Source organism: Thermomonas brevis (assembly GCF_014395425.1).
Lineage (GTDB): Bacteria > Pseudomonadota > Gammaproteobacteria > Xanthomonadales > Xanthomonadaceae > Thermomonas > Thermomonas brevis.
Genome location: NZ_CP060711.1, coordinates 1,016,206 through 1,071,869, shown reverse-complemented (window position 1 = coordinate 1,071,869; position 55,664 = coordinate 1,016,206). Strand labels below are relative to the sequence as shown.

At 58.5% G+C, this 55,664-nt stretch carries 63 protein-coding genes (2 of these 63 only partly in view); 5 read left to right on the top strand and 58 right to left on the bottom strand.

Annotated elements, in window-relative coordinates; translation table 11 throughout:
* The 6 genes from H9L17_RS05050 to H9L17_RS05025 all read right to left on the bottom strand — a co-directional run.
* Positions 1-454, bottom strand: partial view of an RNA polymerase factor sigma-54 gene (locus H9L17_RS05050; RefSeq protein ID WP_187571253.1) — the start only. Its footprint begins 953 nt before the window's first position; the window shows 454 of its 1,407 coding nt (coding positions 1-454); the start codon lies at positions 452-454; its stop codon lies beyond the left edge, outside the window.
* A 112-nt stretch (positions 455-566) separates the two neighbouring features.
* Entirely contained in the window at positions 567-1,286 is a 720-nt protein-coding gene (gene lptB / locus H9L17_RS05045; RefSeq protein WP_187571252.1) for an LPS export ABC transporter ATP-binding protein, read from the bottom strand.
* Positions 1,286-1,816: a lipopolysaccharide transport periplasmic protein LptA gene (gene lptA / locus H9L17_RS05040; RefSeq protein ID WP_187571251.1), complete on the bottom strand. Its 531-nt coding sequence runs from the start codon at positions 1,814-1,816 to the stop codon at positions 1,286-1,288. The genes lptB and lptA overlap by 1 nt, the downstream gene beginning before the upstream one ends.
* Complete coding sequence (gene lptC / locus H9L17_RS05035; RefSeq protein ID WP_187571250.1) at positions 1,800-2,354, bottom strand: LPS export ABC transporter periplasmic protein LptC; 555 nt, start codon at positions 2,352-2,354, stop codon at positions 1,800-1,802. The genes lptA and lptC overlap by 17 nt, the downstream gene beginning before the upstream one ends.
* Positions 2,351-2,896, bottom strand: coding sequence for a KdsC family phosphatase (locus tag H9L17_RS05030; RefSeq protein ID WP_187571249.1), 546 nt, complete (start codon positions 2,894-2,896; stop codon positions 2,351-2,353). Before H9L17_RS05030 ends, lptC begins: the two co-directional genes overlap by 4 nt.
* Positions 2,896-3,882 (bottom strand): KpsF/GutQ family sugar-phosphate isomerase, encoded by a 987-nt coding sequence (locus H9L17_RS05025; protein WP_187571248.1) that lies wholly within the window; start codon positions 3,880-3,882, stop codon positions 2,896-2,898. The genes H9L17_RS05030 and H9L17_RS05025 overlap by 1 nt, the downstream gene beginning before the upstream one ends.
* A gap of 66 nt (positions 3,883-3,948) precedes the next feature.
* Here H9L17_RS05025 and H9L17_RS05020 point away from each other — a divergent pair, with 66 nt between their 5' ends.
* Together H9L17_RS05020 and murA are read left to right on the top strand one after the other, a co-directional pair.
* Positions 3,949-4,182: a BolA family protein gene (locus H9L17_RS05020; protein WP_187571247.1), complete on the top strand. Its 234-nt coding sequence runs from the start codon at positions 3,949-3,951 to the stop codon at positions 4,180-4,182.
* Positions 4,182-5,438 carry a UDP-N-acetylglucosamine 1-carboxyvinyltransferase gene (murA, locus tag H9L17_RS05015; protein ID WP_187571246.1) on the top strand — a complete coding sequence of 419 codons (1,257 nt, stop codon included), beginning with the start codon at positions 4,182-4,184 and terminating at the stop codon, positions 5,436-5,438. The genes H9L17_RS05020 and murA overlap by 1 nt, the downstream gene beginning before the upstream one ends.
* Before the next feature lie 12 nt (positions 5,439-5,450).
* Here murA and H9L17_RS05010 read toward each other — a convergent pair whose 3' ends face one another.
* The 45 genes from H9L17_RS05010 to H9L17_RS04790 all read right to left on the bottom strand — a co-directional run bounded on the left by H9L17_RS05010 (position 5,451) and on the right by H9L17_RS04790 (position 45,712).
* A complete protein-coding gene (locus tag H9L17_RS05010) occupies positions 5,451-5,804 on the bottom strand; it encodes a TfoX/Sxy family protein (RefSeq protein ID WP_187571245.1) in 354 nt (117 codons plus the stop codon).
* 10 nt (positions 5,805-5,814) lie between these two features.
* Positions 5,815-6,192: a VOC family protein gene (locus tag H9L17_RS05005; RefSeq protein ID WP_187571244.1), complete on the bottom strand. Its 378-nt coding sequence runs from the start codon at positions 6,190-6,192 to the stop codon at positions 5,815-5,817.
* 18 nt (positions 6,193-6,210) lie between these two features.
* Complete coding sequence (locus H9L17_RS15910; RefSeq protein ID WP_223158083.1) at positions 6,211-6,585, bottom strand: hypothetical protein; 375 nt, start codon at positions 6,583-6,585, stop codon at positions 6,211-6,213.
* An 821-nt stretch (positions 6,586-7,406) separates the two neighbouring features.
* Positions 7,407-7,655, bottom strand: a complete 249-nt coding sequence (locus H9L17_RS04995; RefSeq protein WP_187571243.1) for a hypothetical protein — start codon at positions 7,653-7,655, stop codon at positions 7,407-7,409.
* Between the two features lie 619 nt (positions 7,656-8,274).
* Positions 8,275-8,595 (bottom strand): chorismate mutase, encoded by a 321-nt coding sequence (locus H9L17_RS04990; RefSeq protein WP_187571242.1) that lies wholly within the window; start codon positions 8,593-8,595, stop codon positions 8,275-8,277.
* Positions 8,596-8,654: 59 nt separating this feature from the next.
* Positions 8,655-8,960: a hypothetical protein gene (locus tag H9L17_RS04985; protein WP_187571241.1), complete on the bottom strand. Its 306-nt coding sequence runs from the start codon at positions 8,958-8,960 to the stop codon at positions 8,655-8,657.
* Positions 8,961-9,035: 75 nt separating this feature from the next.
* On the bottom strand, positions 9,036-9,536 hold the full coding sequence (locus H9L17_RS04980; RefSeq protein WP_187571240.1) for a hypothetical protein: 501 nt from the start codon (positions 9,534-9,536) through the stop codon (positions 9,036-9,038).
* 796 nt (positions 9,537-10,332) lie between these two features.
* The gene (locus H9L17_RS04975; RefSeq protein WP_187571239.1) at positions 10,333-10,779 is read right to left on the bottom strand and encodes a hypothetical protein; all 447 of its coding nucleotides are present in this window, start codon (positions 10,777-10,779) and stop codon (positions 10,333-10,335) included.
* Positions 10,780-10,861: 82 nt separating this feature from the next.
* Positions 10,862-11,320, bottom strand: a complete 459-nt coding sequence (locus H9L17_RS04970; RefSeq protein WP_187571238.1) for a hypothetical protein — start codon at positions 11,318-11,320, stop codon at positions 10,862-10,864.
* Positions 11,321-11,393: 73 nt separating this feature from the next.
* Positions 11,394-11,819 carry a hypothetical protein gene (locus H9L17_RS04965; RefSeq protein WP_187571237.1) on the bottom strand — a complete coding sequence of 142 codons (426 nt, stop codon included), beginning with the start codon at positions 11,817-11,819 and terminating at the stop codon, positions 11,394-11,396.
* Between the two features lie 827 nt (positions 11,820-12,646).
* On the bottom strand, positions 12,647-13,195 hold the full coding sequence (locus H9L17_RS04960) for a hypothetical protein (protein ID WP_187571236.1): 549 nt from the start codon (positions 13,193-13,195) through the stop codon (positions 12,647-12,649).
* 78 nt (positions 13,196-13,273) lie between these two features.
* Entirely contained in the window at positions 13,274-13,729 is a 456-nt protein-coding gene (locus H9L17_RS04955; RefSeq protein WP_187571235.1) for a hypothetical protein, read from the bottom strand.
* A gap of 66 nt (positions 13,730-13,795) precedes the next feature.
* Positions 13,796-14,302, bottom strand: coding sequence for a hypothetical protein (locus H9L17_RS04950; protein WP_187571234.1), 507 nt, complete (start codon positions 14,300-14,302; stop codon positions 13,796-13,798).
* Between the two features lie 644 nt (positions 14,303-14,946).
* On the bottom strand, positions 14,947-15,387 hold the full coding sequence (locus tag H9L17_RS04945; RefSeq protein ID WP_187571233.1) for a hypothetical protein: 441 nt from the start codon (positions 15,385-15,387) through the stop codon (positions 14,947-14,949).
* Between the two features lie 116 nt (positions 15,388-15,503).
* Positions 15,504-15,740, bottom strand: a complete 237-nt coding sequence (locus H9L17_RS04940; protein WP_187571232.1) for a hypothetical protein — start codon at positions 15,738-15,740, stop codon at positions 15,504-15,506.
* Positions 15,741-15,822: 82 nt separating this feature from the next.
* Positions 15,823-16,116 carry a hypothetical protein gene (locus H9L17_RS04935; protein ID WP_187571231.1) on the bottom strand — a complete coding sequence of 98 codons (294 nt, stop codon included), beginning with the start codon at positions 16,114-16,116 and terminating at the stop codon, positions 15,823-15,825.
* Positions 16,117-16,725: 609 nt separating this feature from the next.
* Positions 16,726-17,061 (bottom strand): hypothetical protein, encoded by a 336-nt coding sequence (locus H9L17_RS04930; protein ID WP_187571230.1) that lies wholly within the window; start codon positions 17,059-17,061, stop codon positions 16,726-16,728.
* Between the two features lie 963 nt (positions 17,062-18,024).
* Positions 18,025-18,549, bottom strand: a complete 525-nt coding sequence (locus tag H9L17_RS04925; protein ID WP_187571229.1) for a hypothetical protein — start codon at positions 18,547-18,549, stop codon at positions 18,025-18,027.
* 64 nt (positions 18,550-18,613) lie between these two features.
* Entirely contained in the window at positions 18,614-19,168 is a 555-nt protein-coding gene (locus H9L17_RS04920) for a hypothetical protein (protein ID WP_187571228.1), read from the bottom strand.
* Positions 19,169-19,223: 55 nt separating this feature from the next.
* On the bottom strand, positions 19,224-19,604 hold the full coding sequence (locus H9L17_RS04915) for a hypothetical protein (RefSeq protein ID WP_187571227.1): 381 nt from the start codon (positions 19,602-19,604) through the stop codon (positions 19,224-19,226).
* Positions 19,605-19,661: 57 nt separating this feature from the next.
* Positions 19,662-20,117: a hypothetical protein gene (locus tag H9L17_RS04910; protein ID WP_187571226.1), complete on the bottom strand. Its 456-nt coding sequence runs from the start codon at positions 20,115-20,117 to the stop codon at positions 19,662-19,664.
* Positions 20,118-20,196: 79 nt separating this feature from the next.
* Positions 20,197-20,565 carry a hypothetical protein gene (locus H9L17_RS04905; RefSeq protein ID WP_187571225.1) on the bottom strand — a complete coding sequence of 123 codons (369 nt, stop codon included), beginning with the start codon at positions 20,563-20,565 and terminating at the stop codon, positions 20,197-20,199.
* 785 nt (positions 20,566-21,350) lie between these two features.
* A complete protein-coding gene (locus tag H9L17_RS04900) occupies positions 21,351-21,818 on the bottom strand; it encodes a tetratricopeptide repeat protein (RefSeq protein WP_187571224.1) in 468 nt (155 codons plus the stop codon).
* Positions 21,819-22,530: 712 nt separating this feature from the next.
* Positions 22,531-22,815: a hypothetical protein gene (locus H9L17_RS04895; protein WP_187571223.1), complete on the bottom strand. Its 285-nt coding sequence runs from the start codon at positions 22,813-22,815 to the stop codon at positions 22,531-22,533.
* A 1,515-nt stretch (positions 22,816-24,330) separates the two neighbouring features.
* On the bottom strand, positions 24,331-24,711 hold the full coding sequence (locus tag H9L17_RS16290) for an MAPEG family protein (RefSeq protein ID WP_187571222.1): 381 nt from the start codon (positions 24,709-24,711) through the stop codon (positions 24,331-24,333).
* A 391-nt stretch (positions 24,712-25,102) separates the two neighbouring features.
* Positions 25,103-25,720, bottom strand: coding sequence for a hypothetical protein (locus tag H9L17_RS04885; RefSeq protein WP_187571221.1), 618 nt, complete (start codon positions 25,718-25,720; stop codon positions 25,103-25,105).
* Between the two features lie 78 nt (positions 25,721-25,798).
* On the bottom strand, positions 25,799-26,104 hold the full coding sequence (locus H9L17_RS04880; protein WP_187571220.1) for a barstar family protein: 306 nt from the start codon (positions 26,102-26,104) through the stop codon (positions 25,799-25,801).
* 80 nt (positions 26,105-26,184) lie between these two features.
* Entirely contained in the window at positions 26,185-26,673 is a 489-nt protein-coding gene (locus H9L17_RS04875) for a hypothetical protein (protein WP_187571219.1), read from the bottom strand.
* A gap of 58 nt (positions 26,674-26,731) precedes the next feature.
* Positions 26,732-27,109, bottom strand: a complete 378-nt coding sequence (locus H9L17_RS04870) for a hypothetical protein (RefSeq protein ID WP_187571218.1) — start codon at positions 27,107-27,109, stop codon at positions 26,732-26,734.
* Positions 27,110-27,179: 70 nt separating this feature from the next.
* Positions 27,180-27,530: a hypothetical protein gene (locus tag H9L17_RS04865; RefSeq protein ID WP_187571217.1), complete on the bottom strand. Its 351-nt coding sequence runs from the start codon at positions 27,528-27,530 to the stop codon at positions 27,180-27,182.
* Positions 27,531-30,178: 2,648 nt separating this feature from the next.
* A complete protein-coding gene (locus H9L17_RS04860; protein WP_187571216.1) occupies positions 30,179-30,520 on the bottom strand; it encodes a hypothetical protein in 342 nt (113 codons plus the stop codon).
* Between the two features lie 339 nt (positions 30,521-30,859).
* Positions 30,860-31,096, bottom strand: coding sequence for a DUF5076 domain-containing protein (locus tag H9L17_RS04855; RefSeq protein WP_246455199.1), 237 nt, complete (start codon positions 31,094-31,096; stop codon positions 30,860-30,862).
* Between the two features lie 1,244 nt (positions 31,097-32,340).
* A complete protein-coding gene (locus H9L17_RS04850) occupies positions 32,341-32,553 on the bottom strand; it encodes a hypothetical protein (protein WP_187571214.1) in 213 nt (70 codons plus the stop codon).
* 611 nt (positions 32,554-33,164) lie between these two features.
* Positions 33,165-33,572, bottom strand: a complete 408-nt coding sequence (locus H9L17_RS04845; RefSeq protein WP_187571213.1) for a hypothetical protein — start codon at positions 33,570-33,572, stop codon at positions 33,165-33,167.
* Between the two features lie 379 nt (positions 33,573-33,951).
* Positions 33,952-34,380, bottom strand: a complete 429-nt coding sequence (locus tag H9L17_RS04840) for a hypothetical protein (RefSeq protein WP_187571212.1) — start codon at positions 34,378-34,380, stop codon at positions 33,952-33,954.
* Between the two features lie 70 nt (positions 34,381-34,450).
* The gene (locus H9L17_RS04835; RefSeq protein WP_223158082.1) at positions 34,451-35,281 is read right to left on the bottom strand and encodes a S1 family peptidase; all 831 of its coding nucleotides are present in this window, start codon (positions 35,279-35,281) and stop codon (positions 34,451-34,453) included.
* A 1,061-nt stretch (positions 35,282-36,342) separates the two neighbouring features.
* Entirely contained in the window at positions 36,343-36,822 is a 480-nt protein-coding gene (locus H9L17_RS04830; protein ID WP_187571211.1) for a hypothetical protein, read from the bottom strand.
* Between the two features lie 95 nt (positions 36,823-36,917).
* Positions 36,918-37,139, bottom strand: a complete 222-nt coding sequence (locus H9L17_RS04825) for a hypothetical protein (RefSeq protein ID WP_187571210.1) — start codon at positions 37,137-37,139, stop codon at positions 36,918-36,920.
* Between the two features lie 407 nt (positions 37,140-37,546).
* A complete protein-coding gene (locus tag H9L17_RS04820) occupies positions 37,547-37,993 on the bottom strand; it encodes a hypothetical protein (RefSeq protein ID WP_187571209.1) in 447 nt (148 codons plus the stop codon).
* Between the two features lie 1,374 nt (positions 37,994-39,367).
* On the bottom strand, positions 39,368-40,039 hold the full coding sequence (locus H9L17_RS04815; RefSeq protein WP_187571208.1) for a hypothetical protein: 672 nt from the start codon (positions 40,037-40,039) through the stop codon (positions 39,368-39,370).
* A 445-nt stretch (positions 40,040-40,484) separates the two neighbouring features.
* Entirely contained in the window at positions 40,485-41,195 is a 711-nt protein-coding gene (locus H9L17_RS04810) for a hypothetical protein (RefSeq protein ID WP_187571207.1), read from the bottom strand.
* A gap of 561 nt (positions 41,196-41,756) precedes the next feature.
* The gene (locus H9L17_RS04805; RefSeq protein WP_187571206.1) at positions 41,757-42,050 is read right to left on the bottom strand and encodes a hypothetical protein; all 294 of its coding nucleotides are present in this window, start codon (positions 42,048-42,050) and stop codon (positions 41,757-41,759) included.
* 17 nt (positions 42,051-42,067) lie between these two features.
* Positions 42,068-42,469: a hypothetical protein gene (locus H9L17_RS04800; protein ID WP_187571205.1), complete on the bottom strand. Its 402-nt coding sequence runs from the start codon at positions 42,467-42,469 to the stop codon at positions 42,068-42,070.
* A gap of 1,022 nt (positions 42,470-43,491) precedes the next feature.
* Positions 43,492-43,752, bottom strand: coding sequence for a hypothetical protein (locus H9L17_RS04795; RefSeq protein WP_187571204.1), 261 nt, complete (start codon positions 43,750-43,752; stop codon positions 43,492-43,494).
* A gap of 1,594 nt (positions 43,753-45,346) precedes the next feature.
* Entirely contained in the window at positions 45,347-45,712 is a 366-nt protein-coding gene (locus tag H9L17_RS04790; protein ID WP_187571203.1) for a hypothetical protein, read from the bottom strand.
* 260 nt (positions 45,713-45,972) lie between these two features.
* Between H9L17_RS04790 and H9L17_RS04785 the strand changes: the two genes are divergently transcribed.
* Positions 45,973-46,917 carry an integron integrase gene (locus tag H9L17_RS04785; RefSeq protein WP_246455198.1) on the top strand — a complete coding sequence of 315 codons (945 nt, stop codon included), beginning with the start codon at positions 45,973-45,975 and terminating at the stop codon, positions 46,915-46,917.
* 13 nt (positions 46,918-46,930) lie between these two features.
* On the opposite strand, the gene H9L17_RS04780 is transcribed toward H9L17_RS04785, so the two are convergent.
* From H9L17_RS04780 to H9L17_RS04750, 7 genes are all read right to left on the bottom strand, one after another.
* Entirely contained in the window at positions 46,931-47,359 is a 429-nt protein-coding gene (locus H9L17_RS04780; RefSeq protein WP_187571201.1) for a hypothetical protein, read from the bottom strand.
* A 72-nt stretch (positions 47,360-47,431) separates the two neighbouring features.
* Positions 47,432-48,124, bottom strand: a complete 693-nt coding sequence (gene nfi, locus H9L17_RS04775) for a deoxyribonuclease V (protein WP_187571200.1) — start codon at positions 48,122-48,124, stop codon at positions 47,432-47,434.
* Positions 48,124-48,624: a SixA phosphatase family protein gene (locus H9L17_RS04770; RefSeq protein ID WP_187571199.1), complete on the bottom strand. Its 501-nt coding sequence runs from the start codon at positions 48,622-48,624 to the stop codon at positions 48,124-48,126. Before H9L17_RS04770 ends, nfi begins: the two co-directional genes overlap by 1 nt.
* Before the next feature lie 37 nt (positions 48,625-48,661).
* Positions 48,662-52,237 (bottom strand): transcription-repair coupling factor, encoded by a 3,576-nt coding sequence (gene mfd / locus H9L17_RS04765; protein WP_187571198.1) that lies wholly within the window; start codon positions 52,235-52,237, stop codon positions 48,662-48,664.
* Positions 52,238-52,312: 75 nt separating this feature from the next.
* Complete coding sequence (locus H9L17_RS04760; protein WP_187571197.1) at positions 52,313-52,906, bottom strand: GNAT family N-acetyltransferase; 594 nt, start codon at positions 52,904-52,906, stop codon at positions 52,313-52,315.
* A gap of 66 nt (positions 52,907-52,972) precedes the next feature.
* Positions 52,973-53,905: a DUF808 domain-containing protein gene (locus H9L17_RS04755; RefSeq protein ID WP_187571196.1), complete on the bottom strand. Its 933-nt coding sequence runs from the start codon at positions 53,903-53,905 to the stop codon at positions 52,973-52,975.
* Positions 53,906-53,939: 34 nt separating this feature from the next.
* Positions 53,940-54,797 (bottom strand): 23S rRNA (adenine(2030)-N(6))-methyltransferase RlmJ, encoded by an 858-nt coding sequence (locus H9L17_RS04750; protein ID WP_187571195.1) that lies wholly within the window; start codon positions 54,795-54,797, stop codon positions 53,940-53,942.
* 75 nt (positions 54,798-54,872) lie between these two features.
* On the opposite strand from H9L17_RS04750, the gene creB reads away from it, so the two are divergent.
* Together creB and creC are read left to right on the top strand one after the other, a co-directional pair.
* The gene (gene creB / locus H9L17_RS04745) at positions 54,873-55,544 is read left to right on the top strand and encodes a two-component system response regulator CreB (protein WP_187571194.1); all 672 of its coding nucleotides are present in this window, start codon (positions 54,873-54,875) and stop codon (positions 55,542-55,544) included.
* A 6-nt stretch (positions 55,545-55,550) separates the two neighbouring features.
* A protein-coding gene (gene creC / locus H9L17_RS04740) for a two-component system sensor histidine kinase CreC (protein WP_187571193.1) crosses the window boundary here: on the top strand, positions 55,551-55,664 show its 5' portion. The gene runs 1,317 nt beyond the window's last position; 114 of the gene's 1,431 nt are visible here — the first part of the coding sequence; it begins with the start codon at positions 55,551-55,553; the stop codon falls past the right edge of the window.

Genomic DNA, 55,664 nt, shown 5'->3' with positions numbered 1-55,664 from the left:
CCAGCGCGGCGAGGTCCTCGCGCAGGTAGCCGTCGTCGTCGATGGCGTCGATCAGGGCGATGCCGATGCGGGTGTCGCGCGGGCTGAAATGGCCCAGGTGCAATTGCCACAGCAGATGATCCTGCAGGGTTTCCTCGGCGCTCGGATGGTCGGTCTCGCCGTGGTCGCCGTGGTACGCGCCGGGGGATTCCTGCCACGGCTCGGCGTCGTGCTCCCACGGCGGTTCCGGCTCGGGCGCGGCTTCCGCGACGGTTCCGTTGTCCGCTTCGCCCTGCGGCGATGGTGCGGGTTCGGCGCCTGCTTCCTGCCAGTCCAGCAGCGGGTTGTTGGCCACCGCCTCGGCCACCTCGGCTTCCAGTTCGGTCGCGGACAGCTGGAGCAGGCGGATCGCCTGACGCAGTTGCGGGGTCAGGACCAGGTGCTGCTGCGTCGCGGCGGACAGGCGTTGCTTCATTCGCCCGCAGCATAGCGCCCGCGATGCGAAAAGAATGTTCGGAGCGCGTTGTTTCCGGCGTCGCGATGCCGCCTGCCACCGGCAGCGGGCGGGGGACGCAAGGAACGCCGCGTTACAGCCGGAAGCTGTCGCCCAGGTAGACCCGGCGCACGTCCGGGTTCTCCAGCAGCTCGGCGGGCGAACCCTGCGCCAGCACGCCGCCTTCGGCAAGGATGTAGGCGCGGTCGCAGATGCCCAGCGTTTCGCGCACGTTGTGGTCGGTGATCAGCACGCCGATGCCGCGCTGCTTGAGGTGGCGGACGATGCGCTGGATCTCGTTCACCGAAATCGGATCGACGCCGGCGAAGGGCTCGTCCAGCAGGATCATGCGCGGTTTGCCGGCCAGCGCGCGGGCGATCTCCACGCGCCGCCGCTCGCCGCCGGACAGGCTGGCGCCGAGCTGCTCGGTGACGTGACCGATCTGCAGTTCGTCCAGCAGCGCGTTCAATTCGTGCTCGCGGCCGTCCTCATCCAGATCCGGACGCAGCTCCAGCACCAGCCGGAGGTTGTCGGCCACGCTGAGCTTGCGGAACACCGACGGCTCCTGCGGCAGGTAGCCCAGGCCGAGGCGCGCGCGCGCGTACATCGGCTGGTCGGTGATGTCCTTGCCGTCCAGCAGGATGCGGCCGGCGTCGGCGGGCACCAGGCCCACGATCATGTAGAAGCAGGTGGTCTTGCCGGCGCCGTTCGGGCCGAGCAGGCCGACCACTTCGCCGGGCTTCAGGGTCAGCCCGAAGTCGCGCACGACCTCGCGCGCGCGGTAGCGTTTGCGCAGCCCCTCGGCGACCAGCATCAGGGCGAGCCCTTGCCGCCGCTCTGGCCGCCGCCCTGCGCGTCCTTCGGCAGGATCCGCATCTTGACCCGGCCGCCGTTGCCGCCGCTTTCCATCTGCCCGGTCTTGAGGTTGTAGACCACGCGCTCGCCGCTGAGGTTGCCGCGCCGCTGGGCGATGTTGACGTTGCCGGTGAACACGATCACCTCGTTGCGCATGTCGTAGTCGACGTTGGCCGAGCGCGCGTCGATGTGGTCGCCGTCGTCCATTTCCTGCTGCAGGGTGACGCCGCCGCTGAGCTGGGCGCGGCTGGGGTTGCCGCCCGCCTGGGTGACCACCGCCTTCTCCGACTGGATGCGCAGCGTGCCCTGGGTGATCGACACCTTGCCGGTCAGGGTGCAGACGGCGTTCTGGCCGGTTTCGCACACGCCGCTGGCGGACTCGATGTCCATCGGCTGGCTGCGGTCGGAGGTGCGCGCGCCGGCGCTGCCGAAGGCGGCCAGGAGTGCCAGTGCCAGCGTGCCGGCGGCGATGTCAGTGGGACGGAACATAACGGGTGTGCACCTGCGAAAGGAGGGAAACCTGCTGGCGGTCGAAATCCGCCTCCAGTCCCAAGCCGCGCATTGTAAGTCCGGGGCGGGTGACGGTCACTTCCTCGGTGGTCCGGGCGAGGTTCGCGCGCATGTCCAGGGTCAGCCGGTCGGTTTCGATGCGGGTGGCCGGCGGCGCGTCCGGCGGGCTGTCGGCGCGGACCTGCCCGCGCAGTTCGAGCTGGTTGCCGTCGGCGGGGACGAAGCCCTGCTGCGCCTGCACGTCCCAGTAGCGGCCGCTGCGGTCCGGCACCTGGAACCGGGGCGTGGCGAGGGTCATGGTCTTGTCGGCCGGATCGCGCTGCAGCACCGGGCCGCGCAGGGTGAACGACTCGCGGCCCTGCTTGTCCAGCGAGGTGATCTCGTAGTCGCGCAGCACGTAGTCCGGGCGCGTGCGCAGGACGTCGTCCCCGCCCGGATGCGACATCCGCCAGACCTGCCAGCCGCTGGCGATCGCGCCCAGCAGCAGGACCACGGTGAGGGTCAGGCGCCAGTTCACGGATGCTCGCCGTGTTCGAGGAGGGCGTCGACGCGGCCCTGCGCGTGCAGCAGCAGGTCGCAGGCGTCGCGCGCCGCGCCGTCGCCACCACGGTGCGGGGTGGTCCAGTGCACCGACGGCAGGATCCACGGATGCGCGTTGGCCGGGGCGATCGCCAGGCCGACGCCGCGCAGGGTGGCGAGATCCGGCAGGTCGTCGCCCATGAACGCAGCCTCGTCCATGCCGATGCCCATCTCCGCGGCGATCCGGCGCATGCAGTCCAGCTTGCCGCGCTCGCCGATGTGCAGGCGCGCGACCTTCAGCTCGCGCCCGCGCGCCAGCGTTACCTCGCTGTGGCGCGCGCTGACCAGCGCGACCTCGATGCCGGCCTGGCGCAGCAGCACCAGACCCAGCCCGTCCTGCACGTGGAAGCGCTTGTGCTCGCGGCCGTCGCCGTCGAACTGCAGGCCGCCGTCGGTCAGGGTGCCGTCGACGTCGAAGCCGATCAGGCGGATGCGCGCGGCGCGTTCGAGCACGTCGGCGGGGAAGGCGGGCATCGTCATCACACCACCCGCGCGCGCAGCAGGTCGTGGATGTTGAGCGCGCCGACCACGCGGCGCTCGCCGTCGAGCACCAGCAGCGCGTTGATCTGGTGCGCCTCCATCAGCTGCGCGGCCTCCACCGCCAGCGCGTCGGCGCCGATGGTGCGCGGGGTGCGGGTCATCTCCGCGTCGATGCGGGTCGCGCGCAGGTCGACGCGTGCGTCGTCCAGGCTGCGGCGCAGGTCGCCGTCGGTGTACAGGCCGAGCAGGCGGCCGTCGCCGTCGACCACCGCGGTCATGCCCAGCCGCTTGCGGCTCATCTCCATCAGCGCCTCGCTGAGGGTGGCCTCCGGCCCGACCCGCGGTACCTCGTCGCCGACGTGCATCACGTCGGTGATGTGCAGCAGCAGGCGCCGGCCCAGCGCGCCGGCCGGGTGCGAGCGGGCGAAGTCGTCGGCGGTGAAGCCGCGCGCCTCCAGCAGCGCCACCGCCAGCGCGTCGCCCATCGCCAGCGTGGCGGTGGTGCTGGAGGTCGGCGCCAGCTTCAGCGGGCAGGCTTCGGCGGGCACACCGACGTCGAGGTGGATGTCGGCCTCGCGCGCCAGCGTCGACGCCTCGCGCCCGGTCATCGCGACCACCGTGTTGCCCTGGCGCTTCAGCGCCGGCAGCAGCAGCAGGATCTCGTCGCTCTCGCCGGAATAGGACAGCGCCAGCACGACGTCGGCGTCGGTGACCATGCCGAGGTCGCCGTGCGCGGCCTCGCCCGGATGCACGTAGAACGCCGGCGTGCCGGTGGAGGCGAGGGTGGCGGCGATCTTGCGCGCCACGTGGCCGGACTTGCCCATGCCGGTGCAGACCACCCGGCCGCGGCAGGCCAGCATCGCCCGGCAGGCGTCGCTGAACGCGCCGTCGACGCGCCCGCCCACGGCGGCCAGCGCCTCGCCCTCGATGGCGAACACGCGGCGGCCGCTGGCGGCGAAATCGAAGCTGTCGGGGCGGGCGGACATGGCGGAGGCTCGGCGGGATTCCGCTAAACTGGGCCGTTCAGTTTACGCGAGTCTCCCTGCCCAGCCATGAATGCCGACGCCATCCGCCAATTGATCGAAGCCGGCCTGCCCGGCGCACGCGCCGACGTGAACGGCGAGGACGGCGTGCATTTCGAAGCCACCGTGGTCTGCGCCGCGTTCGCCGGCAAGCTGCCGCTGGCCCGCCACCGCATGGTCTACGCGACCCTGGGCGAACGCATGGGCGGCGAGATCCACGCCCTGCAATTGCGCACCCTGACGCCCGAGGAGGCGGCCGCCTGATGCAGAAGATCATCGTCACCGGCGGCGCGCGCCTGCACGGCGAAGTCCGCATTTCCGGCGCCAAGAACGCGGTGCTGCCGATCCTGTGCGCCACCCTGCTGGCCGACGCGCCGGTGCGGATCACCAACGTGCCGCGCCTGCACGACGTGCTGACCACGGCCAAGCTGCTGGCCGGCCTCGGCGCGGGCGTCGTCCACGAGGGCGACGCGATGACCGTCGATCCGCGCAGCGTGAACAGCCACGTCGCGCCCTACGAACTGGTCAAGACCATGCGCGCCTCGGTGCTGGTGCTGGGGCCGCTGCTGGCGAAGTTCGGCGACGCCGAAGTCTCGCTGCCCGGCGGCTGCGCCATCGGTTCGCGCCCGGTCGACCTGCACATCAAGGGTCTGCAGGCGCTGGGTGCGGAAATCACGGTGGATCGCGGCTTCATCCACGCGCGCAGCGCCGGCCGGCTGAAGGGCGCGCGGCACGTGTTCGAGCTGGTCAGCGTCGGCGCCACCGAGAACGTGCTGATGGCCGCCGCGCTGGCGGACGGCACCACCGTGCTGGAAAACGCCGCGATGGAGCCGGAGATCGTCGATCTGGCCGACTGCCTCAACGCGATGGGCGCGAAGATCAGCGGTGCCGGCACGCCTCGCATCGTCGTCGAGGGCGTGGAGAAGCTTGGCGGCTGCGAGCACGCGGTGATCGCCGACCGCATCGAAACCGGCACCTTCCTGGTCGCCGCGGCGATGACCGGCGGCCGCGTCACCGCCACCCACACGCGCCCGGATACGCTGGACGCGGTGCTGGACAAGCTGCGCGAAGCCGGCGCGGACATTGCCATCGACGGCGACCGCATCACCCTCGACATGCACGGCAAGCGCCCGCGCGCGGTCAACCTCACCACCGCCCCGCACCCGGCGTTCCCCACCGACATGCAGGCGCAGTTCATGGCGCTGGACTGCGCGGCCGACGGCGTGGGCGTGATCAACGAAACGATCTTCGAAAACCGCTTCATGCACGTCAACGAACTGCTGCGCCTCGGCGCGGACATCCGCGTCGACGGGCATACCGCGGTGGTGCGCGGCGCCGCCAAGCTCAGCGGCGCGCCGGTGATGGCGACCGACCTGCGCGCCTCGGCCTCGCTGATCCTCGCCGGCCTGGTGGCCGAGGGCGAAACCACCATCGACCGCATCTACCACCTGGATCGCGGCTACGAGAACATCGAGGCCAAGCTGTCCGCGCTGGGCGCCGGCATCCGCCGCGTCGACTGATCGCGCCGCTTCTCAGCGGCGTCGCGCCGGCGCGGCCTTCGGCTTGCGCGGCGCGCGCGGTTTCGGCATGGGCATGAGGGCGGCGGTTTCCAGGATCAGCCGGCGCAGATTGTCGGCGTCGTCCAGCAATTCGTCGGCGACCGGATAGTCCTTGGCGCCGGGATAGGGCGGGCGCTGCGGCAGGTCGGGCGCGAGTTCCGCCGCCGCCGCGGACGGCTTGACGAACAGGCTGTTGTCGCAGGCGAAGGCGACCACCTTCTCGTCCACGTACAGCGCGTATTCGCCGAACATCTTCTTGTGGGTCAGGCGCTCGCCCAGCGCGAGTTGTTCCGCCACGTAGTCGATGAAGTCGCGATCGGTCGCCATGGCGCGCTCCTCACTGGCCTTCCGGCGGCTGCCACAGCTCCACCTTATTGCCTTCCGGATCGACGACCCAGCCGAACTTCCCGTATTCGGAATCGTGGGATTCGTCCAGCACCTCGCAGCCTTCCTCGCGAAGCTTCGCCAGCAGCGCGTCCAGATCCGCCACGCGGTAATTGACCATGAACGCCTTGCCAGGCGCGAAGTTCCCGCCGTCGCCGATCGACCACACCGTGGTGCCGCCGGTGGGAACATCGGCATCGTCGACCCAGCGGAACGCCGCGCCGCCCCACACCTGCACGTCGATCCCCAGATGCGCCTGGTACCAAGCGCGCAGCGCCGCGGGGTCTTTTGCGCTGAAGAAGATTCCGCCGATGCCGGTCACGCGCTTCATGGCTGCTCCGAAGAAAGGTCAGGTCGCCAATCTTGCCACCGTGTAGCTTTCTCCATCCGGCGCCACCACGCGCAGTGGTTGCCGGCTTGCCCGCGCTAGCAGCTCCGCCGCCGACAGGCCGGCATCGGGGCCACTGCCGGAAAGATCGATCGTGGCCTGAGGCAACCCTTCGATGGAGATCGCCGCGCGTTTGTGCGGCTCGCGCAGGATCTGCTTGTTGGCGATCTCCACCCGTCCCGCCATCAGCAGGCGCATGTCCTGGATCAGATAGGCGGCCAACTGGTCGTCGGCGATGTCGCTGCCCGGGATGTCCAACCGGAAATCCTGCGCGGACAGGCTGCCGCCGTTGGTGAAGTGGACGATGAAGTCGAATTTGACGCGGTGGTCGGTCATGGTGCCGGTGAATGCTTGATCTGAAGAGGCTGGATTACCGAAGGTCGGAAACTGTCCGGATCTATGACATGTGCGATGATGGTCAGGATGGATGAGAGTGCAGCGGCAACTGAGTAATGGGCTTCAAACACGGCGTAGAAATTTGCCGTCGCGCCCATGTCGGGTCGCTCGCGAGCAGGAAGTTCGGACGAGTGATCAGCTTGGCTTGCGGATGGCGAGTCAAATGTAACGGGTTGCCAAGAAAGCCTCGCTGTCAGAAAGTCGAATTTGAATTGCTGTAATTCTCTCGCACCGCCTCAATACCTGATTAAGCTGCAGCGGGAAGCGGCCTGGGCTTGAATGAACCGTTATGGCGTCGACGGAGTGTTGGTCAACAGTCGCTTGACTTTTGGTAGAGCCCACAAGCTTGCTCCAAACGCCAATGGATGCGTCAAGTAGAGGAGGCCTATGCCTGGGGTGCTCTTTAGGCTGACAGCACCATCAAGCATCGATCGCATGCCGATCAGGTCAAATAGCTGAAACGGCAAGCTCAGCAAGGCCAAGAACCCAAATGTTGTCAGCGCCAGAGCAAGGTACAGCCTGAGCTTCTTGTTGACTCCGCGAAGGTAGAACAAAGGCAAGGCTAGCGGCCAGATTGCGATTGCAAGAACTCCCATGCGTTGCGACCAGGAATCCGGTGCCGAAATCTGAAGCCGAAGCATGCTGTGAAACCAAGAGCAGGCTGCTTGTAATGGCCATGACACCGCGTCGCATAGGCTTCCTTTGCGTCCGAATACCTGAATTGAGCTGCGCCGCGAAGCGGCGTCGGCTTGAATGAACTGTTAGATCTTGCGTGTCGGAAACATGACCGCAACAAGCAGGCCCAACTCATTGCCCGCGACAAGTGGAGGGACGCCCAGTCTGGGGTTCTCAAAGAAATAGCGTGAGCCGACGTAAAACCCACCTAGAGTGAAGGCGCCAACTAGAAGGCGATCCATGAAACTGTGCTTGCCAGTGGTCTTGAAAGAAAGCCCGGAAACGATGGTCGTAGTGCCGCGATTCCGTTCAGCTCCATTGCGCGTGATGTCCATGCAATCAGCCCCCTAGCGATATTGTTTGGAAAGCAGCTAACGCCTGAGTTAAGCCATGCTGCGGAGCGGCATCGGCTTGAACGAATTGTTAGCCGCGGCGCCTTATCTCTGCATCTGCGCTGTCAGCGGCATGTGCTCGAATGACAGTGCCAACATGGTGCCTTTCCTTGATGGTCACACAGTAGTCTTCAAGACTGAGGGCGAGATCCATTTCTAGCCCGAAATAGTCCGCAATCCGCTTGGCGCCGATAGATCCGGACTTGATTGAGACGACAGAGGCGCTAACCGAGAGGTTTGGGTGCGCCGCTCGAATGTCCAGTAGTCTAGCAGCATGAGTTAGAACGTGATGCGGCTGTAGGTTTTTACCAACATGCTTGCACTCTATCAGTACGAGTTCGCCTGGCGAGTGAATTGAGACGTCGATCTGGTGGTTGTGCCCCGAGGCGCCACTGATTAAGTTGGAGCCACCGCCGCGAACAGATGTGCCGGGGGTTGTTCCGCAAAGATCGCTCATGAGCAGATTGACTAGGCTCTCGTACTCCGATGACTTGGTACTCTTCATAGTGGCTAACATCGGAATTAAGCCGCGCCACGAAGTGGCGTCGGCTTGAATGAATTGTTAGGGCCCACCCACGGTATTCTGAAGTGCGGCATGCTCAGCAAGTTCCGCATTGATGAAGCCAGAGATCATTGCCCGGTACACCTGCTCCGTAATGTCTGTATTAGCGCTTAGCTCTCCGGCCAGTGCTACGACCTTGCTTATTACCTGCTCCACGCGCTGAGGTGCACGAACATCATCTGTGGATTTCTTGAACTTGGCGGCTTGCTTGACGTAGCCGCCACGCTCGGCCAAGAGGGCGACAATCTGACGGTCGATGCGATCAATATTTGATCGAACATCATCAAGCGAATTACAGATCGAGATTTCAGGATTCTTCATATGGGCCCTAACGCCTGAGTTAAGCCGCACCACGAAGTGGCGTCGGCTTGAACGAATTGTTAGACGGCATCCAGCGAGGTGATGCTCTCTGTCAGCGATCTCAAGGTGTCGTAAATATTGCCAGCCCCTGTGTTGGCTGCACCTATCATAACTTGCCCCGATTCTGTGATGCTGAAGAGGTCGCCGTTGGCTTCAAGAAGGTCATGTTGTGTCAGAAAGCAGACAGCCATGTCTATGTCACTCTCAAGAGGTTCCACTTGGTGAATGGCATCCGCGGAATGTACGACCTCTTGTCGATCAACTGGATTCTTGTCCCAGAACCATATTGCTAGAAAGATCCATGCGATGCGGTCGGTGGCGGTCATGCTTGTGCGGTCTAACGCCTGAATTAAGCCGGCCCGCGAGGCGGGCTCGGCTTGAATGAATTGTTAGGCGAATACCTAGAATGCGCTTGCAATTGCATTCTGAACTGCACGTACTGCAAATACGTTTGAATCATGCCCTGCGTCAGCAACTTCGCCAAATCCAGATCCTGAGCCCCACGTAATTGTTGGCTTCTGGAATGCTTTTCCAGTAACACGGAATTGATACGTTCCGCTCACATTTCTATTTTCAACGCCGCCTAGGTTAGACGAAATTTTTTGGCATGGAATATCCCAACCTTGGCGAGTGTAAGAGCCAGAGTAGGTGACAGACATAACCGCAGTATCGCCCTCCAATTTTCCAGAGACGCCAGTAATCTGGACATTGGATTCAAGGGTGTCTCCTTTGCATCCAATTCTTATTTTGGTAATTCCTATGTCTTGATTTACGTCGTGCCTTCTATCCTCGGAAGAGGAGCCAATGCGACCATTTAAAACAGCACTAAGATCTTCGACCGAACCGGCTTGCGATGCTGTTGAAGCAGAGAGAAGTAAAGCAAACAAAGCAATCTTATTCATTTCCTTGTCCCCGGTTTGAGGTCATTGGTAGAGGTGACCCCTTCCTCTGTGCCTAACGCCTGAATTAAGCCGCGCCGCGAAGCGGCGTCGGCTTGAATGAATTGTTAGGTGCGCTACCTGCGGTATGCGCGCCAAGCAAACAGTGCGAACAACGCACCCGCGACTATGTGAAATATAACGATGAGCCAGAATTGTGATGGATTGTCTGCAGCAGTGTAGAACTGTCCCGCGATTCTGCTGTAGCGCCCAAGGCCAGATGCTCGTCCTGATGAGATGCAACAAGTTGCCAAGTACAAAAACAGTGCTGCGCCAGTTGAACAAAGCGCGATCTCGAAATGGCGACCGATTACGGCAGAGTAGGGGTTGCTTGGCATGCCCGTTGCGCACCTAACGCCTGAGTTAAGTCGGACCGTTTTCTGGCCGCGACGATGGCTCACTATACGATGCCACGTCGTGGCCACAAAACGGTCTCGGCTTGAACGAACTGTTAGGCAGAGACCATCCGGGCTTTTGGCCGCAACCACCGTGATATCCGACAGAGCATGGCACTGCGCGTGCCTGAGATGAAGGCGGGCTATACGAATTGTCCCGAAGCGACCAAGCGTGAAAGGTGGCAGGTAACGCCGCACACGTTGCGGGCTGTTTGCGAGAAGCCGTCCCACAGGCGGAGTGCAGCCGCTCTGAGGCTGCGCGGAGCATGTGGCCATGACTGGTTGCGGTGAGGTGAGAAGCGATGAACGCGCGGACGAGCTTTAGCAATTGCGAAGATTTTGCATGGCTCTGCCTAACGCCTGAATTAAGCCGCGCCGCGAAGCGGCGTCGGCTTGAATGAATTGTTAGGGCGCACTTGTTGCGGTGCCGCACTGTCTAGCTGGGTTGGGGAACTAAGGGATATAGCAACTAGTGCTTTAAACCGGTCGAGTTCAGATTTTGGCGCACGAATAGCTAGAAGGTCGAAGATGGAATTGCGTGAGAACAGAGCATTCATTCCAGACCAAGCAAGCCCAAATCTGACCATCTCTGAGACGCTGGGCGTTTTCTTTGCCCTGCGCATTAAGCGGCTACTGTAATCAATGTCTAGCGCGGCAGCTCTGCGTGTCCAGTCCGACGCAATTCCAAAAGCAATCAGGAGCTCCGACTCTGTCGCTGTCGGTTCGTTAGGGTTTTCTGATTTCGAGGTCAGTTGCTTAGCGCATTCGCCGTATTTCTTTCCGGCGAGTTCAAGCTGTTGATTGGTTGCCATAAGGTTCGGTGTGCGCCCTAACGCCTGAATTAAGCCGCGCCGCGAAGCGGCGTCGGCTTGAATGAATTGTTAGGCAGCAGCCCTAGAAACTGATGCTCCACGAAGGATAGATGCCTGTGGCGCGCTGAAAGACTTGTTTTAGAGTCTGCTCAAGGATATGCCGGCGCTTAATATTGACGAAGACAAACTTGAATTGCTCTTTGAGGCTCTGAGCGACAAGTAGCTCGGCAGTCGTTAAAGCGAAGAAGTACTTTTGAAAATTTGGTCCGAGATCACGCCTAGTGGACTTGATTTCATAAATCATGATCCGCTTGATGTTCCTTTCCACATCATAAGAATCGTTAAGATTTATGGGCTTTCCCTTGATCTTAATGATGTCGTAGGCGCGACCGTAAACAACTTTTCCGGCCTTGGCTAGAGCAACAAGTATGCGCTTCTTCTGGGCGGGTGTCGGAACAATGAATCCCTTCTTAGACTTGACAAGCAAAGCGGCTGCTTGAGTCGCGGTGCTAGGGATCTTGGCTGTCTTCTTCTTGGCCATCGATGTACTCGGATGTGCTGCCTAACGCCTGAATTAAGCCGCGCCGCGAAGCAGCGTCGGCTTGAATGAATTGTTAGGCCGCAGCGCCAAGGGCAAAAAGATCCCTGATTGCAGCCATGGGAAAAGCCTTTGTGTAGATGAGCTCACGACGCCCGTCCTTGAAATGGATATACGCACCGATTGGCGCTTGTGAGATGGGCGCGACACGAGATGCCGATACCTCTGCGATGTTGGCGTATGACACCGTCCAAGATTTGCGCCAGGAGCGATATGTAATGTCGGAAGACGAGAAGGTAAGCTGATAACGAGAGAGCCAGATAAATACCACCACTAAGACCAAGAGACAAAGCACAGAAGGCGGCACCATTCCCTTGGCTTGGAATTGCACCCAGCCGAACCTGACCAGAACCGCTGCAATCGGTATCAGAGGTAGACCAAGCAGCCCTAACCATAGGGCATAGCTTCTAAATTCGGTTCTGTAAACGCGATCATCTTTCATGCGGCCTAACGCCTGAATTAAGCCGCGCCGCGAAGCAGCATCGGCTTGAACGAATTGTTAGGCAGCGACTGGCCGAGATGCAACACCGCAAGAACAAAGCGAAAACGCTCTTGTGTGGCCTGCCGATGCTTCTTGCAAAGAACTATCCCGCAGACGGAGTGCAGCCGCTCTAAGGCTGCACGGAGACTGTGGCCGAGGCTTTGAATGCTTGGGAATGCGGTCAACTTCAAGTTCCTTGATCCCGAACGATAAAGATCTAGTTCCAGCGCTGCCTAATGCCTGAATTAAGCCGCGCCACGAAGTGGCGTCGGCTTGAATGAATTGTTAGGGCGCAATCGCGTGGCTAGCCACTAGACGTTTGATTTTGGGTAGAACCCACAAGCTAGCCGCAAATGCCAATGGATGTGCCAAGTAGAGCACGCCAGCACCAGGAATGTTATCAGAGCTAAGTGAGCCGCCAAGTAGGGCCGGCAGACCGATCAAGCCCAGTAATTGAAATGGCGCGCTCAACAGGCCCGCAAGGCCAAAGGCTGTCAACGCCAGTACAAAGTACAACGTGAGCTTCCTACTGGATCCGCGAAGATAAAACAAAGGCAAGACCAGTGGCCAGATTGCGATCATAAATATTCCCGCCATTGCAATCAGGAACCCAATCCCAAAATCTGAAGCCGCAGCGGGAAACGAAACTAGAAAAAGAACCACTGCAATAAATCTTACAGCAACTCGCATAATTCTCCTTTGCGCCCTAACACCTGAGTTAAGCCGGCCCGCCCACGGAGAACCGGTTTTGCGTGGAGCCACGAAGCGGGCTCGGCTTGAACGAATTGTTAGGGCGCTGTTCCCATTCCTGCCGCCTCCAGCATTTCCTTTCCTTTCACAACTACGGACTTGACGAGCTCGCGAGATTCAGAAGGTTCAATCTTCTGTATCTCAGCGTCTCTTATTTCATCCGGGAGCTTCAACAAGTGAATTGCATAACCAGACAAAATCGGCGTGAAAACTTGGGAGAATCGCTCGCTTATCTTGTCGGCAATTTGGCCCATGGAGTTGGTAATAATTCTTCCTTGATTGTCACTTAGCGCTTGGACCTTCTGTTCAAGCTCGCATTTCTCGCCCTTGTGCTCTATTTCGAGCTCGCGGCGCACCATTTGTTCAATTCGATCTGGGGAGAACGCTTGGGAGTATTTGACAGCAGCATCCACTACGGCTGATTGACTGCTAATTGCTGTGGCTTGTTGTGAAACAACATTCTTTGTCTCTGTCAGCAACGTTCCTTGTCTTGCCAAGGCCTCGGACAAAAGACTCAAGCGGTAGCGTTGATATAAAAATAGCGCTACCAAACCTAGAAGATTGATTCCCGCTGTGATGTAGTCCACAACACCCCCTTAAATTTGGTTGCGCCCTAACACTTGAGTTAAGCCGCGCCGCGAAGTGGTGTCGGCTTGAATGAATTGTTAGGCATTGGCGGCAGCTTTGAAGATGCCAGGGCCAACCTGTACAGCAATTGGCTCAAACAGAGTCACGGAGTTGGATTTGGTGAAGAGTCCCTGCCGCTTAATGACATACGGGATGTATATGAGCCTTGAGAAGTCCTTGCTCTCAAGAAGGACTCGTATTCCGTCCGGAGCGGGCGGGTCGTACTCACGTGGGATGTTCACGTTTGCTGCTAGCGCGGCTGCGGCAATGGAGCCCTCGGCGGCGCTGGAAGAAAAAGCCTCTCCGAGAAGACGATGGATATCTTGTGCGGCGGGATGCTCCTCGCCATTGTAACCACCGGCAGCGCTTACTTTGTCGTCAAGGCCGAGCGTGGCGCCGAACGGATGGAACTCACCAGAGTTGGTAAGCATGGTCTTGCCGAAGTCGATGCAGTACCTCAGAAGCTCATGCAGTTTTTCTGGGGATGCGATCATGTTTGTTCCAACGCCTAACGCCTGAATTAAGCCGCGCCGCGAAGCGGCATCGGATTGAATGAATTGTTAGGTTGCACCGCGATTATGGAAAGCAGCCCATGCCAGGTATATGCCGCCGAGAACGAAGAATGAGCCAAGCCAGACGGCCAGATTCTCGTCAGTCTGCCATGCCTCAGCTATCTCGACGTGGCTACGGAAGGGCTTGCCTGCGATCGACAGCTCAAAAACTCCGTAGTAGATATCTTTTGAGTAGATGGGGCCGCCCGGATTACTTGGATCGTAGAGCACGGTGACAACAGGTCGATCGGGGCGTGACAAGGCGTCATGCACGAGGCCCATGGCGTTGCCTTTTGATGCGTAGTCAAAGGACTTGGGAACGCCATCAAGGGCGAATTTGATGCCGTACTTTCCGTCCTGAACCCAAGTCACCCTGCCAGAGGCCGGCCGCAGTTCCGTGCGCGCTGGAATGCCCTCGAACATAGCCCACGAATAGAACATCATGCCGCTGAGGAGAAAGCAGAGCGCGGCGAACAGCGCGTTCTTTGCTCTTGTTGGCTTGCCGAGGAATATCATGTGCAACCTAACGCCTGAGTTAAGCCGTGCCGCGAAGCGGCATCGGCTTGAACGAATTGTTAGGCCACGGCTCTTGACGACAGCGCATGACCCAACCCGAGTGTACTGCCGTTGTTACTCTTGATGAACGAGCTAGACATTGCGAAGCCGGAGGCGCGGCTGGTTTGTGCTGCGCCGTAGCGCGAGGTGTCTCAACGAAGTGCGGCTCCGTGCGCTTTGCTAGGTGAAGTGCAGCCGCTTTCTTTGCCGAAGAGCGGAAGCAAGCAGGTGAGCGCACGAATTGTTTCGATGCGCCTGCTCTTAGTGGCCTAACGCCTGAGTTAAGCCGCGCCGCGAAGCGGCGTCGGCTTGAACGAATTGTTAGGCCACGGCTCCTGACGATGGCGCATGACCTGTCCCGAGTGTACTGCTGATCTGGCTCTTGATGAACGAGCGAGACATTGCGAAGCCGGAGGCGCGGCCGCTTTGTGCTGCGCCGTAGCGCGGTGAATTACGGCGAAGTGACAAGCGGTGAGGTTGATAGTTGCGACACCGAACAACGGGATAGTGCGAGCGCATAGAACTGCAAATGCGATGCGCCGCTTTGAGTGGCCTAACGCCTGAAATAAGTCGGACCGCGAAGCGGTCTCGACTTGATTGAATTGTTAGGCCGCGCCGCGAGAAAGCTCGGACCAGACCTGTCGAGTACCGACAAGATACAGCGTGCCGATGCCTAGGCAAATCAGGGAACTCCAGCACCAGAAGGCCACGCTGCGTTCACCGGGTGCAACGGCTGCGAGCACGAATCCCGCTACGCTGCGCAGCAGGTAAATGCCGGTAATGACGCAAAGACCGGTGCGAATAAGCGGGAGCCTTGGAATGACGCCGGCACCGGAAAGAGCGTAGAGCGACCAGACGCCGAGCACTGCAGCAATTCCGGTCGTGATGAGGGTAGGGGCGATATGGCCGGCAGCTGAGAGTTGAGCCATACGCTCACCTGCACCGAAGAAGCGGTACCACGATGGGCCAAAGAAGATGCAGCCAAGGTGAAGTAGGGCCGCGATCGCGCTCAGCGCAGCTCCGGATAACAGGTACGGGTTTGCCATATTGTCTAAAGCGGCCTAACGCCTGAAATAAGTCGGACCGCGAAGCGGTGTCGGCTTGAATGAATTGTTAGGGCTCACTGCCATTGCATGATGAGCCCACCAATGATGCAAGTTGCTCAGACGAATGTAAGCAATGTCAGCGCGGGATTCGGCTTTGTCCCGCCGGCTTTCATTGGATTGAGCCAGTTCACTGGGTAGAGAAAGGTGTTAGGCAAGATCATGGCAAAGCCACCCGCCGTGATCAGGAGCGGAATTTGCTGGGTTTGAACGTACTGGTAGAGATAAAAGATTCCCGCTACTGTAAAGATGGCCGTTCTTAGCCGGCCTCGCTTTTGCTTTTGTTCGACCTGCATAGAATTTCCCGTGTGAGCCCTAACGCTGAGTTAAGCCGTGCCGCGAAGCGGCATCGGCTTGAATGAATTGTTAGGCAGCAGTCTAGTCCTCATGGCGGTAGAAAGTGTAGCTAGAGGGCTTGCGCCCGAACGTGCCGGCCAGAAAGCTGACCGGAAAAGAATCTTCAACTTTCAGTGCCGGGATGGAGCCGCGATTGGTGGTCCCATAGATGTCACCAGATTGCCACTCCAACAGAACAAGATCCTTGGCCTGTCGCTCCGCAGCCGCCAAGTCTGCGGCACGAACGAGTCTAGTGGTGAAGAATTCAACGACTGGCGTGCCGTCAAACAGCAATTCGATTTCTTGACCGGACAGTATGACTTTGAAGTGCGGCATTGTTTGGTTTGCTGCCTAACGCCTGAATTAAGCCGCGCCGCGAAGCGGCGTCGGCTTGAATGAATTGTTAGGCGGCACTACCACTCACACTTCTCCTGCGCCGGATTACATGAACTGCCGGGAGCAAGATGGGCAGTTGGCGTGAGCGAGAAAACAACCGTGTGGTTGTGAATAGCGAAGCCGCCATGCTGATACTGAACAAACCAATCCGGCCCACGTTTCTCGGTTTTTACCAAGCGACGCTGCGGCAGGCCGTCACCCACCACGTCTGTGGCATTCCATGGCGCGTTAGAGTCTGCAAAGGCGCAAGGGCTGCACAGTGATGTAAGTGCTCGTTGGACCTCTGGCGGGAGGAACGAGATCGAGGCTGCCGGTGGGGACTTAGGAGAAGTTGCCTTGACCGCAGCTGGAGGTTCCGCAGGGCCTCGAAGGCGCAGCATAGAGGCAGCGTAGGCAACTACACCGAGAACGATGAGTGCGACGGCAATGATTGCCGTGCGACGCCAGCTGAACTTAGCTTTCTCTTCCTTCAAGTTGCGATCCTGATTGCGTGCCGCCTAACGCTTGAATTAAGCCGCGCCGCGCAGCGGCGTCGGCTTGAATGAATTGTTAGGCCGCCGAGCTGGATGTGTGTCCAGCGACTATGAAGAACAGCCCAAAGAACAGCAGCAGATAGGCTGCAAAGAAAACGAGCATGAAGTCGGAGAGCTTGGATAGATAGCTGTCATTGAGCGACTTGTGCTCACGAGCAACTAGGAACTTGAGAGTGGCCCAGCCGCCAGCAATGGTGTTACGCAGAAAGAGCGATGGCCGGCCCATTGCCTCGTACTTTTGCGGGTGATATAGCTCCAGCCGATTGAATAACAGCTTGATAAGAATGAACCACACAATGACTATGCCGAAGAAGATGGGAGCGAGTGTAATGGGGAGTGCTTGGTAATTCATGTTGGTGTTTGTCTGCGGCCTAACGCCTGAGTTAAGCTGTGCCGCGAAGCGGCATCGGCTTGAACGAATTGTTAGGCAGCGACTGGCCGAGATGCAACACCGCAAGAACAAAGCGAAACCGCTCTTGTGTGGCCTGCCGATGCTTCTTGCGGAGAACTGTCCCGCAGACGGAGTGCAGCCGTTCTAAGGCTGCACGGAGACTGTGGCCGAGGCTTTGAATGGTTGGGCGTGCGGCCAATTTCAGGCTCCTTGATCCCGAATGCTAAAGATTTAGTTCCAGCGCTGCCTAACGCCTGAATTAAGCCGCGCCGCGAAGCGGCGTCGGCTTGAATGAATTGTTAGGCCCCGATTGGCTCACACGAATCTATTCCGGTAAGACCGGAGGTCCGGATCGCCGTTGCAAGACCCGCTCCGCAGAGCATAAGTGGGCTGGCCTCATTGTTGGAGCCGAAATATTTGTCCGAAAACGCCATTTCGTTGTCTGCGACGCGGGCATCAGGCTGGAGCGCAATGCAGGCATAGCCGACTGTATCTAGATAGCGGCCACAATCGGAGCATGGCCGCATGAACCGGGTTTCCATAGCTGCATAGTCAAGAGCAGCCGGCTGCTCACACTTGAGGTGATAGAAGCCAAGCGCGTTGGGGAGGACTACAAAGCGCATGTTGGAACCGCCAAGTGATTGATACAGCGCCAGGAAGCGGTCACTAGCAATTACCGCTCCGTCGTAGCAACAGGAAATGTCGAAGCGGGCCCCCTTGAGCCGAAAGGCTTGGCTCGTGAAGTCTGGAGCGGTGCGGTAACCACATGTGCCACAGATGGGAACTCCACTGGCCGGATTAACTCGATCGCATGAGCCCACCATGTATGAGTTGTTGTCCTTTGGGGATAGCTGAAAAAGCATGGTCGGGGCCTAACGCCTGAATTAAGCCGCGCCGCGAAGCGGTGTCGGCTTGAACGAATTGTTAGAGGTCACTCGGCGCAGCTGACTGGGCATTGGTGACAGGTGCTATGTCTGCTTGCGGTGTGAAGTAGCTCGTGGCGAAGCCGCCAGCTATTGCAGCCAGGATGGCTATAAAGATTGCAAAAAAGTAATCGAACCTCTTTTGTCTTTTGTTCTCAGTGCGTTCATCAAGCTCCTCAACCTTCAGAAGGCCAGCAGAAGTGATGAAGATCTTTAGCTCCGCATCATGCCATGAGTCGCGGGCGCACTCATTGAAAGTAAATGACTCACCCTTGGCTAAGGCCAACTGACACAGCGAGACCGCTGTGCCCTGTGTGTCCAGCCCAAGTGTTCCCCGCCTCTTCTCCCCTCCAGATTCAAATGTAGAATCGGTTGTTATGTAGCCGGCATGTAGCATTGCGGCTAGCGTATAGAAGTCGGTGTAGTTGCCGTGTTTCCGGTCGACCTTAGCAACGAGCTCTTGCGCCCGAATCTCGCCGCGTCCTGCCACTAGCCGTAACAGCTTTTCATAAGGTGGCGACAGCATCTCTTGTGACCTCTAACGCCTGAATTAAGCCGCGCCGCGAAGCGGCGTCGGCTTGAATGAATTGTTAGACATGCGGCTTTTTTGGTGGCGGTGGCGGTGGTTGAACAACCGTGCGGGCTACAATGTCTCGTGGCGGAAAGCTGGCAGGTAATGGCTCAACCCCGTAGATAGCCTTTATCACTGGAAGAATCAACTGCGAGCGAAGACTGGCCTTTTTTTGGGCAGGGTTGTAGAAGTTATCTATGTCGAGGACGGAACCATCAGCGCTGACAAGTTCGATGTTGGAGCCTTTTGCGTTTGTGGCAATTAGGTAGTGGTGTCCAACTACCAGATTTACCCCGCCGCACCAAAAGGTTGAGTACTTAATGCTCTTGTAGCCAGTTGGATTTCCAAAAAGGTTTTGAACGGGACTGATCTTGCCCTCGACCCATGCTGTATAGGCTCCACTGCCTAGATCCTCTCGCTTGTACTCGGCACTGTCTAGGCGGAAGACGAAAACATTGTTTGCGTCTTTTAGGGCGGATCTAAAAGATGGCGGTTCTGGGTACTTGCACGCATATGATGCTGCAGGCAGCAGAGCGATGAATGAAGCTATGACTGCGAGAATGGATGTCCGCATGTCTAAACGCCTGAATTAAGCCGCGCCGCGAAGCGGCGTCGGCTTGAATGAATTGTTAGGCCCAAGCCCGGAAACCAGCAGTGTTGTATTCATTGGTCTTTGACCTTGCCGCAAACGTATTTGGACTGCCGAGATCATAGCCGCCTTTGAGGGTGAAGCCGCTGTAGCCAGAGGGGTGAGGTGCCGCAAGTTTTGCTTGAAGTTGCACGAGCGCTCGGCCGGGAGAGTGCGAAGCTCTGAAGGTCGCCCGGACAGTCCAAGCGGATGCGGCAGAATCCAGCAATAGAGTCTCCTTGCCGCGAGCAAACGCATGAGCAGAATAGGTGCTCTCAACACCAAGGTCTGCCGAGGCCCGAGAAATTTCTGGAGTCAGCGCCGCAGCTAAAAATGCTTGCAACTCGGCGGTGTTTGGAATGAACTCGTCGGAGACTGTCATTGGACCTAACACCTGAATTAAGCCGCGCCGCGAAGCGGCGTCGGCTTGAATGAATTGTTAGGCCGCGGTCGACGAAGCCCTGTCCTCAAGCCACTGTGTAAGTCTGCCGTAGAAGATGCATACCAAGAGACTCGCCAGTCCATAAATAATCAAAAGGAGGATACCGCGGTGCAGAGAAGCTCGGTCAACGCACACCCATAGAGCCGAAAAGGTCAACAAAGCACCTGCTCCAAGTCTATAGACTGCATGAAGGTCACTATGTACCTCCAGAAGAATCTTCTTTGGCAATGACGGCCCAGAGAGAGACGGGCTGATTTTGAGGGCAGAAAGAACTGCTACTGTAATCCCACTGAGCCCAACGGCGTACCACAATGGGAAGTCGTTAGGCAGCAGGGCCTTAAGTGACGCATCCAAGAAGGGGAAGCCTCCGATCCAGTACGCGATCAGTACGGGAAGGCCACCAATGAGGAACGAAACCGCTATCTCAAAGAGAACTTCTTGTGCCTTGAGCATGTAACCTCCGTGTTGTTTCACCGCGGTCTAACGCCTGAATTAAGCCGACCCGCGAAGCGGGTTTGGCTTGAATGAATTGTTAGGCACCAGTCTTGAACTCAGTGCGGAGTTGATCTGGCTGGCCAGAAGCAAGTAATGACAAAAGCTCTAGAGCACGTTGTTCAGAGACTCTCATCGATTGTCCGGGTGAAAGTTCCTGCTCATAGTCTTGATCTGCCCATTGCTCAAACGTAACTGTTCCATTGCGAGAAATATCCAGAACATACATTGGTCCTTGATCCCATCCATAACGCAGGGATGCAGAGCCATGCTCCTCATAGTCGCTTTCCATCATTCCAGGAATTGATTCATGGAATAGCTCATGAACCGCGCTACTCAATTCGTTGGCGGTTGGGGAGCGTCGATCTCCGCCATAGCGCTTTGAAAGGATTAGCCAAGAGTCTGTCATGGTGCCTAACGCCTGAGTTAAGCCGTGCCGCGAAGCGGCATCGGCTTGAACGAATTGTTAGGCCACCGCTCTTGAAGGCGAAGCATGACCTAGGCCGAGTGTACTGCCGATCTGGCTCTTGATGAACGAGCGAGACATTACGAAGCCGGAGGCGCGGCTGCTTTGTGCTGCGCCGTGGCGCGATGGACTACAGCGAAGAAACGAGCGGTGAACTTGGTTGTTGCGAAACCGGACAACGAGCGCATACAGGCGTCAAGAAATGCAAATACGCTGCGATCGCTCTTAGTGGCCTAACGCCTGAATTAAGCCGCGCCGCGAAGCGGCGTCGGCTTGAATGAATTGTTAGGGCTTAGAAGCGCCTCTGCGCCATAGGAATAGTGCCATATATGTGCCGCCGAGAAACAGAAGAGTAAGAAGCCCAATATTGAACACCAAGGTCAGGGTTGCGCTTGGGCTAGAGAGGGGTACAAGTTTGTCAGTGCCGTATTGGGATATGCGAAGAACAAGCCCATTCTTGTGAGGTAGATAGATAAAAGTTATAGCAGAGGGGATTGCAAGGCCATAGCAGAGCAGGAGTACTGAGATGGCTCTCACGCGCGGCGAGAATCCGCGACCTCTTGAGCGCAAGAAACGCTCAGAGACAGCAAATGCGGTAAAGAATATAAAAGTGCAAACGAATACCCAGTTCGCGATTTCCTCAAGCTGCATCATTGTCTCCTCTAAGCCCTAACGCCTGAATTAAGCCGACCCGCGAAGCGGGTTCGGCTTGAATGAATTGTTAGGCCTCACCCCCAGAACTTCCACTTGGATTTCTTGCGAGGCAATTGAATATCTTTTGCGCGCGTGCTCAAGAACTCTAGATATTTTGTGTCGTCCTTGGCGAAGACCCCGGGACCGGCGCTCATATAAGCACGCATGAGCTCATCTGCCGAGCGATCAAGATTGCCAAGCTCGAACTGACATTGGCCAAGGCGCAGATGAATAAATGGGTTTCCAATCGCATCAGGGCAATGCATGGCTTGGGAAAGATTATCCCGACCGGCTGCGAAATCTCCACTGAGGAAATTTGCGTCTCCGACAGCAACGAGTATCCATGTTGCCGCCTCCCAGTTCTCTTTTGGATCCGGTAACAAGTCCCAGGCCGACCAATAAGCTTCTAAAGCCGAAGAAAAATCTTTTGCTTCGGCATGCTGATCACCAAGTGCGCAAAGGCGGTCGAGTTCAGCGCTCGTTTCCGATGAAAGTTGAAGCACTCAGTAATCTCCAGTGAGGCCTAACGCTTGAGTTAAGCCGCGCTGCGAAGCAGCGTCGGCTTGAATGAATTGTTAGACGGCCCTCAGCTGAAGGCGCCAGTGTCGAAGGGGGTGATCCATAGATAACTCTGACTCGTCATAGCTTGCAGGACTTCGCTCTGGCATTGCCAATATTTCATCGAGGAGAAGTTCCGTAATGACGCCCTGTGGAGCTTCAATGATTGCATCCATTGCGCCGCCTGGATCAGGGCAATTTATGCAAATTTCTAGCAGCATTATGTTGTCATCTTCTTCTGAGCTGCCCTCGGTCGGGTGAAAAACATGAGCCAATCGCTGAAACAATTCAGTACGATTAAGGATGGGTACCCACCGGGTCTTTGGAAGCATAGCCGTCTAACGCCTGAGTTAAGCCGTGCCGCGAAGCGGCATCGGCTTGAACGAATTGTTAGGCAGCAACTGGCCGAGATGCAACACCGCAAGAACAAAGCGAAAGCGCTATTGTGTGGCCTGCCGATGCTTCTTGCGGAGAACTGTCCCGCAGACGGAGTGCCGCCGCTTTGAGGCGGCACGGAGACTGAGGCCGAGGCTTTGAATGCTTGGGAATGCAGCCAACTTCAAGTTCCTTGATCCCGAACGCTAAAGATCTAGCTCCAGCGCTGCCTAACGCCTGAATTAAGCCGTGCCACGAAGTGGCATCGGCTTGAATGAATTGTTAGGCCTTGCCGAGCGCGCGGAGACTTGCGCCACACGCTGACCAAGCCTTATCGAATTGCCGCTGATCTTTGGTAAAGACATCACTGAGGCTTCCGGGGCCGCCGTAAGAGCAGTTGCTGTGGTTATGCACCGCACCACGGATATCACCCTCTCGGAGCATAGATGCAATGGCTGAGAAGCGAGCGGCCCAGCCGGGCAGCTCCTCCGCAGTAAGCACCTCAACAAATGCGTCTGTCGTGAAGATGGCATGCTCTATCAACTGGTCAAGATCGCGGTTTTGCATGGTGCAAGGCCTAACGCCTGAATTAAGCCGCGCCGCGAAGCGGTGTCGGCTTGAATGAATTGTTAGGCTCCTAGCTGCGAAGCCCATGAGTTGAACCACTCTGAGGGCAAGCGTACCTGCTCCAGATTGATGGTGCGAAGCTGCTCAAGTGTGTATGTATTGGACAAGAACAAATCCCACTGGACGTCAACATCAGCGAGTACCGGTAACGCCTTCTCAATCTCTGCTGGTGCATCTGTGTCCAAGTAGGAGCACCAGAACCGATCACACCATTCAGCGATCTGCTTGTGAGTGAATGGCGATGCTTCTGGATCAGAGCCCCAGCGGAGCATTTGCCGAGCAGTCTCTATTGAGAAGGGTGGAAACTCAGTCGCCATGATGTGTCTCTAGGGGCCTAACGCCTGAATTAAGCCGCGCCGCGAAGCGGCGTCGGTTTGAATGAATTGTTAGGTTGCGGCTACGGCAACCTATGAAAGATGGCCCGCAAGGGGATCAAGTTATCGCCCTGCTCAAAGAGATGATCGCTAGTCTCCCAAGAGAGAACTCCGCTGGGAGAAATTGAGGCGGATCCGATAGAAATTGAGTTGTCCCTGGCGCTTTGAACAATGAGGACCGCACTCTTGGGCGATGTCGCCATGCCGCGAACTTGCCCGCCGTCGTCCATGCGACCACAGTTTGGTGTGCCCGCGGAGAAGGTGCCTCTGATCTTTGCGTTCTGCTGGGTGAGGTTGAAAGATGCGAAGCCGCACTCAACATGCTTTGACTTTTGCTCTTGGCTCCGGAGATCAACTTTCCATTCGCCACTGAACGATTGCGCAAGGCAATTGGCTGAGACAATTGCTAGAAGAATCGTGGCTAGAAATCGCATTGATACTTGCTCCGCAACCTAACGCCTGAGTTAAGCCGCGCCGCGAAGCGGCGTCGGCTTGAACGAATTGTTAGGCCATTGCTCTTGACGATGGCGGATGACCTGTCCCGAGTGTACTGCTGATCTGGCTCTTGATGAACGAGCGAGCCATGACGGAGGCGGAGGCGCGGCTGCCTTGTGCTGCGCCGTAGCGCGAGGCGTCTCAACGAAGTGCGGCTGAGTGCATGCTGCGAGGCGAGGTGCAACTGCTTTCTTTGCCGAGGCGCGGGAGTAAGCAAGCAAGCGCATGACCTGTTTCGATGCGCTTGCTCTTAGTGGCCTAACGCCTGAATTAAGCCGCGCCGCGAAGCGGCGTCGGCTTGAATGAACTGTTATGCAGCCTGCAACAACAGTTGAAGCAAGACTGCTGAAGTGATCTTAAGCCAGCGGGAATCGGTACGCGAGTAATCACCGGACGAAGGTCTTTGGTGGTGGGTGGGCATAAGCTTGGCTCTTTTGCACGATGCAGTGCGTGGCCGAGCGGGATATGCGACTGGCTGGATGTCTGGACTCTGGCAAGCTTGCGCAAGACAATGCGACTTTTGCCTGCCCGCGCATAACGCCTGAAATAAGGCGGACCGCGAAGCGGTCTCGCCTTGATTGAATTGTTAGGCCGCTGTCCTTGGCTGGAGAACGACCACCCAAAGTCCGAGTGTAGCGAGGAAGTTGACCGTGAACACCAAGCCGCGCAGCCGGATGTTTGTGGTCAGAACCTGGACGCAACTGTGCGCCACGCGGCCAACAATGAACGTCCAGGCAAGTAGAGACGCGATAGATGCCTCAGAGTGACTCTGAATGAGTAGCAGGCACGCTGCGTAAAAGAGCAGGGGCCACTCAAACTGATTGGAAAGGTTTGCGCTGATGCGCGGTTCGACTGTGGCCCAAGGATTGGAGCCATCAGGGCGCTGACCGATGCCCCAAATTTTTGGAGCACGTGCAATTGTAAGAAGAACGTAGAGGAACGAGGCAAGCGCTACATGAGCCACCATTGGAAGTATTAGTGGATGTTCCACATTGCCCTCGCTTGCAATGATGCTTGGAGCGGCCTAACGCCTGAATTAAGCCGCGCCGCGAAGCGGCGTCGGCTTGAATGAATTGTTAGACCGCTGCCAAAGTCTGCTCATTGAAGAGCATCAGCTAGCTATGCTGATTGCCTGCAACTTTTGGGAGAAACTTCACGACGGTCACTATGCCGAGAACGATAGTAAAACCAATCAGCACGCCAGCAAAGAAGTCTGAGCTAAGCCCAAAAAGAAGACCTGGATCTTTCAGCTGGCTGAGCTGCCTCGATGCTGCTGCCAAAACGATCGTAAAAGTTGCGGCGAGCAAGCATTGTTGGTTCCGCGTCACAATTTTCCCCTTTGCGGTCTAACGCCTGAGTTAAGCCGCGCCGCGAAGCGGCGTCGGCTTGAATGAACTGTTAGCCGCGCTCTTTGAACCACGGCTCAGCCTGAATGATACGACGGAGTGGAGTGTCGACAAACGGGGTGCCCGCCACATGTACTCAGCAGCTTTAGCCTTTGCACTTACAGGGAGAGCTTGTAGATGTGCGACTCCAGCAGAAACGCTGAATGGACATTTTTGACTGCTCTTTGACTCAAAGTTTGACGCCAGGTCAGTCCAGACCACAATATCGATAGATTTTTCATTGGCCCATGCAGCTATGGCCGAAAGGTTGCTCTCAGATCTCGAGTTGCGCCTTGAGCCATCACGAAAGTAGTAACCAATGTTGCGCAGCGTCGTGCCCTCGCGACAGCGCAGATCTGCGATAGCGTCGTCTGGGTTTTGCCTTTTGCTACGTGTAAAGGCCACACGGCAAGCCGAACCATTGTCCTCATCTAGTACGAGCGTCAGTGCGTCCTCGCGGCTGGATGAGACGCGAGAAAACTCCAGCGGAAGCATGGGGCCATCCAGCTCCCAAGCCCCATGAAATTGTCCGAAGTCCGGGCGCGTGTCCCAGATCAACGAGCCCCAACCGAGAATGATGCTGTGCGGCATGTGCTTTTAGCGGCTAACACCTGAATTAAGCCGTGCCGCGAAGCGGCGTCGGCTTGAATGAATTGTTAGGCGTGCCCCTCACGTAAGCGAGAGACGCAGCCTGAGAAAATCACCGCGCTCAGAATAGCGCGAGTTGACGGCAGCAAAGAGTTGCGTGATTCCGAGTGCAATATCTGGATGTCTTTCCGAAAATTCATAGTAACCGACGAGAAGAACTTCAAGGGTTTCATCTCTGCCAAGCATGAACGCAGACATGCCATCTCCCTCGTCTAGATAACTGAGGCAGTCAATCCAAGCATTGTTATTGCGACTATAGAAATCCGGGAAGCCAAAGGCAAAGCGAGACGCTTCATGAAAGTCGTCCCAACTGGAGATGTCACTCATGGATAGCGATGCATATGCCATGGCACGCCTAACGCCTGAATTAAGTCGCGCCGCGAAGCGGCGTCGGCTTGAATGAATTGTTAGTCGTTAACTTTAATGCCCGGATACAGTTTTCCAATAATCTTGAGCAGGACTTCTTCTGAGACATTCATTGCTCGATAGCTTCTTTCTACGTAAGGTTCAAGTAAAGTGAGCGTTTCTTGGAAATAGCCTGTTATTTCTGTTAGTTCTTTGACAACGCGATCTTGCCAATCTTTATGAACTGTAGCCGAGATGATTGTTTCAGAAATTCTATGGGCAAGCTCATTTCGGAAGAAGACCATATTGTCGAGTTCTTCTTCAATCTGCTCAGAAGGGTTGAATTTTGCAATAAATTCTTTGACTAGAACCCCAAGCGTCATCTTTTTAATGCCATCTTTATCAATGGGGTAGTTGTTCTCAATGGCATGGCACATCAAGAATGTTACGAGTCGGGATTCAAGGAGGTGAGCCATCCTCAACGCTCGACCGTACGAGGCATCTACGAGAAACGCTTGTAGTCGTGTCACCGATATATCGATATCTTCCATTAACGGCTAACGCCTGAATTAAGCCGCGCCGCGAAGCGGCGTCGGCTTGAATGAATTGTTAGGCGACGCTCTCATTTTTCCGCTTCCCGCGCGCAACGAATACAAGAATTCCGAGAACGCTGATGAAGCCCTCGACGAGGAGTGCAGCCGGAACCTCAAAGTGACCCTCGCCACCCCAGGATGGCCGCGAAACGCCAGGAAAAGACCCAAACAGGACAGAAGTAAAGAGGAAGGCAGTGAGCGTAAAGGCTGCGGATCTGATCTGGCCATCATTCAGCGGGCCTGTACGCAGGAACCAGAGCCAGATCAGCTGTGGTGCTCCGAGCATTGCGGTGAACATGATTGCCCCCGGAATGAACTCGTTCTCCGACATGGCAGCGAAGAACTTGAAACTGGCGACGCAGATGAATGCTAACGCGAGCAAGATGGGCTTCATTGAATCTCCATGTGTCGCCTAACGCCTGAATTAAGCCGCACCGCGAAGCGGTGTCGGCTTGAATGAATTGTTAGCGCTCACGGCGACGAATCTCGGTGCGCTCAAAGAACGATCCTTTGGGCCATGTAAGCTTGGAGCGGACTGCTTCAAATTGAAGTTCCTCTGGGTCAGCGCCGCGAGCATGTGCCCATTCTCTCCATTGCGGGATGAAATATGACCACCAAAGCCATGCGAGAATAAAGCCAAGACCAACGGCGACGAAGCAGGCAATTGTAGATACATCAAGAAGAAAGTAAGCGGTCGCGGCGCCGGAAAGCAGCAAGATCTGGACGGGGCCGTTTACCAACAGTTGCCCGCGTGAGATTGCAAGATCAACGGGGATTGGCTGAGGGTCGTTGTCACGATCGAAATTCATATTCATTGGGTGAGCGCTAACGCCTGAGTTAAGCTGCGCCACGAAGTGGCGTCGGCTTGAACGAATTGTTAGGCCACTGCTCTTGACGATGACGCATGGCCTAGCCCGAGTGTACTGCTGATCTGGTTCTTGATGAACGAGCGAGGCATAACGGAGGCGGAGGCGTGGCTGCTTTGTGCTGCGCCGTAGCGCGAGGTGTCTCAACGAAGTGCGGCCAGTGAGGCTTGCAGTGCAGAGTGCAGCGGCTTTCTTTGCCGAGGAGCGAGAGCAAGCAAGCGAGTGCGTGACCTGTTTCGATCCACCTGCTCTTAGTGGCCTAACGCTTGAGTTAAGCCGCGCCGCGAAGCGGTGTCGGCTTGAACGAATTGTTAGGCCACGGCTCTTGCCGACGACGCATGACCTGGCCCGAGTGTACTGCTGTTGTTGCTCTTGAAGAACGAGCGAGACATTGCGAAGCCGGAGGCGCGGCCGCTTTGTGCTGCGCCGTAGCGCGAGGTGTATCAACGAAGTGCGGCTCAGTGCGCTTTGCTGAATGACGTACAGCCGCTTTCTTTGCCGAGGAGCGGGAACAACAAGCTTGCGCATGACCTGTTTCGATGCGCTTGCTCTCAGTGGCCTAACGCCTGAATTAAGCCGACCCGCGAAGCGGGTCGGCTTGAATGAATTGTTAGGCCCCGGACGAGGCCTCTCCTAGCGCAGTATTCCAAAGCACGAAACCATTTGTCGCCGGCGAGCGCAAAGGCAGCAATGGCGTGATCTCTATGTGCCAGCGCCGAAAGACTACAAGAAGTTGCCGCACTGTGTCCGAGCTCACTGGGGAAGTCAGCGTCAGCTCCAAGATAGTACCCACGCCCTGGATGTCTTGGTGCTCGGGCAATGCTCTTAGCCAGCCGAAGAAGTGGTCCTCATCCGCTGGTGCAAAGAATGTTGGACCTTCAAAGGAAATGATCACGGGGCCTAACGCCTGAATTAAGCCGCGCCGCGAAGCGGCGTCGGCTTGAATGAATTGTTAGGCCCCGGCACTGGATGTGCTGGAAGCCATGTAGATGGCTTGTCCACAGTCCTCAGCTTGCTGAGAGAGAGCAGACAGCCAAGTGCACCACTCAACGTTACCAATGCCAGTAACCATGCGATCGCCCCAAGCCTTGGGGTGACAGAGCTCAATGACTTGGGAGCAGACACTCTGACCCATGCTGGGTGTAGCGGCTGACTCCACCTTGCTTTGAACGAAAGCAAAGATATCTTCCACGCCGGGTCGCCCGTCTAGCTGGCGTGCCATTGCAAGAAGTGGCTCAAGCTGCGGAACTTTCATACGGGGCCTAACGCCTGAGTTAAGCTGCGCCACGAAGTGGCGTCGGCTTGAACGAATTGTTAGGCCACTGCTCTTGACGATGACGCATGGCCTAGCCCGAGTGTACTGCTGATCTGGTTCTTGATGAACGAGCGAGGCATAACGGAGGCGGAGGCGTGGCTGCTTTGTGCTGCGCCGTAGCGCGAGGTGTCTCAACGAAGTGCGGCCAGTGAGGCTTGCAGTGCAGAGTGCAGCGGCTTTCTTTGCCGAGGAGCGAGAGCAAGCAAGCGAGTGCGTGACCTGTTTCGATCCACCTGCTCTTAGTGGCCTAACGCCTGAGTTAAGCCGCGCCGCGAAGCGGCGTCGGCTTGAACGAATTGTTAGGCATTGGTTCGTGGAGCTTCATATGCTGCTCGTTCCTCTGCCTTTGCGAACCCGTGAAGAATCCAGCAAACAATAGCGCAGACGATGTAGAGCGGGAATCCAAGTGATCCTAAACCGCCAGGATCTTTAGCGGTTAGTGCAAGGAAAATGTATGAGCCAAGCAGACCAATGGCGATAACGTGTAGGGCTACCGCGCTGCGAAATCTGTCCTGTTGCTTGGGCTTCCAATCCTTGCTCATGTACAGCATGAGCGGGAACGAAAAGAGAGATGGGCAGCAACCAAGCGCCGCGATGAGCACTACGAAGAAAATTGAAGCGAGCTTGAAAGCTGTGATCAATGCCTAACGCCTGAGTTAAGCCGTGCCGCGAAGCGGAATCGGCTTGAACGAATTGTTAGGCAGCGACTGGCCGAGATGCAACACCGCAAGAACAAAGCGAAAGCGCTCTTGTGTGGCCTGCCGATGCTTCTTGCGGAAAACTGTCCCGCAGACGGAGTGCAGCCGCTCTAAGGCTGCACGGAGACTGTGGCCGAGGCTTTGAATGATTGGGCGTGCAGACAACTTCAAGTTCCTTGACCCCGAATGCTAAAGATCTAGTTCCAGCGCTGCCTAACGCCTGAATTAAGCCGCGCCGCGAAGCGGCGTCGGCTTGAATGAATTGTTAGGCCTCAATTGCACGAAGCCACCTGAGCACGAACGCAAAAAGCACTGCTGCCTCAAAGAACCAGAACGAAACATGGAGCCAATAGGTCTTTGGAGATTCAGATGCTTTAACGATGCCGGGACTCATCATTGTTGGTGACGAGACAGCCCGTGTTTTCAATGCTTTGATGCCGTGCCAAAAACAGTACACACCTGCTGATGCCAGGATGAGTGCTGTCAAGATGTCCAAAAGAATTGACATTGAAGCCTAACGCCTGAATTAAGCCGCGCCGCGAAGCGGTGTCGGCTTGAATGAATTGTTAGGCGGCAGCTGCATGTTACACTTGCGCCAACACGTCACGCACAAAATTCTGTGTATTGCCGATCCACGCATCAAGCGTAGGCGTTGAAATTGATGCAACTCTATGGTTGCCGCGTCCTCCATTTGGATTCTCGTCTGCGCGGTGGACTATGCGGTGTCTACGCTTCATTGCTTCTTCTAACTGCGCCATGTATGGGGCGAGTGGTGCTGTGTTGAGACCAATTGCCTGAAGTAAAGAGGAAACTTCAGTGGGATTATTGTAGTTGGATCTTTCCAAACTTGCGTCTGTGGATTCCTTAATCAGATCGTCGATGCTTTTCCCTTTATGTGCAGAGAGTGCGCCCAGTGAAATCTTCATGGCTGTTCCGCCAGCGATGGGGATTTGATCAAGCACTGTGGCCTGTGCAGTAGGTAACTTCCAGTAGGCCAAGCTGCGTAAGACGTCTTCTAAGGATGCATGAAGCAAAACGGTAGCGGCACGGAGAACGTCCGTTTGTTGATGTCCTCGTCGGCCTCGACCAGCCCCTGCAAGCTGATTGCGATAAATTGAGACGAGGTTCTTGACTCGCGCAATATTTCGATCAAAGCGCTGAGTTATTTCTTGCCTCATGCAGCGATCCCCTTTCTCTGCCGCCTAACACCTGAATTAAGCCGCGCCGCGAAGCGGTGTCGGCTTGAATGAATTGTTAGGCACCACCTAGTGCTCCACCGGGAGCGACCCCTCAACACTCGCCTTGGGCGAATCTACCCGCCGCAAGAAGTCTTGGAGCATCAAGTCCCGGCACTTGCTAAGTGGAACCTTGTCTCGTTGGGCGAACATGCGTGAGGCATGCTCAAAGAGGTCTGCAAGTAGCTCGCCAAAGGCCTCTGCACCGCCACTAACATCGCTGCTGATTGTCACGTGCAATTGCTCGTGAGCTGCCCAGAGACGCATGAGCTCAAAGGCGTCCGGGTCACTGAGTGCATCAGGTGGGATTGCAAGCTCTTCGTCGTGCATGAGTTGCCCTTATGTTGAATGTGGTGCCTAACGCCTGAATTAAGCCGCGCCGCGAAGCGGCGTCGGCTTGAATGAATTGTTAGGTGCGCACGCGGGATGAATGAACACCTGTTTACGGATATGGTCTCGACTCAACTATAGAGATCGCAGACGGCTCAAGTACCACATATGTATGTCCGTGGGCTGGTGGGTTATGCTCCCAGATCATAAACGCCCAGACACCTAGCGACTTTAGATGGTTGGCAGCAACGATATCACCGCGATCTCGCCGAAGGATGCAATAACTAGAACTAGAGTAGGTGTAAGCGTCTCCCTTGGCGGGGTGCCATGCTGATTCATCGGGGTGCCTCCACAGGCATCCTTCTGGGACAGTCAACTTGACGCGGTGAAGGAATCCTTGTCCCTTCCGTTCTTTTGCCCATGTAGCGTAGTACTGACCCCCAGCTAGGGTCTCAGCGAAATGGAATCCCCGGCCTTGAGCATCTCCCTCTCCAGACCCAAGGTGCCGAGGATCTACTGATGTGAAGTTACCCCAACCTCCGTGCCAACCGAAGATTTCCATGCGCACCTAACGCCTGAGTTAAGCCGTGCCGCGAAGCGGCATCGGCTTGAACGAATTGTTAGGCAGCGACTGGCCGAGATGCAACACCGCAAGAACAAAGCGAAAGCGCTCTTGTGTGGCCTGTCAGAACTATCCCGCAGACGGAGTGCAGCCGCTCTAAGGCTGCACGGAGACTGTGGCCGAGGCTTTGAATGATTGGGCGTGCAGACAACTTCAAGTTTCTTGACCCCGAATGCTAAAGATCTAGTTCCAGCGCTGCCTAACGCTTGAGTTAAGCCGCGCCGCGAAGCGGCGTCGGCTTGAACGAATTGTTAGGCCACTGCTCTTGACGACAGCGCATGACCCAACCCGAGTGTACTGCCGATGTTGCTCTCGATGAACGAGCGAAACATGACGAAGGCGGAGGCGCGGCCGCTTTGAGCTGCGCCGTAGCGCGAGGTGTTTCGGCGAAATGCGGCTCAGTGCGCTTTGCCAGATGAAGTACAGCCGCTTCTTTGCCGAAGAGCGGGATAAAACAAGCATGCGTATGACTGTTTCGACGCCGCTGCTCCTGGTGGCCTAACGCCTGAGTTAAGCCGCGCCGCGAAGCGGCGTCGGCTTGAACGAATTGTTAGGCCTCTCAGCCACGATGCTGGATAGCTGTCGGGACATCCTGGCAGTTCTCCAGAACCGCATATTTCCCTTGAACTTTCGCGACGAGCGAGATTGGCACCGAGGTAGCGCCGCCGTCTACGGAAAGCCGCACTTCTAGGGAGTGATCACTGAAGGACTGCAGCTCTTCTATCAGCTGTGCGACAGTCTTTCCTTCGCTGGTCCACGGCGGATTGATCATGAGAGGCCTAACGCCTGAATTAAGCCGCGCCGCGAAGCGGCGTCGGCTTGAATGAATTGTTAGGCCACTGCTCCTGACGATGGCACATGACCTGCATCCGAGTGTACTGCCGATCTGGCTCTTGATGAACGAGCGAGACATTGCGAAGCCGGAGGCGCGGCCGCTTTGTGCTGCGCCGTAGCGCGGTGAACTACGGCGAAGTGACAAGCGGTGAGGTTGACAGTTGCGACACCGAACAACGGGATGATGCGAGCGTGCAGAACTGCAAATGCGATGCGCCGCTTTTAGTGGCCTAACGCCTGAGTTAAGCCGTGCCGCGAAGCGGCATCGGCTTGAACGAATTGTTAGGCAGCGACTGGCCGGGATGCAACACCGCAAGAACAAAGCGAAACTGCTCTTGTGTGGCCTGCCGATGCTTCTTGCAAAGGACTGTCCCGCAGATGGAGTGCAGCCGCTTTAAGGCTGCACGGAGACTGTGGCCGAGGCTTTGAATGGTGGGGCGTGCGGACAACTTCAAGCTTCTTGACCCCGAATGCTAAAGATCTAGTTCCAGCGCTGCCTAACAACTGAATTAAGCCGACCCGCGAAGCGGGTTCGGCTTGAATGAATTGTTAGCCACGATCCGGCGTGTCATCGGGCGCACGAACTCGAGCTGCGGTAGTGCCTTTGGCAATGGCAAATCCGGAGATCGCCGACAGAATTGGAAGGCCAGCCTCAGCTGAAATCGTTTTGGTGAGTAGCAATACTGTGAGAAGAACGGCGATGATCAAGGCAATTACGATTTGACCGTAGGCGAGCCAGAAGTCGTTACGCCTCTCTCTGAAATCGGTAATCAGATCAACGACTGATCGTGCTGGCAATGGTTGCGGTCCATGCCGATAGTGCATGAAGAAGTCAGGCCACTCACGCGCAAAGAAGCGACCAAATAAGGAATGCCCGAATTTGTAAATTGCCAACAATGCGATTACGCCGAAGGCAATGACAATAAGCACGATCCAAAAAATTGCTTGAGTGTCCATAGTTCCCCATGAGTGGCTAACGCTTGAGTTAAGCCGCGCCGCGAAGCGGTGTCGGCTTGAACGAATTGTTAGGCCATGGCTCTTGCCGACGACGCATGACCTGGCCCGAGTGTACTGCTGTTGTTGCTCTTGATGAACGAGCGAGACATTGCGAAGCCGGAGGCGCGGCCGCTTTGTGCTGCGCCGTAGCGCGAGGTGTCTCAACGAAGTGCGGCTTAGTGCGCTTTGCTGAATGACGTACAGCCGCTTTCTTTGCCGAGGAGCGGGAACAACAAGTTTGCGCATGACCTGTTTCGATGCGCTTGCTCTCAGTGGCCTAACGCCTGAGTTAAGCCGTGCCGCGAAGCGGCATCGGCTTGAACGAATTGTTAGCCAGCGCTCACGGGTTCAAAGAATGGTATGCGGACATCTGCTCTTCATAGCAGTGATACATCATTGCCCAATCAGTTAGATCGGTGGTCTTGTCTGTCCACTCTGATGTGCAGTGGCCCCATATTTTCATTGCTACTTGTGAGGCCGTGATGTCTATCTTTTGGGCCTTGTCTCGGGCTTCAGTTTGTTCTTCTACGCAGTGCTTTTGCATGGAGAAGTCTTCCGGCCATTCCATGGAGCAAAAGCGGCGAATGTCATTCTTTGCTGCGTCTTCATAATCTCTCATTACTGCATCAGTCGCGCGACTGATGTCGGCACCTTGCTTTGGCTTTTCTTGCGCATGCGTCGGTGCGGCTGCGATGCAAATCAAGGCGACAAGCATAATGTGAAGATAAGCAGTGCGAGATTTTTCCACTCTTCTTCCTGCGAATTTCATTGCATTCTCCAGTGCTGGCTAACGCTTGAATTAAGCCGCGCCGCGAAGCGGCGTCGGCTTGAATGAATTGTTAGGCCCCTGCTGCCAGTTGGGCCCGGAAATCTTGGAGCTTCTGTGACTTAACGACAAATCCGAGGTTGTTCGGAATCTTGGACATGCTAATAGAGAGCTGCTGTAACGGCACGTCGATAGTTTTGATCTCGCCCTCTGCGACATGTTGAGGACCAGCAAAAAGAACGCCTAACAAGATGACCCGCGTACCACCAAGAGTCAGATTGCCATTTGCATCCATGTAGCCGCCTTGATTGAAGATCAATACAGGACTGCCACTTGAGCCAGGGAAACACGCGCAATCTATTACGAAGATTGGAAGGCCGTTGTAATCATGCTTTAGGTTGGTGGCGGTAATGCCCCTTCGCACTATGGGCATGTTGTTCCGAATGTCCCATATCCCATTGGGATAGCCAATCATTGTTATGTCTTCGATCCCTCCGAGTCCAGCCAACACCTCGCTCGATGGAATAAACGACTCATCCAGAGGCAGAAAGAAAAAATTCTTTCCGGCTTGTTCAGCGCCGTTGAGAAGATGCGCCATAGGAAATACTGCCAAGTCAACGTTAGGATCAGGATGCTTCAGCCAATGAGACTCGAAGTGATCTAATTGAACTGGCTCATAAGACCCGACTATCGGCTCACCTGCGTCGTCTCGTTTTGTAAGAACGAAGGTGCCCCTGGTGCTGTCGTTAATTACGTGCTTGTTCGTAACTATCAGAGGAATGCGTGTCTTCTCGTCTAGCTTGAACGAAAAGAAGAAGCCGGTGCCAGTGGAAGTCTTGCCGTTTCGGAGCAGGCATTCGAGCCGCACTGTGGTTTGCATAAGCTTTTCAGCGGCTGAAAGCACGAGCCTGTCTCCTAAGGGGCCTAACGCCTGAATTAAGCCGCGCCGCGAAGCGGCGTCGGCTTGAATGAATTGTTAGGCATGCAGCCGCTACATGCCCGGATGAACTTCTGCACTGCCCGTTTGCCTATCTACCACAACCATAAAACTGCAACCAGGTGGTGCGGGCCCGGGAGTGCATAGATAAACGAAGAGCCACTCTTTGTCACCGCCACCTGTTCGATCACCGAAGGTGTCTAGCCTGTACTGCCGAAGGTCATAGCCATGTTTCTCGGCAGCCTTCTGGCTTATCTCAAGTCCTTCACTTTCGGCAATTAGTGAACCCGGTTTGTTGTTGTGGTTGTCAGGCGATGAGCAGCTGATGAGCGGCAAGAGCGTCATTGTCGCTAAGAGAATCTTCCAAGATGATGAGGTGTGTCCCGGCATGCCTAACGCCTGAGTTAAGCCGTGCCGCGAAGCGGCATCGGCTTGAACGAATTGTTAGGCCACTGCCCTTGCCGACGACGCATGACCTGGCCCGAGTGTACTGCCGATCTGGCACTTGAAGAACGGGCGAGACACTGCGAAGCCGGAGGCGCGGCCGCTTTGTGCTGCGCCGTAGCGCGAGGTATCTCAACGAAGTGCGGCCAGTGAGACTTGCAGGGCAGAATGCAGCGGCTTTCCTTGCCGAGGAGCGGGAGCAAATAGGCACGCGCATAACCTGTTTCGATGCGCTTGCTCTTAGTGGCCTAACGCTTGAATTAAGCCGCACCGCGAAGCGGTGTCGGCTTGAATGAATTGTTAGGCCACGGCTCTTAACGATGGCGCATGACCTGCCCCGAGTGTACTGCTGATCTGGCTCTTGATGAACGAGCGAGCCAAGACGAAAGCGGAGGCGCGGCCGCTTTGTGCTGCGCCGTAGCGCAGTGAACTACGGCGAAGTAACGAGCGACAAATCTGACGATTGCGATAGTGGACAGCAAGAACCCGAAGATCACGGAAGTGCAAATTGGTGCGCTTGCTTTTTAGTGGCCTAACGCCTGAATTAAGCCGCGCCGCGAAGCGGCGTCGGCTTGAATGAATTGTTAGCCCTCATATGGCAGACGTAGATGCACTGCCTGATCAGGGGCAAGCGCAGTGATGATGGCCAAGCTCAGCGCAAACGCCGACTTGGCATCGGCTTTACTCTTGAACTTGCCAGCATGGACTACACCATTTCGGTGCTTGTGGAGCACCTCAATCTTGCTGGTTTTGAGCCGCCTCAGGTCGTTCCAAGTGCCGAGGTGCTGCGCAGCCGGCCGAACGAGCTTGTTGAATTTTCCCTCTAAGCCGTTAGCACTAAAAAGAAGCTCGTCTACATAACTTGAAGGCAGTGCATAGCGATCAATTAAGAAATGTCTGATGTAGATGTTTGCTGAAATTTCCGCGGACGTTGCAACACGAACAACAGATGCTGACCACTCCTCACGTTCGAATTGCCCGGCCGCCTTCTTCCAATTTGAGGCGAGCTTCTGATCATCCGTCCTCTCATCGTACGGAATCTTCGCGATCTTTGAATCACCCATAATCTCTCCAATGAGGGCTAACGCTTGAATTAAGCCGCGCCGCGAAGCGGTGTCGGCTTGAATGAATTGTTAGACGCGTCCCCGCACACGCCGACTCAACCAATGCCCCAGAAAGCGTCTTTGAGAGCAGCCCATAGTTGACCTAGAGTTTTGCTCTTGCCGCTGCCAAGTGCAACACGGACTAATTGGATGAGAGTGGCAACGACAAGTGCAAGAAAGACAACAATGCCAATGCCGTCACGGAACAGGAGCAAGGCCGCTGCGGCACCGGCGATCAAGCCTGCGAGAACAAGAAACTCTCGATTCTTAGCTGTCATGCCCATAAGCGCCTAACACCTGAATTAAGCCGCGCCGCGAAGCGGCGTCGGCTTGAATGAATTGTTAGGTGCGCTACCTGCGGTATGCGCGCCAAGCAAACAGCGCGAACAACGCACCCGCGACTATGTGAAATAGAACGATGAGCCAGAATTGTGATGGATTGTCTGCGGCAGTGTAGGACTGTCCCGCGATTCTGCTGTAGCGCCCTAGGCCAGACGCTCGTCCTGATGAGATGCAATAAGTTGCCAAGTACAAAAACAGTGCTGCGCCAGTTGAACAAAGCGCGATCTCGAAATAGCGACCGATTACGGCAGAGTAGGGGTTGCTTGGCATGCCCGTTGCGCACCTAACGCCTGAATTAAGCCGCGCCGCGAAGCGGTGTCGGCTTGAATGAATTGTTAGGGGGCTAGTCCCAAGACAGCCACCACCAACGTTGACCGTCCACCGCCTGCGGGTGCTGCCGTGGTTCACCGTATGGCCAGCCCTCTGCAGCCCCATCGGAGTGCAGCTCGGCGGCCCAATCCTGGACTATCTCCTCAGGAGCTGAGGTAAGTATGTGGACGTTCTCCGCATACGGCCAGCCGCCATAGATGACCGGGTCTAGGTCATAGATATTGACTAGCACCGCAGCTACCTCGGGCTTGGCTGCGATATCAGCAAGCTTGCTCCTAAAAAAGTCTACGCCGGGGTGATCGTCAAGATTGACAGCGATGCACTCATTGTCGTCGTTATCGGCAAAGAACATCTCCGCCGAAACAACAGGTGGTGGTTCTTTGTGACGCCAGTCCGGGGTCCGGAAACCTTGCGCGAAAATCTCACGAAGTAATGCGGCACGACTCTTGGACACTTCCATAGCCCCCTAACGCCTGAATTAAGCCGCGCCGCGAAGCGGTGTCGGCTTGAATGAATTGTTAGGCGCCGAGCCGTGAAGCGCGACGCCATAAGTAGCTTGCTGCCGATGGTAGCAGCCCACAGACTAGAAACGAGATCAGACCAAAAGGAAGGTATGCAAGCCATGGATCTCCGGCGGATGCTGGGTCAGATCTGGTTGAAGCCCACCAGCTAAAGCCAATGAGCGCGAGGTCTAATAACAGAAGTGAAGCCAGTAGGCTTGAGTCTCTGAGGCTTTTTGCGAGAGCAAATGAGGCAGTCAGAAGCTGAGGGAATCCAAAAAAGAGCCAAAGATGTAGGAACTCATTCCATGTTGTTCTTTGAGGTGTAGTTATAGTGCTTACTACGACCAATGCTGGAACCAGTTGTAGACCGATGAAATAGAGCCAGAAGCCCAACTTCGTTTTCATGGCGCCTAACACCTGAGTTAAGCCGCGCCGCGAAGCGGCGTCGGCTTGAACGAATTGTTAGGCCACTGCTCCTGACGATGGTGCATGACCTGCACCCGAGTGTACTGCCGATCTGGCTCTTGATGAACGCGAGGCATAACGGAGGCGGAGGCGCGGCTGCTTTGTGCTGCGCCGTAGCGCGAGGTGTCTCAACGAAGTGCGGCCCGATGAGACTTGCAGTGCTAGAGTGCAGCGGCTTTCTTGCTGAGGAGCGCGAACAAACAAGCATGCGCATGACCTGCTGCGATGCACCTGCTCTTAGTGGCCTAACGCCTGAGTTAAGCCGTGCCGCGAAGCGGCATCGGCTTGAACGAATTGTTAGGCCACTGCTCTTGACGATGGCGAATGACCTAGCCCGAGTGTACTGCTGATCTGGCTCTTGAAGAACGAGCGAGACATTGCGAAGCCGGAGGCGCGGCTGCTTTGTGCTGCGCCGTAGAGCGGGGAATTGAGACGGAGCGACGGGCAATGAGGCTTGGCGATTGCGATACGCGGCAACAAGAGCAGGAGCGCATGTAAAAGCACCAATACCTTGCGACGCTTTTAGTGGCCTAACGCCTGAGTTAAGCCGCGCCGCGAAGCGGCGTCGGCTTGAACGAATTGTTAGGCCACGGCTCTTGACGACAGCGTATGACCCAACCCGAGTGTACTGCTGTTGTTGCTCTTGATGAACGAGCGAGACATTGCGAAGCCGGAGGCGCGGCTGCTTTGTGCTGCGCCGTAGCGCGGTGAACTACGGCGAAGTGACAAGCGGTGAGGCTGATATCTGCGACACCGAAAAATGGGATGATGCGAGCGTGCAGAACTGCAAATGCGATGCGCCGCTTTTAGTGGCCTAACAACTGAATTAAGCCGACCCGCGAAGCGGGTTCGGCTTGAATGAATTGTTAGCCACGATCCGGCGTGTCATCGGGCGCACGAACTCGAGCTGCGGTAGTGCCTTTGGCAATGGCAAATCCGGAGATCGCCGACAGAATTGGAAGGCCAGCCTCAGCTGAAATCGTTTTGGTGAGTAGCAATACTGTGAGAAGAACGGCGATGATCAAGGCAATTACGATTTGACCGTAGGCGAGCCAGAAGTCGTTACGCCTCTCTCTGAAATCGGTAATCAGATCAACGACTGATCGTGCTGGCAATGGTTGCGGTCCATGCCGATAGTGCATGAAGAAGTCAGGCCACTCACGCGCAAAGAAGCGACCAAATAAGGAATGCCCGAATTTGTAAATTGCCAACAATGCGATTACGCCGAAGGCAATGACAATAAGCACGATCCAAAAAATTGCTTGAGTGTCCATAGTTCCCCATGAGTGGCTAACGCCTGAATTAAGCCGCACCGCGAAGCGGTGTCGGCTTGAATGAATTGTTATGCAGCCTGCGACAACCGGTGAAGCAAGCTGCTGAAGTGATCTTGAGCCAGCGGGAAGTGGTACGCGAGGAATCACCAGACGAAGGTCATTGATGGTGGGCGGGTATGAACTTGGCTCTTTTGCACGATGCAGTGCGTGGCCGAGCGGGATATGCGACTGGCTGGATGTTCGGATGCTGGCAAGCTTGCGCAAGACAATGCGACTTTTGCCTGCCCGCGCATAACGCCTGAGTTAAGCCGCGCCGCGAAGCGGTGTCGGCTTGAACGAATTGTTAGGTTGCGCAGCTGCGACCGCGTTGCAACTGGTTGAGTGAGAATAACGCATAAGCCAAGCATGACCAGATACAGAACCATCCAATGAAGGCTATGAGCCAGCCTGCATGGGTGAAGAGCAGCCACTCTCCCGATTGATAAGCAAAGATTGAACTTGATCCTTGCGCGAACTGAAGGAATCGCCCTGTAAGAAGAAAAGAAATTGCTCCAAACCAAGGAACAAGCCAAGACAATGCACATTGTAGAAGCAAAAGCGACAAGCCTCCGGCAATTGGGGCGAAATGGCCTGAAACTTTCATAAGCAACCTAACGCCTGAATTAAGCCGCGCCGCGAAGCGGCGTCGGCTTGAATGAATTGTTAGCCCTCACTGGATAATCTCAGGATGATTCTTGCCGCATACGTTCTTTAGACAATTGATAAGCGGTTTGTCGCGAGTAGCTATTCCGCCACATACGATTGCTAACACCGCGTAATCGAGATCAATCAAGTCATGCAGTAAACGTAAGGGTGGATTGCCATATAATTTTTTTGGTTGATAGCGAGAGAATATGCTCTCTGCGTAATATCTGAGGCACGCGATCAGACTGTAAGTTCCCCAGGTGTTATCGATATCATGGGTCGGAAAGTTCGCGGCTGAGGATCGCCTTATGGCTGAAATTCCACTTTCGATTGTTTGATTTTTCCAAGCTTCTAGATGAGGAATATAAGCGGCATATAGATCCTGATAGAACCGATCCGTAGTTTCTATTGAGCGATAAATTTCAGTCGTTAGGTTGCTGTTCGATGCAAGATCTTCGAGGAGTGAGATGTTAGGTGGTTGAGGGGAAAGCTGACTAGCTTGGAATGCAACAGAAGTCTCTGCTTCATAAGCCAGAACTTTGGCGACAGAGGTGTAGTACACGTTGTTGGGCAGAGAAAGAAGCTTTCGCGCAGCTGATTTTCTGTGGCGGGTTTTGGTCTTGCATATCTCGTAGAGCAAGCTCTCTGTGATCACAAAATCAAATCTGTCTTGATCTAGTGCAAGTTGTTCTGAGCACTTTCCTTGAAGAAACGATTTGTCGATAACAACCTTCATGAGGGCTAACGCCTGAATTAAGCCGCGCCGCGAAGCGGCGTCGGCTTGAATGAATTGTTAGCTGTCACTCGCGACACTCTCACTGCGAGCAACAGCGCCAATAGATGGTGCCTCTAGAGACCAGGTTGAGAATACGCAGCTATGCGACTGAGCCACATCACACATAAATTGAACCCAAGCAACATGTTCGTCTTGCGTTAGAACAACTCCAGAAGGGCGGGTTGTGCCTGCTGCTAGCCAATATCCAGCACCATTGGGTGAAACACTAACGGCGTAGTTCTCCGATAGCTGCTGAGCGAGAGAGTCAATCCCATCGCGGTTGGCACCTATGTGTACGAAGTCAATGGCTAAAACCGTGTCTTGTGTTGCACCGGCCAAGACGAGTGTTCGCCAAACGCCTGCGGCTTCCTGTGTGCGCTGCATGCGCTTGCGAAAATAGTAGTCGCGCCAGATTTCTTGAGGATCAACGACCATGATGCATCCTGTGACAGCTAACGCCTGAATTAAGCCGCGCCGCGAAGCGGCGTCGGCTTGAATGAATTGTTAGGCCGCACGCGATGGTCAGTCATTTGCATTATGGTGCCGCCACAAGAATACGAAGATGACCGCAAGCATGATGATGTGGAATGCGGTTTCAAGCATGCCGCCATGTGTTTGGCTGAAGTTGTACGCACCATGTTTGTTCAAGAATTTATTGTATTGCCATGCCCATGAAAACAGAACCAACGTGGCGAACAGCAAGCATTTTGCAATGAAGGATGGCCAGTTCGTTCCGCTTGCTGGGCGTTTTACAAAGAGCAACGAGATTGCAATCAGAATCAGAATGGATCCAGCTGGGATTGCGAGTAGTGTCATGCGGCCTAACGCCTGAGTTAAGCCGTGCCGCGAAGCGGCATCGGCTTGAACGAATTGTTAGGTGGCGGCGGACCACCCGTCACGCACGACGGGGAGAACTGGCCACCCTGTTGAAGTTGCACGCTCAATGCAGTCTTGGACAAGCTCTGGACACGCCTGAGATCAACAACGTCTACCCCGATCTCGCTCGAAGGAAGAAAGTAGACAAGCAGGTCGTCCCGTTCAGTTGAGCCGGGCGCAAAGCGTGACCCATAGCGAACATACGAGACTGTGTCCTGAAACGCATGGAAAGGCTCACCAGTCTCGCCAGTGCCATCACCGATATACACCAATGGCTCGACACCTGGCATGGTCAAGTCGCGGTCCGCATAAGTGACACGGTAGTACGTGTTGCCTATTACGAGTGCGAGATTGCTCATTCCGCCACCTAACGCCTGAGTTAAGCCGCGCCGCGAAGCGGCGTCGGCTTGAATGAATTGTTAGGTGCCGCCTCATGGCCCCCAATAGTCGAACCTGAAGACAACACCCTGAGGGATATCAAACTCGATCCAGCCACCACATTCAATCCTGTGCCTCCCAGACGATACGAGACCAGGCTGATTGATCTTGTAAGGCCATGGTTTTCCGTCAAGGAGCAGCGGGCCACAAGCGCCTCCATTGTCATCAGCAACGATCAGATACGTGCGACCATCTTTTGATGGGGCAACAGAGCCACGCAGATAGCCGTCGTCACAGCCGAGTAGCGCGGCAGACAGTAGGAAGCAGAGTGCTATAAGTAGCCGACCTTTCATTGGCGAAAATCTTCCAGCGGCACCTAACGCCTGAGTTAAGCCGTGCCGCAAAGCGGCATCGGCTTGAACGAATTGTTAGGCCACGGCTCTTGCCGACGGTGCATGACCTGGTCCGAGTGTACTGCGGTTGTTGCTCTTGAAGAACGAGCGAGACATTGCGAAGCCGGAGGCGCGGCTGCTTTGTGCTGCGCCGTAGCGCAGCGAACTGCGGCGAAGCAACGAGCGACAAATCTGACGGTTGCGGCAGTGGATAGTAAGAGCAGCAAGAGCGCGCAAAGTGCCAATACAGTGCACTCGCTTTTAGTGGCCTAACGCCTGAATTAAGCCGCGCCGCGAAGCGGCGTCGGCTTGAATGAATTGTTAGGCCACTGCTCTTGATGATGGCGAATGACCTGGCCCGAGTGTACTGCTGATCTGGTTCTTGGAACGAGCGAGATATGACGAAGGCGGAGGCGCGGCCGCTTTGTGCTGCGCCGTAGCGCTGGGAGTCGCAACGAAGAAAAGTGAGATGAACCTTGGAATTGCTATGCCGCCGAATGACAACGGCAAGAAAGCGAGCTATTTCCCAATGTGTTTGCTTTGAGTGGCCTAACGCCTGAATTAAGCCGCGCCGCGAAGCGGCGTCGGCTTGAATGAATTGTTAGGCCAAATCACGGGAGTGCGAGTACAACCTGACCTTGAACGAACTGCTTGATGCCCCAGCCCGATATGAGGCGATGAACCTCTGCGAGGTCAGAATATGTGCGTACGCCATCAGCCGCATAAACGCCACTTGGCCCGTATATTGCCCAGCCACGATCTTTAACTTCTACTACGTTGATGATTGGCCCAGCGTCCCCTTGCTCGGCAATAGCAATGAAATCGTCGTCCGTCATGGTGATTGCGATGTCGATGTTTGAAGTGTCAATCATGGAGTCTCCCTCTTTGGCCTAACGCCTGAATTAAGCCGCGCCGCGAAGCGGCGTCGGCTTGAATGAATTGTTAGGCCTCAGCCAGGAAGCCTGCCAGGACGATACAAGCTGGAAGTGGCCCATAGCAACCAAAAGTTCACTACAGCCAGCAGCGGAGGCAGTGAGGTCAAGCCCGTCAGCCAAGCGTTACGTCCTTGGAGCCTGGCTGCCTTTGCCAGGAAACAAGCTGCTGGCAAATTGGCGATCCAAACAAAAAGTATGGCCGGTTCTATCCCGTGACCGAGGTGCGAGAGCAGTATGCCGAGGGCCACGCCACCCAAGACCTCAGCCAAGAGCACGTAACCCGCTCTGCGGAGATTTGTTTCAAGTTGCGAGAATCGAGACATAAGGCCTAACGCCTGAATTAAGCCGAGCCACGAAGTGGCTTCGGCTTGAATGAATTGTTAGGGCGCACCTTGCGTAGCACCAAGTATGAAAGGGCAGCGGTCACCGGGAACGCGAACGCGTGCCACATGGGATACATCGCCAGCCAGCCTCCGAGCTCTGACCACGACCCAGTTGCGATAGATGGAATCAGGAGCCACCCGAAGGTTACTGGCACAACAGCAATTGTGGCTGGACCCATCGTGGGTGTTATGAGCAGTGTTGAAACAACCACAATCAGCGCGATCCATGCGCTCCGACTCAAGCCCCGTGTAAGGCAAGCCACGATAAACGTGATGCCAAACGCGATGGCGAGGAAAGGCAAGAAAAGAGCAATGGCTATGACGTACATCATGCGCGCCCTAACGCCTGAGTTAAGCCGCGCCGCGAAGCGGCGTCGGCTTGAACGAATTGTTAGGTTGCGCAGCTGCGACCGCGTTGCAACTGGTTGAGTGAGAATAACGCATAAGCCAAGCATGACCAGATACAGAACCATCCAATGAAGGCTATGAGCCAGCCTGCATGAGTGAAGAGCAGCCACTCTCCCGCTTGATAAGCAAAGATTGAACTTGATCCTTGCGCGAACTGAAGGAATCGCCCTGTAAGAAGAAAAGAAATTGCTCCAAACCAAGGAACAAGCCAAGACAATGCACATTGCAGAAGCAGAAGCGACAAGCCTCCGGCAATTGGGACGAAATGGCCTGAAACTTTCATAAGCAACCTAACGCTTGAATTAAGCCGCGCCGCGAAGCGGCGTCGGCTTGAATGAATTGTTAGGCCCGCCGGATCTCGCCGCCAGAGACAGAAGTGATGAACTCCGCTGTCTGCCAGCAAAGCGATTGATCCGAAGAGCGAACCACCAGAATCAAAGGATCATTGGAAAGTGGGTCTATGTCCACCCGTTGCCCCGGATTGCTGCGCAAGCAAACGGTTAGCTCTGTCCATTGGTGATCCTCTGGGGTGACGCTGTTGCCGTCAGAGTCTATATTGCAACCGACGCCCCACAGGTGCTCGGCAACCTGAAAGTAGGGTGGCCGAGGGCCTGGCGCGATGATTTGCAGGGAGTGATCCATTGTTTTTTGGCAGATCGCTTTGGAGCGTTGGTTGTGGGCCTAACGCCTGAATTAAGCCGCGCCGCGAAGCGGCGTCGGCTTGAATGAATTGTTATGCGTCACGCGATAGCTCTCTTGCCACGAACATGAAGATGTAGCTTGTAACCGATTGGCACTCTATCGCTCGTGCCTTTAACTATCAACAACGCCTTTTCCGCATTGAACTTCATGTGCTGCCAAGCTACTGAAAATTCAGTATGGAAATTCACGCTATCTAAGTTGTCTATCTGGAGCTTTGGCCAATTCTTGTCATGTACAAATCTAACCAAATATATCTGTTTATCAACGATCTTATCAGTTCCAATAAACAGGCAGACAGGTACTTTTGCGTGAAAAACCATACCTCCAATCTGCGGGCCATTGAGGTGCCGAGCTGTCTCGAACAAAGCATCTCTATTTGCTTCAATTTGCTGTTCACTCAACATGACGCATAACAACTAGTAGTTGATGAATATAAGAAATAAGCCCAAGACATTCATCTTCGCCAACTGGGCCGTAGGTGAAGACTCACCTTCAAATCAGCAGTTTACCTCTGGATCGTGGGGAGGCCGAGCGACACGCTCTTCTTCCTATCCCACGAAGGCCAAGCACCATGTTTTATCTCATCGAAAGCCCGGAGTATGCCACCCGTGTGGCAGAGCCTGGCTGGCAGGGAAACGAAAGCCAGCTTGAGCGCATTTCAGCGCTGGTCGCCGATGTTCGCAGGGTTTTGCGTGTCCGGCACTACAGTATTCGCACCGAGACGGCGTATCTGGGCTGGATCAAGCGGTTCATCCTGGCCAACCATCTGAGGCATCCGGAGGAGTTGGGGCACCGGGAGGTGGAGGCTTTTCTGAGCCGACTGGCGGTGGAGGGAAAGGTTGCGCCTTCGACCCAGAATCAGGCGCTCTCGGCATTGCTGTTTCTGTATCGCGACGTGTTGCGGATGCGATTGGAATGGATGGAGGAGGTGGTTCGGGCGAAAGGGGCGCGGAAATTGCCCGTCGTTTTGGCGCGGGATGAGGTGCGTTGCCTGTTGGCGCAACTGGATGGGCGGGCGTGGCTGCTGGCGAGCGTGCTGTACGGCACCGGGATGCGGTTGATGGAATGCCTGCGCCTGCGGGTGAAGGATGTCAATTTCGCTCGCGGGGAAATCACGGTGCGGGACGGAAAAGGCGGCAAGGACCGGCGCACCATCTTGCCGCGCAGTCTGGTGGAGCCGTTGCAGTTTGAGATCGAGCGTGCCCGCGTCCTGCATGCCGCCGATCTGGCTTTGGGATTCGGGGCAGTGTGGCTGCCTTACGCGTTGGCGCGGAAATATCCGAATGCCGCCGCCGAGTTCGGATGGCAATACGTGTTCCCGGCGCGGAAGCGCTCGCTGGATCAGCGCGACGACCGCGAGCGCCGGCACCATGTCGATGCGGAGTTCGTGTCGCGCGCGTTGAAAAGCGCGCGCGATCGCGCCGGGTTAGTGAAGCATGTCACCGCGCATACGCTGCGGCACTCGTTCGCTACCCATCTGCTGGAGGCGGGCTACGACATCCGCACCATCCAGGAGTTGCTGGGGCACAAGGACGTGGCGACGACGCAGATCTACACCCACGTCCTCAACCGTGGACCGAACGGCGTCGCCAGCCCGCTGGATCGCTGAGGCTCGCGGGAAATCAATGCCCGCTGATGCGAAGGGTGGCCTTGGGGGCGACGCCGCGTTCCAGCGTTTCCAGATGGACGCGGTGCGGGCCGAAGACTGCCTCGGTCTGCCTGCCCTGCAGCGGGCTGGTATGCAGCGACGCCTCGCTTGCGCCGCCGCCCTTGGCCGGTTGCCAGCGCAGCAGGATCTCCGCATCGCCGGCCCAGACGCATTGGACATCGGGTGCGCAGCGGGAATCGTCGACCAGCTGCCGGTAGGTCAGGCGACTGCCATCGGCCAACGCGGCCGATTCGCCGACGCCGAGCGTCAATATGCGCGCCTCACCGGCAGCGGCTTGCGCGGGAGCGTCTGCGGCTGGAGAGGCGGCGGGGGCGGGATCCTGCGACGCGCTGGCGCAGCCGGTCAGCAGGGCAAGGGCGAGGAGCGTGGCGATGCGGATCATGGCGATGGCACCGTGCGGTGATTGGGTGTCCTGTATGCCACAACCGCGATGAACATGCCGCGATTCGGGGACTCAGCGCTCGCCGCGCTTGCGGTCGCGGCGCGAAGCGATCCGGTCCGCCAGCCGCGTGGGTTCGGGCAGGCGGTATGTGGTCACGAAGCGCATCGCCAGCTCCGGCGCGGACGGCATCGCCACCTTGTGGCCGGGCGAGACGATCAGCGGCAGGCAGCCGGGCTTGCTGCGCAGCAGCCAGCCGATCTGCTCGCGGCCGTCGCGCAGCGGCGTGAAGGCGCCGCGCATGTCGTGCAAGGCCATGCGCGCTTCGCCGACGAGGATCTTCTTGGCGACGCCGATGCAGGGCAGGTTGGTGGCGACGCCGAAGTGCGCGGCGATGCCGAGCCGGCGCGGATGGGCGATGCCGTGGCCGTCGATGAAGGCGAGGTCCGGCGCATGTTCCAGCATCGCCAGCGCTTCCAGCAGTGCCGGCAGTTCGCGGAAGCTGAGCAGGCCGGGGATGTAGGGCATGCGCGTCGGCAGGCGCGCGACCTGCTGGTCGATCACCTCGCGCGTGTCCGCGTCCAGCAGCACGGCGGCGGCGCGGGTGGTGGCGCCGCCGTCCTCGAAGCCGACGTCGAAGCCGGCCACGGTGCGCAGCGGCTTCGGGAAGTCGTCGCGCAGTTCCACCTGCTGGGCGAGCTGGCGTTGCAGGTTGCGCAGCGCGGCGGTGTCGCCGGCCCAGTCCGGCAGGGACGGTGCGGTGTCCATCAGTCGCGGAACTCGCGCAGCGTGGTGCGGCCGTCCGCGCCGAGGCGGACGGTGTAGCGGATGCCGTAGATGCGCTCGTCCATGTCGGGTACGGCGCAGCCGCACAGGGCGCGGGCCAGCGGCGGCAGGGTGTCGCTGTGGCCGATCACCAGCACCGTGTCGGCGGGATGCTCGGCGCGCAGGCGTCGGGCGAAAGCGTCGGCATTGGCGGCGTCGTAGTCGACGATGGTCAGGCCCTTCGCATGCGCGACGGGCGCCGCGGTCTGGCGGGTGCGCCGGGTCGGCGAGCTGTAGATCGCATCCAGCGGCTCGTTCGCCAGCAATGTGGCCAGCCGCTGCGCGCGAGCTTCGCCGGCGGCGGTCAGCGGCGGATCCTTGCCCGCGGCGACGTCCTTTTCCGCATGTCGCACCAGCAAGTAGGTGGCGGAAGTTGCGGGTGCGTCCGGACGGCTGGCGCAGGCGGCCAGCCACAGGCAGGCGATGACGAGGAGGAAGCGCATGCGCCGATGATAGGCCCGGCCGCCATGAATGTCCTTTTCATCCCGGCCGCAGCGCCGCCAGCAGGCCGCGCGCGGCGTTGAAGCGCGTCGCCGCGTCCGGCAGCTCCAGCGTGATGCGCAGCTTGTCCGGACCGTCCATGCGGTAGTGCTTGGGCTGGCCCTGGATCAGGCGGATCACCGCCATCGGATCGACGCTGGGCTTCTCCACGAACTGCATGCGCCCGCCGTTGCCGCCGAGGTCGAGCTTGCGGATGCCGAGCGCGGTCGCCGCCAGCTTCAGCTCGGCGGTGGCGAACAGGTGCTTGGCGGCATCGGGCAGCAGGCCGAAGCGGTCGATCATCTCCACCTGCAATTCGCGCAGCGCATCGCCGTCGCGCGCGGCGCTGATGCGCTTGTACAGGGTCAGGCGCGCGTGCGGATCGGGCAGGTAGTCGTCGGGGATCAGCGCCGGCACGTGCAGGTCGACCTCCGCACCGTGGCGATCGGCGTCGTCCACGTCGGGCAGCTTGCCCTGCTTGATGCTGCGCACCGCGCGCTCCAGTAGCTCGGTATAGAGGCTGAAGCCGACTTCCGCCATCTGCCCGCTCTGGTCCTCGCCCAGCAGTTCGCCGGCGCCGCGGATTTCCAGGTCGTGGGTGGCGAGGGTGAAGCCGGCGCCGAGTTCGTCCATCGAGCTGATCGCCTCCAGCCGCTTGCGCGCGTCGCCGGTGATGCTGCGCTGGTCGGGGACCAGCAGGTAGGCGTAGGCGCGATGGTGGCTGCGCCCGACGCGGCCGCGCAGCTGGTGCAGCTGCGCCAGGCCGAACTTGTCGGCTCGGTTGATGAGGATGGTGTTGGCGTTGGGGATGTCGATGCCGGATTCGATGATGGTCGAGCACAGCAGCACGTTGGTGCGCTGCTTGTGGAAGTCCAGCATCACGCGCTCCAGCTCGCGTTCGTGCATCTGCCCGTGGGCGATGCCGATGCGCGCGTCGGGCACCAGCGCCTGCAGTTCCTCGCCCATCCGGCCGATGCTTTCCACGTCGTTGTGCAGGAAATACACCTGCCCGCCGCGCGCCAGCTCGCGCTGGAAGGCTTCGCGCAGCAGCGCGTCGTCCCAGGCGTGCACGAAGGTCTGCACGGCCAGGCGATTGGCCGGCGGCGTGGCGATGATCGAGAGGTCGCGCAATCCGCTCATCGCCATGTTGAGCGTGCGCGGGATCGGCGTTGCGGTCAGCGTGAGCAGATGGACGTTGGCGCGCAGCTTCTTCAGCGCCTCCTTCTGGCGCACGCCGAAGCGCTGCTCCTCGTCGACGATGACCAGGCCCAGGTCGCTGAACTTCACGTCCGGTTGCAGCAGGCGGTGGGTGCCGACGATGACGTCGAGCTTGCCCTCGGCCAGCTTCTGCAACTCGGCCTCGATCTCCTTCTTGCTCTTGAAGCGCGACAGCACTTCGACGCGCAGCGGCCAGTCGGCGAAGCGGTCGCGGAAGTTGCGGTAGTGCTGCTCGGCCAGCAGCGTGGTCGGCACCAGCACCGCGACCTGCTTGCCGGCGCTGGCGGCGGCGAAGGCGGCGCGCACCGCGACTTCGGTCTTGCCGAAGCCGACGTCGCCGCAGACCACGCGGTCCATCGGCTGGCTGCTGGCGAGATCGCGCAGCACCGCTTCGATGGCGGCGTGCTGGTCGGGCGTTTCCTCGAACGGGAAGCCGGCGGCGAAGGGCTCGTACATCGCCCGGTCGACGTCGATGGCAAGGCCCTGCCGCGCCTGCCGCTTGGCCTGGATTTCCAGCAGCTCGGCGGCGACGTCGCGGACCTTGTCGGCGGCCTTCTTCTTCGCCTTCGCCCACTGCTCGCCGCCGAGGTTGTGCAGCGGCGCGGTGTCGGGGTTCGCGCCGGAGTAGCGGCTGATGCGGTCGAGCTGCGCCACCGGCACGTACAGGCGGTCGCCCTTGGCGTATTCGATGTCGAGGAATTCGCCGGGCATGCCGCCGACGTCCATCGCCACCAGCCCGCGGTAGCGGCCGACGCCGTGGTCCTCGTGGACGATGGGCGCGCCGAGGGTGAGCTCGCCGAGGTCGCGGATGATCGCTTCGGGTTCGCGGCCGGCGCGCTTGCGGCGGCGCGGCTGGCTGGCGCGCTCGGGGAACAGCTGGCGTTCGGTGAGGATGACCAGTTGCGGCGCATCCAACGCGAAGCCGTCGTCGAAAGGAGCGACCGCGATGGCGAATTCAGGCCCCTCTCCCTCCGGGAGAGGGGTTGGGATGAGGATTCGGCCCGCGACCGAACCCTCATCCGGCGCTTCGCGCCACCTTCTCCCGGAGGCAGAAGGGGAAGCAAATGCGGTCCAGCTTTCGACCACCGCCGGCTTCAACCCCGCCGCCTGCATCACCTCCAGCAGCGCCTCGCGTCGCCCCGGCGAATCCGCGGCGACCAACACCCGGCCCGGATAGTTCGACAGGAAGGCGCGCAGCGCCTCGCCCGGCGCATGGTCCTTCGCCGCCAGCGGCAGGGCGGGTGCGGGCTGCACCGGCAGCGCGTGCGCGTCGTCGTGGCGAGGATGCTGCGCGCCGCAGACTTCGATGCGATCGACGCGGTTCAGGGTTTCGCGCAGCGCGTCCGGCGACAACCACAGTTCGGCCGGCGGCAGCAGCGGGCGTTCGACGTCGTGCCGCAGCTGCTCGAAGCGTTCGCCGATCTGCTTCCATGCGTGCTCGGCGGCGTCGAACGCGCCGTCGCACAGCAGCGGCAGGGCGTTCGGCGCGAGGTAGTCGAACAGGGTTTCCGCGCTGCCCGCGCCGCCGCGCTGCGGGGCGAAGAACAGCGGCAGGTAGTACTCGATGCCGGCGGGGGCGAGGCCGGCCTTCAGGTCCTGCACCAGCGCGCTGCGGCGGGTGTCGATGTCGAAGCGCTCGCGCAGCGCGTCGAGCGCGCGCTGCACGTTGGCGTCGTCCATCGGCACTTCGCGGCCGGGCAGCAGTTCGATGGCGTCGATCTTCTCCAGCGAGCGCTGGCTCTCCGGGTCGAAGGCGCGGATGCTGTCGATCTCGTCGTCCAGCAGCTCCACCCGGAACGGCGCGTCCGCGCCCATCGGATAGACGTCCAGCAGGCCGCCGCGCACGGCGAAGTCGCCCGGATCGAACACCTGCGGCACGTTGCGGTAGCCGGCGGCTTCCAGCCGGCGCTTCTCGGCGTCCATGTCCATGCGCTGGCCCACGCGCACGCTGAAACGGTTGCCGAGCACGTGCGTGCGCGGGGCGAGGCGCTGCATCAGCGTGGCCGCCGGCACCACCACCACGCCGCGCTTCAGTTCCGGCAGCCGCGCCAGCGTGGCCAGACGCTGGCTGACGATTTCCGGATGCGGGCTGAAGCGGTCGAAGGGCAGGGTTTCCCAGTCGGGGAAGCCGAGCACCGGCAGCGCGTCGCCGCCGCCGGTCAACGTGCGCAGGTCGGCTTCGAGCTGATGCGCGGCGTGGTTGTCGCGCGCGACCAGCAGCAGCGGGCCGGCGTGGCGCTGTGCGGCGGCCAGCACGGCGGCGGCCAGCGCGGTGCCGGAGGCGGGTGCGCGCCAGTACGCGCGCTGCTGGCCGGCGCGCGGCAAGGGAACGTCGAAGGACAGGGCGGAATGCGGCATCAGCTCACTTTCGGAAAAACGCGGCGGCGCCGGATGCGGGCATCCAGCGCTGCGTGATCGGGTTGTCCCGCGATTTTACGCGCCGGGCGGCAGCGACATCAGCGGCGGGGGCGGCGGCGTCTTCGGCTTGGGCGGCGGGATATCGAGTACCACGCGCACCAGCCCGGCCTGGCCGATGGGCTCGCGGCGGAAGCCCAGCGAGGCGGCCAGCGCCTGCATCGGCAGGTTGCTTTCCAGCACGTCGCCGTACACGCGCTGCACCTTGCGGCCCTTGGCCCAGCGCACCAGCCGGCGCATCAGGTGGCGGCCCAGGCCCATGCCGTTGACGTAGTGGCTGACCAGGATCGCGAACTCGGCGTCCTTGCCGTTGGCGTCGATGGAGATGCGCGCCACCGCGCCGACCAGCGCCTCGCCCGGCGGCAGCGGCTCGGCGGCGACCAGCGCGAAATCGCGGCGCGGGTCCGGCCGGGTCAGCCGTTCGGCCTGCTGTGCGCTGAGCTCCTTCATCGGATGCAGGAAGCGCTGGCGGATCTCGTCCGGCTCCAGCAGGGTGAACGCGGCCTGCATCGGGCCTGCGTCCTCCGGCCGGATCGGGCGGATCAGGATGTCCCGGCCGTTGGCGAGACGGACGTTTTCGTGCCACGGGGGCATGCGGTTGCGTGCGGCCATTCCGGCATCTTCGCGTGAGGGACGTTAAAAAAATGAACGGCGCGTGTCTGGCGGGCGGGGGCCGGCTCAGGTGGCCGGCCGGCGGCGCAGCCGCGCCAGCGGCGACACCGCGCCCAGGATCAGCGCCCCCGCCAGCACGCCGAACGCGGCGTTGAACAGGGCGTTCCACAACCAGCCCAGCGCGCCGCCGGCATGCGCCTCGATGAAATGATGGAGCGGGCCGATGCCGTGCACCAGGATGCCGCCGCCGACCAGGAACATCGCCGCCGTGCCCGCCACCGACAGCGCCTTCAGCAGGCGCGGCGCGAAGGCGAGGATGGCGCGGCCCAGCCTCGCGCGGACGCTGCCAGCGCCGGGCCGGGCCAGGTGCAGGCCGAGGTCGTCCAGCTTGACGATGCCGCCCACCAGGCCATAGACGCCGGCGGTCATCACCAGCGCGATCAGCACCAGCACGCCCAGCTGGACCGGCAGCGGTTTCGCCGCCACCGTGCCCAGCGAGATCACGATGATCTCGGCGGACAGGATGAAGTCGGTGCGGATCGCGCCCTTGATCTTGCCCCGCTCGAAGGCGAGCAGATCCACCGAGGCGTCGCCCACCGCGCGCGCGTGTTCGGCGTGGTGCTGGCGCTCCTCCTGCCTGTGCATGAACTTGTGCGCCAGCTTCTCCACGCCCTCGTAGCAGAGGTAGCCGCCGCCCAGCATCAGCAGCGGCAGGATCAGCGGAACGGGGATGCCGCGCGACTTCAGCCAGCCTTCCAGCGCCGCGATCGCCAGCGCCGCCGGCACCAGGATCGCCTTGTTGACCAGTGAACCCTTCGCCACCGCCCACACCACCGGCAGCTCGCGCTCGGCGCGGATGCCGGTGACCTGCTGCGCGTTGAGGGCGAGGTCGTCGCCGAGCACGCCGGCGGTCTTGCCGCCGGCCACCTTGGTCATGGCGGAGATGTCGTCCAGCAGGCTGGCGATGTCGTCGAAGAGGGCGAAGAAGCTGGAGGCCATGGAGGAGGTCCGGAAGGTCTGGGCCAGTGTCGCATCAGGCCGGTGCGCGCAGCCATTCCACGCGGGCGGAGGCGCCCGGCTCGCCGAGCGCAGCGCGGATCGCGTCCAGCGCGGGCCGCATCGCCGCGTCGAACTGCCACGGCGGATTGAGCAGGAGCATGCCGCTGCCGTTCATGCGCAGCGGCGAGTCGTCGGGGCGCACCAGCAGCTCCAGCAGCAGCGCGGACTTCGCCGGCAGCTTCCCGGCGGCGCGGCGGAACGGCTGCAGCGCGCGGCCCTGCTTGATCGGATACCACAGCGCGAACATGCCCTGCGGCCAGCGCGCCAGGCCTTCCTTCAGCGCGGCCAGCGCGATGTCGAACTCGTCCAGCTGTGCCTCGTAAGGCGGGTCGATCAGCACCAGCCCGCGCGCGAATTTCGTTGCGCCCTGTTTCGGCGGCAGCAGCGCCTTGATCGCGGCATAGCCGTCGCGGGCGTGCATGGCCATCCGCGCATCGCCGGTAAAGTGGCCGCGCAGGACGTTCGCTTCCTCCGGATGCAGCTCGCAGGCGGCGATCCGGTCCTGCTCGCGCAGCGCGTGCGCCAGCAGCCAGGGCGAGCCGGGGTAGGCGTGCGCGCCGTGCTGCGCGCGGCAGGCGCGCACCGCGGCCAGGTAGCGCTGCACGGCGGGATCGCGCGGCGCCTCGGCCTGCAGGCGGGCGATGCCGTCCTGCGCCTCGCCGGTTTTCTGCGCGGCCTCGCCGTCCAGCTTGTACAGGCCGCGCCCGCCGTGGGTGTCCAGCGCGAAGCAGGGCGAAGGCTTGGCGGTCAGCGCGTCGCACAGCGCCAGCAGCACGACGTGCTTGAGCACGTCCGCGTGGTTGCCGGCATGGAAGGCGTGGCGGTAGTTCATCGACGCATTGTCGCATCGCCGCGGACTTCACATTCGCCCCCCAAACGGCGGCGCCCGGCCGGTTACGATGCCGGCATGCCGATCACCATCCTGTTGGCCGAGGACGAAGCCGCCATCGCCGAGACGGTGCTGTACGCGCTGCGCGCCGACGGCTTCGAGGCGGAGCACGTCCTGCTGGGCGGGCAGGTGCTGCCGCGATTGGCGCGCGGCGGCATCGACCTGGTGATCCTGGACGTCGGCCTGCCGGACCGCAGCGGCTTCGACGTCTGCCGCGAGCTGCGCGAGGCCAGCGCGGTGCCGGTGATCTTCCTGACCGCGCGCAGCGACGAGATCGACCGCGTGCTGGGGCTGGAGCTGGGCGCGGACGACTACATGGCCAAGCCCTTTTCGCCGCGCGAACTGGTGGCGCGGGTGCGCGCGCGGCTGCGCCGGCACGAGGGCGGGCAGGCGCGCCAGCGCGGCCGGTTCGAGATCGACGCCGCCGCCCATCGCATCCGCTACGCCGGCCACTGGCTGGAGCTGACCCGCTACGAGCATGCGCTGCTGGCCGAGCTGCTGCGTCGCCCCGGCGCGATCCTCGGCCGCGCGCAGCTGCTCGACCGTGTGTGGGCCGATGCGCTGGAATCCGGCGAGCGCACCGTCGATACCCACGTCAAGACGCTGCGCGCCAAGCTGCGCCAGCTCGATCCCGCGCGCGACCCGATCCGCACCCATCGCGGGCTGGGCTATTCCATCGACGTGGACTGAGGCCCGGTGAAGATCGCGCTGCGCGTGCTGCTGGGCTATTTCCTGATCGTGGCGCTGGCTGCGCTGCTGCTGGGCAACGTGTTCGTGCAGCAGGTGAAGCCCGGCGTGCGGCAGGCGATG

Coding starts and splice junctions, on each gene's coding strand:
- H9L17_RS16290 (WP_187571222.1), bottom strand. CDS start 24,711: ATGGTGGCTCATGTAGCGCTTGCCTCGTTCCTCTACGTTCTTCTTACA.
- H9L17_RS04925 (WP_187571229.1), bottom strand. CDS start 18,549: ATGCTGTCGCCACCTTATGAAAAGCTGTTACGGCTAGTGGCAGGACGC.
- H9L17_RS04870 (WP_187571218.1), bottom strand. CDS start 27,109: ATGAAGCCCATCTTGCTCGCGTTAGCATTCATCTGCGTCGCCAGTTTC.
- lptB (WP_187571252.1), bottom strand. CDS start 1,286: ATGCTGGTCGCCGAGGGGCTGCGCAAACGCTACCGCGCGCGCGAGGTC.
- H9L17_RS04855 (WP_246455199.1), bottom strand. CDS start 31,096: ATGCGTCTCTGGGCAGCTCACGAGCAATTGCACGTGACAATCAGCAGC.
- H9L17_RS04940 (WP_187571232.1), bottom strand. CDS start 15,740: ATGCAGGTCGAACAAAAGCAAAAGCGAGGCCGGCTAAGAACGGCCATC.
- H9L17_RS04915 (WP_187571227.1), bottom strand. CDS start 19,604: ATGACAGTCTCCGACGAGTTCATTCCAAACACCGCCGAGTTGCAAGCA.
- H9L17_RS04810 (WP_187571207.1), bottom strand. CDS start 41,195: ATGAAGGTTGTTATCGACAAATCGTTTCTTCAAGGAAAGTGCTCAGAA.
- H9L17_RS05020 (WP_187571247.1), top strand. CDS start 3,949: ATGAATGCCGACGCCATCCGCCAATTGATCGAAGCCGGCCTGCCCGGC.
- H9L17_RS04875 (WP_187571219.1), bottom strand. CDS start 26,673: ATGGAAGATATCGATATATCGGTGACACGACTACAAGCGTTTCTCGTA.
- H9L17_RS04995 (WP_187571243.1), bottom strand. CDS start 7,655: ATGGACATCACGCGCAATGGAGCTGAACGGAATCGCGGCACTACGACC.
- H9L17_RS04980 (WP_187571240.1), bottom strand. CDS start 9,536: ATGAATAAGATTGCTTTGTTTGCTTTACTTCTCTCTGCTTCAACAGCA.
- H9L17_RS05025 (WP_187571248.1), bottom strand. CDS start 3,882: ATGTCCGCCCGCCCCGACAGCTTCGATTTCGCCGCCAGCGGCCGCCGC.
- H9L17_RS04795 (WP_187571204.1), bottom strand. CDS start 43,752: ATGATTGACACTTCAAACATCGACATCGCAATCACCATGACGGACGAC.
- creB (WP_187571194.1), top strand. CDS start 54,873: ATGCCGATCACCATCCTGTTGGCCGAGGACGAAGCCGCCATCGCCGAG.
- H9L17_RS04990 (WP_187571242.1), bottom strand. CDS start 8,595: ATGAAGAATCCTGAAATCTCGATCTGTAATTCGCTTGATGATGTTCGA.
- lptA (WP_187571251.1), bottom strand. CDS start 1,816: ATGTTCCGTCCCACTGACATCGCCGCCGGCACGCTGGCACTGGCACTC.
- H9L17_RS04800 (WP_187571205.1), bottom strand. CDS start 42,469: ATGAGCAATCTCGCACTCGTAATAGGCAACACGTACTACCGTGTCACT.
- H9L17_RS04830 (WP_187571211.1), bottom strand. CDS start 36,822: ATGGGTGATTCAAAGATCGCGAAGATTCCGTACGATGAGAGGACGGAT.
- H9L17_RS04955 (WP_187571235.1), bottom strand. CDS start 13,729: ATGATCGCATCCCCAGAAAAACTGCATGAGCTTCTGAGGTACTGCATC.
- H9L17_RS04805 (WP_187571206.1), bottom strand. CDS start 42,050: ATGACACTACTCGCAATCCCAGCTGGATCCATTCTGATTCTGATTGCA.
- murA (WP_187571246.1), top strand. CDS start 4,182: ATGCAGAAGATCATCGTCACCGGCGGCGCGCGCCTGCACGGCGAAGTC.
- H9L17_RS04910 (WP_187571226.1), bottom strand. CDS start 20,117: ATGCTCAAGGCACAAGAAGTTCTCTTTGAGATAGCGGTTTCGTTCCTC.
- H9L17_RS04820 (WP_187571209.1), bottom strand. CDS start 37,993: ATGGAAGTGTCCAAGAGTCGTGCCGCATTACTTCGTGAGATTTTCGCG.
- H9L17_RS04760 (WP_187571197.1), bottom strand. CDS start 52,906: ATGGCCGCACGCAACCGCATGCCCCCGTGGCACGAAAACGTCCGTCTC.
- H9L17_RS04975 (WP_187571239.1), bottom strand. CDS start 10,779: ATGGCAACCAATCAACAGCTTGAACTCGCCGGAAAGAAATACGGCGAA.
- H9L17_RS04880 (WP_187571220.1), bottom strand. CDS start 26,104: ATGAGTGACATCTCCAGTTGGGACGACTTTCATGAAGCGTCTCGCTTT.
- H9L17_RS04985 (WP_187571241.1), bottom strand. CDS start 8,960: ATGACCGCCACCGACCGCATCGCATGGATCTTTCTAGCAATATGGTTC.
- H9L17_RS04920 (WP_187571228.1), bottom strand. CDS start 19,168: ATGCGGACATCCATTCTCGCAGTCATAGCTTCATTCATCGCTCTGCTG.
- H9L17_RS15910 (WP_223158083.1), bottom strand. CDS start 6,585: ATGACCGACCACCGCGTCAAATTCGACTTCATCGTCCACTTCACCAAC.
- H9L17_RS05010 (WP_187571245.1), bottom strand. CDS start 5,804: ATGGCGACCGATCGCGACTTCATCGACTACGTGGCGGAACAACTCGCG.
- H9L17_RS04895 (WP_187571223.1), bottom strand. CDS start 22,815: ATGCAAAACCGCGATCTTGACCAGTTGATAGAGCATGCCATCTTCACG.
- H9L17_RS04750 (WP_187571195.1), bottom strand. CDS start 54,797: ATGAACTACCGCCACGCCTTCCATGCCGGCAACCACGCGGACGTGCTC.
- mfd (WP_187571198.1), bottom strand. CDS start 52,237: ATGCCGCATTCCGCCCTGTCCTTCGACGTTCCCTTGCCGCGCGCCGGC.
- H9L17_RS04845 (WP_187571213.1), bottom strand. CDS start 33,572: ATGGACACTCAAGCAATTTTTTGGATCGTGCTTATTGTCATTGCCTTC.
- H9L17_RS04965 (WP_187571237.1), bottom strand. CDS start 11,819: ATGAAAGATGATCGCGTTTACAGAACCGAATTTAGAAGCTATGCCCTA.
- H9L17_RS04945 (WP_187571233.1), bottom strand. CDS start 15,387: ATGGCAAACCCGTACCTGTTATCCGGAGCTGCGCTGAGCGCGATCGCG.
- H9L17_RS04850 (WP_187571214.1), bottom strand. CDS start 32,553: ATGATCAATCCGCCGTGGACCAGCGAAGGAAAGACTGTCGCACAGCTG.
- H9L17_RS04865 (WP_187571217.1), bottom strand. CDS start 27,530: ATGAATATGAATTTCGATCGTGACAACGACCCTCAGCCAATCCCCGTT.
- H9L17_RS04840 (WP_187571212.1), bottom strand. CDS start 34,380: ATGAAATTCGCAGGAAGAAGAGTGGAAAAATCTCGCACTGCTTATCTT.
- H9L17_RS04770 (WP_187571199.1), bottom strand. CDS start 48,624: ATGCGCTTCCTCCTCGTCATCGCCTGCCTGTGGCTGGCCGCCTGCGCC.
- H9L17_RS04905 (WP_187571225.1), bottom strand. CDS start 20,565: ATGACAGACTCTTGGCTAATCCTTTCAAAGCGCTATGGCGGAGATCGA.
- H9L17_RS04950 (WP_187571234.1), bottom strand. CDS start 14,302: ATGATATTCCTCGGCAAGCCAACAAGAGCAAAGAACGCGCTGTTCGCC.
- H9L17_RS05005 (WP_187571244.1), bottom strand. CDS start 6,192: ATGAAGCGCGTGACCGGCATCGGCGGAATCTTCTTCAGCGCAAAAGAC.
- H9L17_RS04885 (WP_187571221.1), bottom strand. CDS start 25,720: ATGCCGCACAGCATCATTCTCGGTTGGGGCTCGTTGATCTGGGACACG.
- H9L17_RS04780 (WP_187571201.1), bottom strand. CDS start 47,359: ATGATCCGCATCGCCACGCTCCTCGCCCTTGCCCTGCTGACCGGCTGC.
- H9L17_RS04825 (WP_187571210.1), bottom strand. CDS start 37,139: ATGACAGCTAAGAATCGAGAGTTTCTTGTTCTCGCAGGCTTGATCGCC.
- H9L17_RS04860 (WP_187571216.1), bottom strand. CDS start 30,520: ATGAAGATTTCACTGGGCGCACTCTCTGCACATAAAGGGAAAAGCATC.
- H9L17_RS04930 (WP_187571230.1), bottom strand. CDS start 17,061: ATGAATTACCAAGCACTCCCCATTACACTCGCTCCCATCTTCTTCGGC.
- H9L17_RS04755 (WP_187571196.1), bottom strand. CDS start 53,905: ATGGCCTCCAGCTTCTTCGCCCTCTTCGACGACATCGCCAGCCTGCTG.
- H9L17_RS04935 (WP_187571231.1), bottom strand. CDS start 16,116: ATGCCGCACTTCAAAGTCATACTGTCCGGTCAAGAAATCGAATTGCTG.
- H9L17_RS04790 (WP_187571203.1), bottom strand. CDS start 45,712: ATGTTGAGTGAACAGCAAATTGAAGCAAATAGAGATGCTTTGTTCGAG.
- H9L17_RS05030 (WP_187571249.1), bottom strand. CDS start 2,896: ATGACGATGCCCGCCTTCCCCGCCGACGTGCTCGAACGCGCCGCGCGC.
- nfi (WP_187571200.1), bottom strand. CDS start 48,124: ATGGACACCGCACCGTCCCTGCCGGACTGGGCCGGCGACACCGCCGCG.
- H9L17_RS04970 (WP_187571238.1), bottom strand. CDS start 11,320: ATGGCCAAGAAGAAGACAGCCAAGATCCCTAGCACCGCGACTCAAGCA.